The sequence below is a fragment of the Acinetobacter sp. YH12249 genome (assembly GCF_013417475.1).
Taxonomy (GTDB): Bacteria; Pseudomonadota; Gammaproteobacteria; order Pseudomonadales; family Moraxellaceae; genus Acinetobacter.
In genome coordinates this window covers 57,672-111,293 of sequence record NZ_VPDX01000009.1, presented here as the reverse complement: position 1 = coordinate 111,293, position 53,622 = coordinate 57,672, and the positions used below count along the sequence as shown (strand labels likewise).

Genomic DNA, 53,622 nt, shown 5'->3' with positions numbered 1-53,622 from the left:
TGTGTATATAGAAATCGTCGTAAACGATTAAACCTGCGGTTTAATTTACTTGCTGGCATATACAATTTAGATTGGGTGAAAGATAAACAATTAAATTGGTTGAAAAATGATTTATGAAGGAAGTCTAATGAATTAATTTCTAGAAATATAAATCAAAACCATTTTTTTACATTAAATAATCAAAAGAGTCTTATTTATAGCACTCAAAATTACTCAATCACTTAATATGCATAACCTTAAATATCATTATTAATATATTAAAAATCACTGAAAAATTATTTTACAAATATACAAAGAATATCAACTTTTTCTGCTGAATATTTCCAAATTTTACAAAGTAACTTTACATGTCAAAAGTGTTTCTTTTCTGCGCCTAACACCAATTTGAAAAATAGAATATGTTATAAAACTAATTAGATTAAAAATCACACAGTTTAACTCTAATTTTTAATCTATTTTATATCATGTACTTAGGTGGATTTATGTCAGGCATACATAGGGAACAAGATTTAGAAGATTCATCTAGCTCATCTTATATATCGCCAAAGATGATTTTAAATGATTGCAACCTGAATATGGACTCAGACCAGGTTGTTTTATTTCTTGATATTGACGGAACAATCTCTGAATTTCACCCAGATCCAGATAAAAGTATAATTCAACCTGAAATTATAAATATATTGGAAAATTTACAACAATATATTCAGCTGATATTAGTTACGGGTCGTTCTATTTTACAAGCACAAAGACTTATTCATCCTCTGCAATGGAATATCGCTGGATCACATGGTCTGGAATTAATCTATCAAGCTGATTTAAAGACATTAATCTCTTTAAATAAGCCGCAGCTACAAGCCCTAAAACAATATATTCAGGAACAGGCAGTTCAAATCTCTAACCTGCGGATAGAGGTTAAGGATTATTCTGTTGCGCTACATTTTCGTGAACATCCTCAACTAGAAGATCGCGTACATGCCTTTACGCTGGAGTGTCTCAACCAGTTTTCAGACTTTGAGTTAAAAGCTGGCAAGTATGTTTTTGAGCTGGTGCCCAAAGGCGCTAATAAAGGTTCAGCGATTCAACAGATTATTCAGCAATACCATCTCACTGATCATTATCCCATGTTTATTGGCGATGACCTCACCGATGAAGCCGGATTCAAGGTCATTAATGCCCTGCACGGCTGCTCAATCAAAGTAGGTTCTGGCCAGACCCTGGCACGGTACAGACTGGAGAACGTCTCTCAAGTTCAGGCCTTCCTGAAAGAATTTTTAAATGTAATTGAAGTACAAGAACAACAACGATTGGAGAAATCACATGTCTAAACTCATTGTGTTATCAAACCGTGTGAATCTACCTAACCCAGAAAGTATGAAGGCTGGTGGATTGGCTGTTGCATTGCAGGATGCATTGCAAGATATAGGCGGTATCTGGGTTGGATGGAATGGCTCCAGAGTTGACCAGAACAAGGAACAGAAATTTCAGATTCTGAAACATCAGAATGTGGAATATCATACCAGTGCACTGAGCGAAGCCCAGTACCAGGGTTATTATTGTGGTTTTTCTAATAATGCTCTATGGCCATTAATGCATGACCAGCATCAACGTGTGGAATATCAGCCACAGGATTTTAAAACCTATAAAGATGTCAATTTGCGTTTTGCCAAACACCTGAAACAGGTGGCTTCACCGCATGACATCATCTGGATTCATGATTATCATTTTCTGAGTGTGGCGCATTACTGCCGTAAATTAGGCATGCGTAACCGGATTGGATTCTTCCTGCATATTCCTTTCCCGGAACTGAAACTTTGGCAAACTCTGCCTCCTTATCAGGAACTGGCCCGACATCTGGGAGATTTTGATGTTATCGGTCTGCAAACTCCACGCGATCAGGCCAACTGTATTGACTTCTTGGAACAGGTATTAAATATCCAGCATCGCAATGATGAAATCCTGAGTTATCAGTCTAAACGGATTTATGTGAAGGCTTATCCAATCGGTGTACATCCGGCACAAATTCAGAAGCAGGCTGCTGAGAGTCAAGTCACTGACCTGCCCTTTGATCTGGATAAAGCACATGCCCATAAGACCATTATTTCTGTTGACCGGATTGATTACAGTAAAGGGCTACTGGAGAAAATTCATGCATTCCAGGAATTGCTGGATGAACAGCCTGAATTTAAAAATCAATTCCAGCAATTACAGATTGCCTGCCCATGCCGACTGGATGTGAACAGCTATAAAAAACTTTATGAACAGTTCCAGGCTGCGGTGCAGAATTTAAATCATCAGCATGGCAATGCAAACTGGCAGCCTTTTGACTGTAGCTACGACACTTTGGGTCATGAAGCCCTGATGCAGCTCTACCGTAAGGCCGATATTTGCTGGGTGAATTCAATCCGTGACGGGATGAATCTGGTCGCCAAAGAATATATTGCTGCGCAAGATCCATTGGATCCAGGTGTACTAATCCTGTCTAAATATGCCGGGGCTGCCGAGCAAATGAAGGAAGCCTTACTGGTCGATCCTTATGATCAGGACAGTATGGCTAAAGCCTTGAAAAGAGCCTTGCGTATGCCTAAGTCGGAACGTTTGGAACGTTACCGCTATTTACAGCAAGGCTTGAAGAATTTCGATATCATTCGCTGGCGTGATCAGTTCCTGTCTGATCTGAAAAAATCACAAAGCTTACGAATTTATCGACCAGTGGCCAAAGGCATTTCAACCCAGTTCAATATGCATGCCTAAGGTCTGAAAGCCTATAAAAAAACACCAGCTTTATGCTGGTGTTTTGTGGTCTAGGCCGGCAATAAGACCTTCTGCTTTTTCTGATTCTTTGTGACCGGCAGTCAGATGGTTCAGGATTACAATGCTCATTAAAGCAACTGCGATGACCGTAAATACTAAACGCAAGCCAATAATTTCACTGCCGAAACCTACCAGCGCTGGTCCGATCAAAGAACCTGTATAAGCAAATACCGATACATAAGATAATGCTACATGTGAAGCCATAGATTTTTGACGGCCTGCACGAGAGAACATCAATGGAACGATGTTAGCACTACCTAGACCCAAGATCGCATAACCAGTTAAAACGACTTGCCATACTGGTGCAAAGATCACCATGAATAAGCCTGCTGCAGCCAGTAAAGCACTTAATAAAATAGTGGTTTTTTCACCTAAGCTTTGAATGATGAGATGACCGCTAAAACGTCCAAGTACCATCAAGCCAGCAAAGAAACTATAAGCCAAACCGGTATGCGCTGCAGGTACATTAAACTGGGTTGCCAAGTAAATACCGCTCCAGTCCATCGCTGCGCCTTCAGACAGGAAGGATACAAAAGAGATCAGACCAATACCTAAAATTGCGAATGTCGGTAGCGCTTTTTTCGCAGGTTTTGCTGTAGCTGTATTAGTTTCTTCTGTAGTTGATGACTGACCACCTAAACAGAATGGAATTGCCAGCATCGCAATCGCAAGCAACATCACACTTACGACTAGTGCGCCAGTTAAAGGTGCCAGACCAAATCCCATTAACGTGGTCATGCCTAATACACCAACCAGACCACCCAAGCTACATACGCCATGGAAACCCGACATCAAGCTTTTATCCATAAGTTTTTCGATCTGGGCAGCCTGAATATTTACAGTTACACCCAAAGCGCCTGCACTGGCACCAAAGAAAAACAGGGTAATTGCCATCATCAAGCTAGTTGGACTAATCGCTAGCGCTGGCAAGATGAACAGAAATGCAGCCAGAATAACAGCCAGTACTGTACGGCAGCCAAACTTGCTTGCCATACGACCTGCCAATGGCATTGCCAGCATTGAACCCACTCCGGCACATAGCAAAAGTAAACCAAAGTCAGCATGGTTCAGCAATAAGCGCTGCTGCGCATAAGGAATTAATGGCGCCCAGGCAGCTGTACTAAAACCTAGACTAAAAAAACACAGTGCAGTGGCAATTTTCTGCCAGAGATACGGTGATGGAGACTGAAGACGAGAAATTAGCTGTGAATTTAACATTGTCATTCCAAAAGAAAGAGCTCAGGCATCCATTACCGATCATCCATAGAAAAACCCCGCGGACTTATAGCTGAAAAATATAAGTAGCAGGGCTTAATTTGTGTGAATTATAAACAGAATTTTTCTAAATGAAATAGCTTTTAGAGATGAATTTTTAAATTTTTTACAAGTAATTGATTGTATAAAATTTATAATTTTATAGTTTTATTTGTATACGCTGATCGGTTTTTTCATTGCTTCCTGTAACTCAAGATTTTGTAAAAAACAGGCGAAACCTTCAGCAACTTTTGATTGTAGCCGGCTACTGGTTGTTACCCTTAATTGATTGGACCAGGTAATTTTGACTCCTGCCTGTTGTAAACGGCGAACAAAGTCGACATCTTCATGACAATCTAACTGGTTAAATCCATCAAAATTATTATATATACTTGTTTTAAAACATAAATTTGCACCATGAATATGCCGGTGATCCATTTTGTCCTGATAGTGGTCTAAATATTTTAGCCGGGCTTCCAAGCTTAAATTTTTCCATTCGTCCACTTCAACGACCCCACAAATTGCGTCAGTAGGTTGGTGCTGCCACATGGCTTTGAACCAGTCTTCCTGAACACATGAATCCGCATCGGTACAACAGATCCAGTCGCATCCTTGTTCAATTACTTTTTGCACTCCTAAATGACGGGTCTTACCCACTGAACGAAAGTTACAACTGATGGTTTCTATACCTAATTGTCTGGCCTTGATCGCAGTTTGATCAGTACAACTGTCTAAGACAACTAAAATCTTAATCTCGGGAATATTTTCTGATAAACCAAGGTATTGATAAAATTCAAATTGTGCTTTTTTTAAGGCCAGCAGGCAGCGTTCTATATAGGCTTCTTCATTACAGGCAGGAATGACCACGCCAATTTTATTCATTTAAGGCCCTCTTGCTCTGCCACAGATTGTGGGCTATTCATCCAGACATCAATCAGAAAATCAGGTTCCTGAAGTTGTGAACATTTTTTATAAGGTAAGTGAGCATTTAGATGGTCATGAATATCATCACCGGTAAAGCTAAAACCTGAAATTGGTGCCCGCCAGTGACAAGCCAGAATACAGCCTTCTGCATCAAGGGCGTGCTGCAGCCAGTGGATCAATTTCCCTAAAGCGGCCTGATCCAGATAATACAAGACTTCACTTACCACAATTAGCTGGAATCTACGCTCTGGCAAGTCTTCCGGGACAATGCCTTGGACAAAACTTACATGAGAATAATCTTGCAGACGTTGTTGCGCCAGCCGGATCGCTGTCGTATTGGCATCCAGACAGATGAGTTCTCCGGTATGAGGAGCTAGTTCCTGACTTAGCATGCCATTACTACAACCGATTTCTATGGCAGATTCAAAATGCAGTTTGGGCAAGAGTGCTTTACAAATTTGACGTTTACGCTGTTCATACCAGCGCTGTTCATAATGCCATGGATCTCCCTGATTCAACGCATATAAAGCATCAAAATAGGCATGATCATAAGTTGATTTACTGTTCATACAGATAAACCTCCCATGGCTGTAAAACACGCTCTAATGCATGCTCAGGGACAATCGGTGCCTGTTCTGTCGTCGGATCATTCTCAATCTGACTTTTGAAACATCGTGCAGCTCGGGCTTTACATTTTAATTCTTCATCTGTCAGCCTGAGTTTGTGCGCAACCGTCCAAGGAATTCGGGTATCTCCTGGTGTGGCCCAGTGCCACGCCCAGATTAAAACTTGAATATATGGTAACTGTAGCTCAGTGGCGAGTTGCTGGGCGACCTGGCCGGTTATTTCATGGTCTGGATGTCCATCATGAACAAAAGTCGTGACCAATACATCATTAGGCTGTAAATATGAATACAATTGCTGTTTGAGCAAGTCTCGCTGCTCAGCCACTTTTCCATCCTGAATATCCAAAGCAATCCGAAGAACCGGATGTTCTAGGGACAATTCTTCCAGAGCTTGGCGAGTTTCTGCTGGACGAATCTGGTTCAGTTCTTCTGGCGTATACAGACTCGAACCGGGATGACTGGCCGTACCATTAGTCACTGCAAACAGTACAATCTTATAGCCGAGTTTATCCAGACGTTGCATCAGTCCGCCACATCCCAGAATTTCATCATCCGGATGCGGTGCCACAATACAGACTCTGGCATCTGCAGGAATTACATTGGAAATATTAAATTCTGGTATCTGTTGCAGTATTTCGCAGTTACGCCATTCTTCCACCCGTGTCCCCTCCCCATGGATCACACGATCTTCGACAATCTCATGTTTTAAAGTGCCCATAGTTCTTCCTCCTGTGCGCTTAGTTCTCCAATACGCTCAAGATCAAAAGCAGCATGGCTTTGACGGATAAATACCGGCAGATCTGCTGCGAGCTGGGCAAAATAAGAATTGGTACAATAAGGCGAGGCGCCAAGTGCTTTTCCGACCTGGTTCAGTACATTTAATGCAGTGGCTTCAACCTGCGCACGCAAAGCCTGAATCTGAAGTTGATGAGGAAATTTAGGTTGCTGGTCAATCAATTCTGCAACCCGATAGAACAAAGCCTGAGTAGCTAAAAGATCACGGCTGATTTCACCCAGATACATGGCTTTATACATATGTGGTTTTCTTAACTGTTCCTGCTGCAGATATTCAGCAAGAGCTACTGTGGCACCATACCAGCAAGCAGCAACGCCTGCTGCTCCATGCCAGAATCCTACCCGATCCAGATAAGCATGTGGATCAGCGACTTTTTTGACAGGGACCTGATTAAATTCCAGTTGTGCTGTTGACGTATACTGCATCCCTACAGCTTGCCAGACAGTATGATCATGCTGAATACCGGTCAGCTGCATATCTACAATCAATAACTGAGAGCGATTTTGTTCATCCCGATACGTCAGTAAGCCTGACTCTACCCAGCCAGAAGCGGAACACCAGGTTTTGATGCCAGTCAGCTTGCCTTCATCCAGCTGCAATGGTTGAGGCCCTCCTTCTGCTGCCCAGACTGCCCAGAGCTGATGAGGATTTGCCGGAATATTTAATTCATGCAGAATTGCGAGTGCATCCAGATGCGACTCAAATATTTTTCCCAGGCTTAAATTGATTGCCGAGATCTGGCTTAAAATTTGCCAGCGTTTTAAAGTTTCCCCTGATGCAGGAAAAGGAACCTGATCCGAAAGTTGCACCAGTTCCTTCAAAGTCGTTTGAATATTTTCTTTAGGTTCTAATGATGAATTTTTAAATCTTTCTAATATTGAACTGAGGTCCATAAAAGTGCTTCCTCAAAAATATCGATATTGTGGTCATTTGATGAAAGCCAGTTAAGGAAAAAGCCTTTTCATCTGTTTTAAACGGGTCATCAGTCCTAGTACCTTACGGCGTGCCATAATTTCTTCTTCACTAAAAGGCAACTCTTCTCTGAGTTGACTCATAGGTAGGTGGTTATGTTCGATCAGATAAATATCCTGCTCCCTGCTCCATTGCGCATTTTGCATCTGTGCCAGTAATTTTTTAGGATCTGGTCTCGCCATAAACTTTTTATCCCTTGAAATAGAGAATAGAAGCCGAAGCTTCTATTCTCATGGTATTTATGCAGGAATAGTTTCTGCAATCAATTCACGCGCCCAAACGCGGTGATTCATGATCAAGGTCTTAAAGGTATCTTGCACGGTATCGAATTGAGAATTCGCCAAAGTGCCTTCATCACTGATCAGTTTTAAGTCTTCAATTAGCTGACCTTTATCTCCCAGGAAGACAATCGGTTTCAGGTGCTTATAAGCTTCAAGCAGATAGTGAGTCGCGATACCATCTTTCAGCACCATGTCATAGTTATCACCATCGACAATAACTACGGCATCATAGGCAATCGAAGGTTCAGCTTTCTGCATACCATCAGATGGAATCACTGTACCTTGCTGGCTCAGGACTGGTCCTGGACGAGGTGTTAAAACATCAGCCCCAGCACTTTCTGACTCAGCCCAAGCCTGCACAGCTTTGATACTGGCTTCATTGGCTTTGTCATGTGCCAGAATCGCGATTTTACGTGCCTTAATATCGGCAGGTTTAAACGCTTCAAAAGACAGACGCTTAGAAATCAGAACATCAGGCAGTTTGGCAGCTTTTTTCTCAGCTGGGATTTCAATTCCTAACTGGTCCGCAACCTGTTGAGCCAGCGTCAAGTCGATATTGCACAACACTTCGAGAACTTCACGTTCACGGATATTTTGGCGCTGTACTTTACTCAGTTCGAATACATAGGCATCAATAATATGCTTCTGCTCATGCGGTGCCTGGCTTTGATAGAATAAACGGGCATGAGTGAAGTGATCATTAAAAGACTCACTACGCTGGCGGATTTTATGACCGTCAATACGTTCCTGATAGCTTTCGAAACCACCTGCCTGAGTCGCACCTGGCGCTTCAGCCGGCCAGTTGTCATCAATCGAGTTTGGTTCGTAGTTGGCCTGTCCGGTGTGAATAAGACGTTGATGCAGACCATCACGCTGGTTGTTATGGAATGGACAAACCGGCTTATTGATTGGAATCTGATGGAAGTTTGGACCACCCAAGCGGCTTAATTGAGTATCGGTATAAGAGAACAGTCGGGCCTGTAAGAGTGGATCGTTGGTAAAGTCAATGCCTGGTACGACATGACCTGGACAAAAAGCAACCTGCTCAGTTTCACCGAAGAAATAATCAACATTACGGTTCAACACCATACGGCCAATTGGAGTCACTGGAACCAGTTCTTCCGGAATGATTTTGGTTGCATCCAGCAAGTCAAAATCAAATTTCATCTCATCTTCTTCAGGAACGATCTGTACACCTAATTCCCATTCCGGGTAATTACCGGAAGCAATCGCTTCATACAGGTCACGACGATGGAAATCCGGATCCTTACCCGCCAGTTTTTGCGCTTCATCCCATACCAGCTGTGTCAGACCTTGTTTAGGCGTCCAGTGAAACTTTACAAAGACAGCTTTATTTTCAGCATTAATCAAACGGAAAGTATGCACCCCAAAACCTTGAATCGAGCGTAAATTACGTGGAATAGCACGATCTGACATTGCCCACATCACCGCATGTGCAGATTCAGGCACAAGAGAAACAAAGTCCCAGAAAGTATCATGTGCTGATGCGCCTGATGGAATTTCGGTTTGTGGTTCAGGCTTTAACGCATGGACAAAATCAGGGAACTTGATGCCATCCTGAATAAAGAATACTGGCGCATCGTTGGCCACCAGGTCAAAGTTACCTTCATCCGTATAAAACTTGGTCGCAAAACCACGAATATCACGTACCGTATCTGCTGAACCGCGAGGACCTTGTACTGTAGAGAATCGAACAAAGACTGGAGTCTGGGCACCGGTATTGGTTAGAAACCCGGCTTTAGTCCATTTTTCATTGCCTGGATAAGCTTCAAAAAAACCATGTGCTCCAACACCGCGTGCATGCACAATTCGCTCTGGAATACGCTCATGGTCAAAATGAGTAATCTTTTCACGAAGAATAAAATCCTCCATTAAAGTTGCCCCACGAACGCCCGCTTTTAGACTGTTCTGGTTATCCGAAATCTTAACACCTTGGTTAGTAGTCAGTGTCTGTTCGGTGGAGTCGCTACGATATGCATCAAGCTGCTCACTTTTTTTATTGGTATTCTGCTTATCTAAACCATTTTTACCTGTGGCTGGACTGTTCGCCTTAATTTTCATGACATTTTCCTTGCTGATCTTGAGTTTAGTGAAGTCTTTTTTTGCCTATCTCAAATTCGCTTGAGTTTTATTCAACATCTTGGCGTTTTTACAGAAAAATAAAGTTCCACTTTTATCTGCATGCGGTGAGCTGTTGCTGAGTATGAAAATCTTTTTATTGATTTCGTCTGTATCCCTAACATAACGAGATTTGACGAATACATTGCTGAGTCTTTGTAGTGGCTTGTTTAATAAAGGCACAGTTCTGTTATTTTTCTTAACTACACAGTTTTTTTTACCGAGTAACGATCACAAAATTCGAAAAATTTAAAGCTGATAGTTTTTACTAAAAGATAAAATCATGAAATAAAGGCTTAATCATCTAAAAATAAAAATAAGTTTTAAAAAACCAATCTAGATCTTTGAGTTCTTATAGGACAAAAATTAGTTTCTTTTTACAGTTACAATCCTGTCACCAGGCTATACAGAATGCCTAAACTTATATCTTTTTCCGTCCTATAAACTATATAACTCAGAAGTACTTAAAATTATTTCCACATATAAATAGTGGCAAAAAGCTATTTCATATAAAAGGTCATGCTGCCAAGATTTCCTATCTTTTCAGCCATGACTGGCAAACTTCTATTTTAAAAGATATCTCTCTACAAAATTGTTAAGGAGTAAAACATGGGCTCTTCAGAAAAAAATGCTAAAGCTATGAAAATTGATATTGGTATTTCTTACGAAGACCGTGCCAAAATCGTCGAAGGTCTATCTAAATTATTGGCAGACAGCTATACCCTCTATTTAATGACCCACAACTTTCACTGGAATGTCACCGGACCACAGTTCAATAGTCTGCACAGCATGTTTATGACCCAATATACCGAACAGTGGAATGCTCTTGATTTGATTGCAGAACGTATCCGGGCTTTAGGCTTTGCCGCACCCGGCACTTACCAGCAATTTGTTAAGCTGACTGCTATTAAAGAAGTAGAAGGTGTACCAGATGCCCAAGAAATGCTGCGTTTATTGGTAAATGCTCATGAAACGGTAGCTCGTACCGCACGCAATCTTTTTGAAGTTGTTGATGAAGTCAACGATCAACCGACTGCAGATTTAATCACGCAACGTCTTGATGTGCATGAAAAAACAGCCTGGATGTTAAGAAGTACTTTAGAGTAATTAATTTTTCTCATTGAGAAAACAACTGTAAAATCAGAAAATTAACTTTTCCTAAAATAAATAAGTGTTCAAATTTAATTGATATCCTTTTGAGCACTTATTTATCCCACCTTTCACCCTATAGTGAAGGCTTTGAAAAATAAATAATTTACCTTTTAAAAGATTATTTTTTAATCAATAAATCTTTATTTATTATCTATTTAATTATATTAGGTTAGACAGAAAATTTGGCTTTTAAATAAAAATTTCTTATATTATAAAAATATAATTTTTACTAAATCAGTATTTTATTATTTTTTTGATCTTAGTCTTTTTCCATATCTTTTAAATATATTGAACAAATGGACCAAACCATTTCTGCTTACAAAATAAGCAACAGATTAAGCTTCAAAAATGCTTACAAACTGAATATTATTCATCTAAAATAGAGAACTACATCACACAATATAATTATTGAAATATATTGTATATATTTTGTATTTCTGAAAGATTCAGGGGATTAAGTTATGAGTGTTCAAAAGTTGTTCATTTCACTCAAACTTAATTTACGTAAATTGATTTTAATCCTTTTACTTGTGAGTCTGGTGATTCTTTTTTCAATTACATTGATTGTGAGCAATGTAATTCACCGACAGCAACTGATTAATAATTCTCTTGCAACTAATTATGAGTATGCAACTAAAGTTGCTTCTATTTCTGATTTATATTTTAAAAATATATTTAATGATTTAAGCCTCAGTGCCAATATTATTAAGAATGGCTTTCATAATGAGCAGTTATTAAAAACTGAATTAAATAGATTGATTCAACAATCTAATTCTTTTAGCAGTGTTTTGATCAGCGATGCAGATGGTCATGTCATCGAATATGCGCCTGAAATCTTGAAATTAGATAAAGTTGCGATTATCCGGTCTTTGGGCTTTAGCAAATCACTCGAATCAAAGAAGCCTTATATTTCCTCACCCTATTATTCATTAAAAGGTAATCTGGTCGTCCTGGTTAGTTTTCCCATCTTTGATCAGAATAATAAATACCAAGGCTTTATTGCAGGGTTTATCTATTTACATGAAGAATCCTTATTAAAGACACTTTTAAGCGAAAATTATGGTTATAAAATAGCTACTTATATGTTTTTGATAAAGAAAATAAAATTATTTATCATCCAGAAAGAGAGAGAATTGGAAAAACATTCCAACACAATACCGGTTTAGCTTATATGGAGTCACATAGCTCAGGAAAAATAAAATTAAACAACGATATGGGAGTTAGCGAACTAGCAAGTTTTGCAAAAATTCCTACGACTAACTGGACCGTGGTGTTTCAGCAGCCTACAGAAGATTTATTCGCCCAAGCGCGTCTTCTTGCCTACAAAGTGATTGGCACAATTTTTGTTATCTACATTATTATCTTTTTAATCATCTGGCGTATTTCGAAATTTATTACCTCTCCATTAAATGATCTTGCCAAAATGGCAAGTCATTTGAATGATCCAGGTATCACTGAAAAGATTAATCATATTAAGCCTTGGTATTTTGAAGTTTTTAAATTCAAGAAGTCCCTATTATCTAGTGTAAACGTTTTTAATCAGGAGATTGAAGAACTTAAACAGGATACTTTAACCGATCCTTTAACCGGCTTTTATAATCGTCGTGGCTTTGAACTATTTTTAAATGATTTAATTAGCAATAAAACTTATTTTGCTGTGGTGGTTTTGGATATTGACTATTTCAAGAAAATTAATGATCGTCATGGGCATGATATGGGTGATGTGGTATTAACCAAAGTTGCCGGATTTATTCGGGCAAGTTTTCGCGAACAGGATATTTGCTGTCGCGTTGGTGGTGAAGAATTTATTATTCTTGCGCCAGTCAAAGAGATTTCACAAGCCTCTAAAATTGCTGAAAGATTAAGACATAAACTGGCATCGACTTATTTACTTGAAGTTGGTGTAGTGACTGCCTCACTCGGTATTGCACACTGGCCTTTAACTTCTTCCGATATTAAAGAAGTTTTAAAACAAGCAGATACGAATTTATATCAAGCCAAACATTTAGGGAGAAATCGTGTGGTGACAGGTGAAAAAAGTGCCTAGTAATAATATTTTTATACAGTTATTAAGTAGATAATTTAAATATATTATTTTGTTATTGTGTTATGGGGTTTAGATCTTTTATTCAAAAAAACAGTATAATTTCTCTAATACTTCTAGGTTTATATAGAGGTTTATACTTAAGGATACAATATGACTTCTTTTTATAATGGAGGCACCAGCCAAGAGATTTTTAATCTGATTGGTCAAGCTGCTGCCTTAGAGGATATCATAGATGCGATTACCGTATGGTTAGGGGACAAAATCCCGGATGCACTGGTATCTGTCATGTTGTATTCGGAACAGGAACAAACGCTTAATTTAATAAAAGAACCAGCCTATTTTTCCAGAGAATATGTAGAAGCTTCAAAAGATCTAAAAATCGGCCCGAATGTTGGCGCTTGTGGTGCAGCTGCATATCATCGTCGTTTAGTGGTCTGTGAGGATTTATTCAATGATCCGAACTGGGTCGCATATAAAGATCTGGTTAAACAAAATGGTTTAAGAGCCTGCTGGTCGGTACCAATTGCCAACGGGAGTGGCAAACTTTTTGGCTCTTTTGGTACTTATTATCGTTCGATCAAGTCTCCTACTCCCAATGAAATTGACCTGCTGCAATATGCAGCTTCGCTGATCGCCTTAACCTTTGAGTTGTATGAAGAACGCAAAAAACGAAATCATCTCAAAGATAAATATCAGTCATTTTTCTCTTTTCATCCCGATGCAATTTTTGAGCATAATCTGGACGGCAATATTGTAGATGCCAACCTGGCCACCAATTTTTTTAACGAAGTTGGTGTTAAATCGCATATCGGAACTAAAATTGATCATTTTATTGAACCTGAACATCGCCCTCTTGCCTTAGAAGCCTTTGAGCAGGCCAAGCATGGTCTGACTGGACACCTTGAAGTTCAGGCACATAACTCGGCAGGACAGAAATACTGGCTCGATTTAACTTTTTTGCCAATTAAAGTGAATGGTGAAATTGTCGGTATTTTTAGCGTGGCACGCGATATAACTGAACGCTATCAAAACAATGAAATGCTGAGATTAATGAAACGTAGTGTCGATGCAAATCCGCATGGCATTATTTTAACTTCGGCAGAAAATGACCAACCTATTGAATATGTTAATCCGGCCTTTGAGCAGATTACCGGTTATAGCCTGGAAGAACTCAAAGGGAAAAATTGCCGCATCTTGCAGGGACCCGATACTTCAGCGGAAAGCGTCCAGCAAATCAGCGAAGCCATTCAGAATAAATCTGAAATCAAGATTATCCTGAAAAATTATCGTAAGGATGGACACTGGTTCTGGAACAAGCTAAACCTAGGTCCAGTCTTTGATGAAAATCATAAGTGCACTCATTTCATTGCCATTCAACAGGATGTGAGTCAGCATGTTGCCCAGCAAGAACTAATCGCTTATCAGGAATCACATGACCATTTAACCGGCTTTATCAACAATAAGCTGTTTGAAGAAGTGGTTCAGGAAAAACTGCATCTAGCGCAGAGTGGTTCTGCAAATCTAGTGCTTTTATATCTGGATCTGGATGATTTTGAACCTTTGAATCAAAGCCTCGGTCATGATATTGGCGATAAAATTTTAAAACTAGTGGGCAATCGTCTGAGCCAAAACCTGGAGCCGGAAGATGTAATTTCCAGATTTTCAGGAGATGAGTTTGCAATTTTATTAACTCAAATGAATGATCTCAAGCAAGTTGCTGTACGTGCCGAAGAAATCATCGCCGGATTATCTCAGCCTTTCCATGTGGATGGTTACGACATTCACCTGAGTGCAAGTATCGGTGTCGCTGATGCTGATCCCGACATCAAATGCGTTAAGCAGTTTATCAATGCAGCCAAGGATGCCATGCGTGATGCTAATGCCGAAGGGGGTAATACTTGGCACTGGTATAATTTCACGAAAGAGCCTTTACCGAAGGTAGATTATGTACAGCTTCGTCATGAACTGATGGTCGCTCTGCATGAACAGCAGTTTAAACTGTTTTATCAGCCGATTCTGGACAGTGAAACGGGCAAGGTCAAATGTCTGGAAGCTTTGATCCGCTGGCAACATCCAGAAAAAGGCTTTATTTCTCCTGCCGATTTCATTCCTTTTGCAGAAAGGACCGGGCAAATCGTCTCAATTGGCGAATGGGTACTTAGACAGGCTTGTGAGGAAGTTAAAGCCTGGAATATGCAGCATGAGACTCAAATTTCGGTTGCCGTCAATCTATCTCCTTTACAGTTTAAAAGAAGTGGATTCCTGAGTGATCTCCAGCAATTATTAGCGGAAATTGAATTCCCGCATGAGTTACTAAAACTCGAAGTGACTGAAAGCATGCTGATTGCCAGCGGTGATAAGTCCATTGAGATCTTAAAAAATGTCCGGGCTTTGGGCATTAAAGTTTCGGTAGATGACTTTGGCACTGGTTATTCGAGTTTAAGTTATTTACGTAGTCTTCCGATCGATGAAATCAAACTGGATCGTAGCTTTGTTCAGCATTTACCTGGCAATCCACGAGATGAGGCCATTATTGAAGCCATGATTACCCTAGCGCATAAGCTGGATCTGGAAGTCGTTGCGGAAGGAATTGAGAATCCTGAACAGGCTGAGTGTTTAAAATCACATCATTGTGATTATCTGCAAGGTTTTTACTATGCAAAACCTGCCCGCCTCAATCAGCTGGAGTTAATCAGTTCCTGATTAATATGCCCTGTTTGAGCTGTACAGTTTCAGCTTCTAAGTAAGCTAATTCTTCTAAATGATGAGTCACATAAATCATCGGTAGATTTAGCTCGTCTTTGATCCGTTTTAGGAAGGGTAAAATCTGTTGTTTTAACTGTTGATCCAGTCCCGTTAAAGGTTCATCCAGCAACAATAGATTCGGTGAAGACAGTAATGCTCGGCCAATAGAAACGCGCTGCGCTTCTCCACCTGAGAGCTGGTGTGCTCTACGATATATTAAAGGTTTTAATTCTAATAATTCTACGATGTCTTCAAACTGGAATTTTCGATCTGCTCTAGATACCAGTTTTTCTGCATAACATAGGTTCTGCTGCACATTCATATGTGGAAACAGCAAAGCATTCTGGAAAACTAATGCAATCTTGCGCTGATGCATTGGAATATTAATTTTCTTTTCTGTATTGATTAAATCCTGATGTTTAAACTGAATATATCCTTGATCAGGTTTTAATAGCCCGACAATATTTTTGAGTAAAGTACTTTTTCCACTCCCAGATGCACCGACAATCCCTAATAGTTGCTGCGACATTTCCAGTTTAATATTCAACCCAAAATCGGCTTGTTGATATTGAAAATCACATTTCAACATTTCAGCCTCCCAATTTCCGTTGATAGTTTTGCAAAATAAAATAATTGGCAATTAAGGCAGTAAATGCCAAGAAAATAGACAATGTCACCAGACGCATCGCCATTTCTTCACCATTTGGTTGTTGCAGTAAGGAATAAATTGCGATGGGAATAGTGCGGGTTTCATCCGGAATATTTCCCACAAAAGTAATGGTGGCACCAAACTCACCCAGACTGCGGCTAAAACATAAGATGCTGCCAATCAGCATACCGGGAATCGCCAGAGGTAAATTGATACTCCAAAACACTTTCCACGGTGCTGCGCCCAATGAACCTGCGATATGTTCGAGTTGCTGATTCATGAGCTGAAATGACAAACGGATCGGTTGCACCATCAGCGGAAATGCCACAATCATCGAGGCCAATACCGCCCCTTTCCAGTTAAATGCCAGTTGCAACCCGAGTGTATTGAGATATTGGCCAATCATGCCCTGATTACCAAACAGTATCAGAAGCAGATAACCCAAAACCACAGGTGGCAGCACCATCGGCAATTGCAAACATGCTTCGACCAGAAACTTAAGCCGAAATTCATATCTGGCCAAAACCCAAGCCAATGCTACTGCAAAAGGTAAACAGAATAAGGTCGCAAAGCTGGCCACCTTGGCAGACAGGTAGAGCGCACTGAGTTCTTCTGGACTTAACATCTTGCAGTTATTTCTCCAGCCATTGTCTAGGGGTTCAGCCTAAATCCATATTTTTGAAAGATGGCTTTAGCCTGCGCACTTTTTTGTATAAATTGTTCAAATTGCACTGCTTCTTTATTCTGTGCGCCTTGCCATGTCAAAGCTAAAGGATAAATAATCGGACTATGTAAATTTGCTGGGAAAGTACCGATGATTTTTACTTTTCGGCTGATCAAGGCATCAGTTTTATAGACAATCCCCACTTCACACTCGCCACGTTCGACAAAAGCCAAAGCCGAGCGCACATCATCCGTTCCAACAATTCGTCCTTTCAAGCCATTTAACCAGTTCAGTTTGGTCAGACTTTGCTTGGCATATTTTCCGGCAGGCACTGATTCCATTTGCCCGGTACATACATAACCTTTAAAGGACTGGGCAAAATTAAAACTGGACCGGGGTTTAAAATGAATATTCAGATGTTTCGGGCTGATCGCCACTAACTGATTTAACAGGATGGGATGAACTGAACTGGAATTTATAAGTTTCTTGTGTACCAGATAATTCATCCAATCCTGATCAGCTGAAAAGTATAGATCACTACTAGCTCCTGCTTCGATCTGTTTGGCTAAAGCAGAAGATGCACCAAATACGGAAATAATCTTAGTTTGTGGATGTTGGGCTTGGTAAATCCTGGAAATTTCGGTCACAGCATTATTTAGACTCGCTGCGGCGTAAACCTTCACTGTTCCTGCATGGACTGAGGAAAACATCATGGCAATGCACATGGATAAAAACAGAGATTTTTTCATGTGCATCTACCCTTATCAGTGAATAAATAAGCCTTGAACAAGATCCCCTTCTTTCAGGCTTTTTCCTGCCGGAATGCGAACCAGACAATTGGCCTGCATGAGATTGCTCAGCATATGTGATTGCTGCTTAGACAGACTTTTAACTCGTAAAACCGACTGCTCAAAGCTGGCAGACATTCTTAAAAAGCGCTCTCTGGCATTCATTTTCAGATCATGGGTGAGTACAGCATTAAACCAGTTCGGCTGAGATTTGTGTCCTTGTAAGGCATTTAATAAAGTTGCGGTGTAGATCTGCATGCCCACATACACTGCTGCGGGATTGCCCGGCAAACCCAGCAGATAACAATGTGAACTATCATTGCGCTGTAGCTGGGCAAAGAACATCGGCTTGCCCGGCTTCTGTTTTACTTTCCAGAATATCTGGTCGAAACCTAAATTTAGTGCTACAGGCCGAATGAAATCATAATCTCCGACAGATACACCGCCCGTGGTTAAAATCAGGTCATGGCTTGCTGATAATTCTTGAATGAGATCCCATACTGCCGCCTCAGTATCTGCAACATGAAAAATCTCAACCTGCTGCCCGGCTTGCTGAAACCAGGCTTCAATCAGGGGACCGTTGGCATCAAAAATTTTACCCGCTGCAAAATCCTCGATACTTTCAGCAACTTCATCACCTGTAATGACCACAGCCACTTTAGGATATTGAAAAACCTTAACAGTATTGATCCCCGCCATGCTTAAAGAGGCAATTGCACCGACTGACAGCTGCTGACCTTTATTGGCCAATAATTGCCCGACTGAAATTTCTTCGCCCACATCCCGAATATCGGCATGAATTTTAAGCTGTTCCGTAATTTTGATTCTGGATAAATCAATTGCTTGAACGATTTCCTGACGTGCGACCGTAGTAGTCCCAAGCGGAATTTTAGCGCCGGTAAAAATCCTGACTGCCTGACCATCCTGAAGTTGCAGCTCATCCTGTTGCCCTGCCCGAATTTCACCGATAAGCTGAAACTCACTTTCTGGTTCAATTGCAGCTTGGGTACACAGTGCATAACCATCTACGGCACTTTGCGAAAATAACGGTAAATTAATCCCAGAATAAATATCCTCTGCCAGATAACGATTTAAGGCCTGATTCAACTTCAATCGTTCAGTTGCTAACACTTGAGTATGCTGCAAAATTAATTCTAAAGCCTGATCTACTGTAATCAGACCATGTTCTGCTCCGCATCCAGACATTATTGATAACCACCTTGATGTGGAATATTTTTCTGCACATCAAATAAATGTACCAACGCTGGTAGTACAGCAATTAAAGATTCTTTAGCCCCTTGTCGGCTGCCCGGTAAAGTCATTACCAAACTGTTATCAATATAGCCCGCAACGCCACGACTTAAAGCCGCATACGGCGTTCGTTTCTGTCCAAAACTGCGTGAAGCTTCCATGAGTCCAGGAATTTCCCGTTTCAGTAAAGGCTGTAAAGTTTCAACCGTTAGATCTTTAGGGCCTAGGCCTGTTCCACCCACAGTCAGGATCAATGGATAGTCATTTTTTTGTTGATGAACCAATGCCAATAATTGTTCAGGATCATCTGGAATCACTTGATAGGCTATATTTTCAAAATTGGCTTCTTGTAATATTTCCAGAACATTTTGCCCTGCTGTATCCGTTTTTTTACCGGCAGCGACTGTATCTGAAAGCACAATGATAGATGCTGGCAAGGCTTCTTTTAAAACACGGGCAAAATGCGATTTACCGCCTTTTTTCTTTTGTAATTTACATTGATCCAGACATAAGTCTTCCGGTTCACAATGTGGTTTGAGCATGTCATAGAGGGTCAATCCAGCCAGACTAACGGCAGTCAAGGCTTCCATTTCCACACCGGTTGGACCAATTGTTTCTACTGTGGCAATAATTTCGACATGTGCATCAAACAGTTCATATTCCACATCTGCACGATAAATTGGTAAGGGATGACATAACGGAATCAGTTCATCGGTTCGTTTAGCTCCCAGAATCCCGGCAATGCGGGCTGTCTTTAGTGCATCACCCTTTTCCGTATTGCCATTTCGTAATAACTCAATGCAATGTGGCGGTGCATGCAGAATCCCTGTAGCCACTGCAGTCCGATAACTTTCTGCTTTCATCCCGACATTTTTCATTGCATGTTCCTATAGTTCATTTCTTCTTAAAACGTGTGTCTGTTCTGACTTATATCGGCCATTGATAGATGAATGGCGTATTCTCTTTGGCATGATGATAATGTTGATGCGTCTCATCTGAATGTTTTGGATGATGATGCATGTGAGCAGTTTCTACATCTTTACGGATACAACACCCCTCAACATATTGACTGCTGCCATCCATATAAAACTCTTCTTTCCAGACTGGCACCTCATGTTTGACCCGCTCCACTACTTCCTCACAAGCAGCAAAAGCTTCACGTCGATGTGCAGCATAAGCAATTGCAATAATGGCTTTTTCGCCAATATCTAGTGCCCCAATTTGATGAATTACCCGCACATAGGACACGCCGTATTTGGCCTGGATTTCCTGTTCAATCTGGCGAATCATTTTTTCTGCAACAGGTGCATAGGCCGTATATTTCAGTGCCTTGACTGCTTTACCTTCATGGTGATTGCGTACTGTTCCAATAAATACACCGACTCCACCACATTCAGGAAAAGACTGGATCGAATCAAAACTTTCCAGATCTAAAGCAGTATTTTGAATCCTAGAAAATTGCTTGAATTCGCTCATTTCAACCTCCTGCGACAGGTGACAACAGCACCAAAGTACTGTCAGCATTAAGAGGTGTCTGACGTGAAATGATGTCTTCACCCATGGCACAGGCACAGCGTTCGATCATGGCAAAAGCTTCAGGATAATCTTGCCCCACCTGATTCAAAACCTCAGATACAGTACTTTGAGGTTTGCAGATAATTTCGAGATTTTGCGGTAACTGTCGTTCTACCGCACCGAAGGCTTCAATTCTGATTCTGATCTGTGACATCTTAACCTCCTATCATGTGCATACTAATTTTGCGGCTGTTTTGATTCATACTTTGATTTTTCAAGCGCTGCTCTATAGCATGAAAGCCCTGTTCTTTGTTCCAGATATATCGGGATAAAGCGCCATACAAATTCAACTCGCTTAGAGCGATAGATGAATTTAGTGATTTAATTTCCTTTTTAAGATTCAAGCCTTGAGGTGCAAACAGGCAGTTATAAAATTCACCTTGTGCAGTCAATCGCAAGCGGTCGCAGCTGCCACAAAATGAATTGGTAATAGTTGAGATAATTCCAATCGGATGGCCATCAATCAGATACTGGCGTGCGGGTTCCGAAGCTGATTGGGCAGAATTATTAGTTTTTTGAGTGAGCGTAAATTCAGCCGCCAAAGTTTCTAAAATGTATTGTTCACTGACCACATGCTCAGTAGACCAATTGTGATCCCCATCAAGTGGCATAAATTCGATAAAGCGCAGGACAATGTTTTGCTGAACTGACCAGCGCGCCAATGGCAGAATCTGATCGTCATTCATACCCTGCATCAGCACGGTATTGATCTTAATCGGTAAACCAGCATCTTGTGCTGCCTGAATTCCTTCCAGCACAGGTGCCAAATCTTTTTGAGTCAGCTGTTTAAACTGATCAGCATCCAGACTGTCCAAACTAATATTCAGGTCATCCAGTCCCGCCTGCTTTAAGGCCTGTGCATATTGTTTTAAGTAATGCGCATTGGTGGTCATGGAAATGCGTTGTAGTCCCAGCTTTTTCAGCGCTTGCAGTTGTTCAACAAAATGCACTACGCCCTGACGCATTAAAGGCTCACCACCGGTAATGCGGATATACTGAATGCCATGACGCACCATAAAATCGCAAAATTGATACAGCTCTTCAAAACTGAGCAGATCGTGTTTTTTCGTCCATTCCGGATGTTCAGGCATACAATAAATACATTTAAAATTGCAGCGATCGGTCACTGAAATCCTTAGCTTGCGCTTGCCACGACCGAATTGATCGACAAACAAGGCATCATTTTTAAGCTGTGTCATCATATTCATGTTGAACATCCATCTTCAGGCATTGGGTGGGTTGTTGCACATATGCAGTGCGCGAAACTCAAATCGCCCAATCTTGTAATAATTAGATTTGCAATAAGTGTTCCAACTTTGTGCCAAAAGCAAAATATTTAGTTTTTAGTGCAGAAATTTGAGCTGTTGATACTGTTGCAGTTCATCCAGCGAGTTAATACTGTGAAAAAATAGCGCACGATTTTTAAAACGTGCCACTTGTGCGTGCAAATCAGCAAAACAGTGTTTAAGACTGCGCTGTTCCTGTTCAAGATGTAAGTTCAGGGTTGCCAGACTGCTGCGTTTGACCAGACAAAATGGATAAAGTGGCTTGCCGTTAATTTCCACATAGGCCACTTGAGCCAGACTGTTTTTGGCTAGAGCCTGGTGCAACTTGAGCAATACTTTGGAAGGAATATAAGTTACGTCACAAGGGACAAACAGCACGTAATCCGACTGCACATGCGACCAGGCACTTTTCATGCCCATTAACGGCCCCTGAAAGCCCGGCTCATCATCTTGATAATAATGAACACTGGGAATAAGTTTCTGGTAAATGGAATAGTCGCGATGGCTGTTAATCCAGACCTGTGCAACATTCGATTTCAGCTGTTGGTGAATCTTGATCAGCTGAATCTGGTCATCGAATTTCTGCAACAGTTTATTGATGCCATTCATGCGTCTTGCCTGTCCACCCGCCAGAATCACCAGATCAGTACGCGGATAGGCTGTTTTATTATTTTCTCCATCGGCTCCTTTTTTCATTCTACCGTCTCCAATTGACATGTTTTAATCAGGCCACGGATTTCAGGTAAACACGAACCACAATTCCCTCCGGCTTTTAAACATGCGGTCACCTGTTTTTCATCCGTAATATTTTTAGTTTTAATGGTTTCAATGATGCGGTTTTTACCGACTTTAAAACAGCTACACACCAGTGGACCTTCATTATTTGCCATCGACATTGGTTGTCCGGCAAGTAAGGCTTTACGGTGCATAGCACTTAAACGTTCACGTTTAAACAGACTTGCCACCCAGTCACGGTCCGGCAATAAGGCCTTCGGTGCAATATATAGACTGGCAATCACATGACCATCCTGAAGTATCACGCTATGACTGATGTGGGCGGTCTGATCTTCAAGATTCAGCCATTCAAAACTTTCATCCTGAAATGGCAATAATTCTTTTAAATGCTCAGTGGTGTAGCTAAATTTTTTCCGGTCTGCCAGTTCATAACGTACTGCCTTGCTGGTAGTGATTTTAGTCCACCACACGGTGGCTTCAATCGACGGCTGTACGATTTTTTCAAAGCCTTGACGCACATAAAATACGCCTTGCCACTGGCTATAAAATGGATGGATGATGACCGGAGTATGCTTAAATTCTGGCTCACCCGAAATGGCATCCACTACTGGATTCACCACCTTGCCGATCCGGGCATCGGATGCGACCTGATCATTCCAGTGAATCGGGGCAAAGACCTGTCCACGGCGGATATTGTCACTGACAGTCGCACGCAAGACACAATTGCCCCATTGTGATTTGACCTCTACCAGCTCGCTATCTTTAATGCCGTATTTTAAGGCATCATGTGGATGAATTTCACAATACGGCTCAGCACGATGGGTACTTAAATTGGCAGAGAGACCAGTACGGCTCATGGTATGCCACTGATCGCGGATCCGGCCGGTATTCAAAATTAAAGGATATTCACTGGAAATCTGATTCACCGGATCAATTGCCATGGTAGCAATAAACTTGGCTTTGCCATCTGCATGGCTATACTGGCCTTCGCTATAGAGTCGAGCTACTGAATCTTCTGCCTGATCTTTTCTCCATACTGGCCACTGTACCGGTTTCAGTTCATCATATTCAGCTAGGCTTAAATCGGTTAGGCCTTTTAAATTAAAATAGCGGAAATATGGCGTTTCAGATCGCTGACTTAAATCAGAGTTTTGCTCAGCAGATAATTGGGCATGCTCCAGAAAAATGTCATGGCTATTATTAAAATCAAAACCTGTGAAACCCATCTTCTGAGCCACTTGACTGATCGCCCACCAGTCAGCTTTGGCTTGCATCGGTGCATCTAAAAAAGCACGCTGTCTGGAAATACGACGTTCTGAATTGGTCACGGTGCCATCTTTTTCCCCCCAACCTAAAGCAGGTAACAAGACATCAGCATATTGTGTGGTATCCGTATCCTGACAGATATCAGACACTACCACGAATTCACATTTGTCCAGGGCGCGTTTGACCTGATCTGCATCTGGCAAGCTGACCACCGGATTGGTGGCCATAATCCAGATCGCCTTGATCTTGCCGCTTTCAACGGCCTGGAATAAATCGACTGCTTTCAGTCCTGCTTGTTTAGCAATATACGGGCTTTGCCAGAAATTTTGTACCAGCTGCTGATGTCCCGGATTTTCTAAATCCAGATGTGCAGCCAGCATATTCGCCAGCCCACCCACTTCACGACCACCCATCGCATTTGGTTGACCGGTCATGGAAAATGGCGCTGCACCGAGTTTGCCGATTTTACCCGTGAGCAAATGACAGTTAATAATACTGTTGGCTTTATTCACCCCTTGCGAAGACTGATTGACCCCCATTGAAAATAGAGTCATGACTTTTTCAGTTTGAGCAAATTTCTGATAAAAAGTTTGCAGTTTCTCGACAGCAATACCGGTACGTTGAGCAACTTCTTCAATCGAAGACTCAGCTTCACTTTGTACTAGAGCCTGTTCCAAGCCTTGTGTATGTTGAGCAATAAAGTCTTGGTCTGCGTAACCATTTTTCCAGAGGTACTGCAACAAGCCATTAAACAACGCCACATCCTGCCCCGGCAGAATTGGCAAATGCAAATCTGCTGCTTCACAGGTGCTGGTAAAGCGTGGATCAACCACGACCACGAACAGGTCGCGCTGTTCCTTGGCTTTCATGATGCGTTGGTACAATACTGGATGACACCAAGCAGTATTGGAACCGACCAGCACCACCATGTCAGTATGTTCAAAATCGGTATAGCTAGCAGGGACAATATCTTCACCGAAAGCTCGTTTATGTGCAGCAACAGCTGAAGACATACACAGACGTGAATTGGTATCGATGTTTGCAGTACCGAGATAGCCTTTGACGAATTTATTCACTACATAATAGTCTTCGGTCAGCAGCTGACCGGAAACATAAAAGGCAATACTGTCACGACCATACTGGTCGATATATTGTTGGAATTTATTGGCAATGGACGAAACTGCAGTATCCCAACTCGTGACTTCACGCTGATCTTTACGACCCAGCATTGGATGTAGTAAACGAGTTTCAAGTCCTAGGGTATCGGCCAAATTACTGCCTTTAATACACAGCTTACCGTAATTAGAAGGATGATTGGCATCGCCTTCAACAGTCACTTTCGAACCTGATATGGTCGGCGTTACATGTGCAGTCACACCACAACCCACGCCACAATATGGGCACGTGGTCTGTGTAGTTTTAGTTTTTAATTCTGTGGAGCTTTCAATTTCCACAACGGGAATACTGTTCATGGATGCTCCTTAGGAGTTGAAACACAATTTAATTCTTTTCAAAAAAGGTTCATTACAACGGTGTCTTTTCAATGCAACTCATTTATTTGGATCAACCTTCGGTTCGACCTACTTTTCTTTCGGGAAAAGTAGGCAAAACCTGAGCCACACTGTGGCGTAAGATCCGCAAAACTCGCCCTCATCCGGCATGTATCAAAAAGGTCGCAGAAACATTCATTTTCATATTTTGTCTTGGCTCAAACAGTTGCGGATGACGTTTCCGCGGATCTTGGTTTCACCATGACAAATTGATTTTTTACCCTGCTTTCTTTAATGCAAAATCCCGACCAAAAAGCAGCTTGTTACGAATCGTTGCAATTGGGGTTTGATCTGCAATCAGTTCGGCATACCAGGTACCGTCTTCCGTATCACCAAACAGCACCGCACCAATGACTTTATCCTTTTGAATAATAATGCGTTTATAGATCTGACGCTTTTCATCATTCAGTACGATATCTTCAAAATCATCTTTTGGTTCGAAGTCACCTGCAGAGAACACATCACAACCACTCACTTTCAGCTGAGTCGGAACCGTCGGCGATTTAAAGGTCAGGCTGCCATGCTCGGCCAGATGTGATGCACAAATGAACGCCTGGCCCCAAAGTGGTTCAACCAGACCAAAGGTTTGACCACGGTGCTCGATACATTCACCCATCGCATAAATACTTGGGTCAAAAGTCTGCATGGTGTCATTCACTAGCACACCACGGTTGCAACGCAAACCGGCACTTTGCGCCAATGCGATATTTGGACGAATACCAACTGCGAAGACCACCAAATCAGCAGCCAGCACGGTGCCATCTTTTAGTTTCACTTGGGTCACATGACCTTCTTCACCAATTAAGCATTCGGTATTGGCTTCAGTCAGGATGGTGATACCTTTCTGCTCAATCGCTGTTTTCAGCATCTGACTGGCTTTGCTGTCCAGCTGACGATCCATGATACGATCCATCAGATGCAATACTGTGACATTCATGCCTTGCTGTTTCAGACCGTAAGCTGCTTCCAGACCCAGTAGACCACCACCAATCACCACCGCATTTTTCTTGGTTTTGCAGTAGTCCAGCATGGTATTTACATCATAGATGTCGCGGAAGCTGAGTACACCTTTTAAGTCGCTACCTGGAATTGGCGGAACGAATGGTTTGGAACCCGTCGCCAGAATTAAACGGTCATAACTGATCACTTCGCCTTTTTCGGTATAAACCTGCTTACGCAGACGATCGATACGAACCGCTGGATCACCTGCAACCAGACGGATACCTTTGTCGGCATACCATGCATGCGGATGTAGCATGATGTCATCAATGGTTTTCTCGCCAGAAAGCACTGGCGACAGCATGATGCGGTTGTAGTTACCCCACGGCTCTTCACCAATCACAGTAATTTCATAACGGTCTGGTGCCATATCCAGCAGGTCTTCCAGACAACGCATGCCTGCCAGACCATTACCGACCAGTACCAGTTTCATTTTTTCCGGTGAAACACCGTTATTGGTGATATAGGTTTTTTGTGGCACGGGGCTAATGAACACCTTGCCATTTTCAATTTTGTTTGGAAATACCAGCAGTTTTTGATCTTTATCTTCCAGACAGCGGCCAGTCGCCAGACTGAAATGTTGCTTGTAAATTGGTGAAGCGACAACACGTTCACCTTGCAGATCACCAATGATGCCGCGTGACATCACAAATGCTTTACTAAATGGATCCTGGTTACTGAGTGCATAAACACGTTTTTCTGAACCTACACGAAAGATCGCAATTTGCTGATCTTCCACCAAAGCTGCAACGCCAGTATTTGGGGTAATGTCATCCAGTGCACACACTTCAACCCAATTCAGTTCATTCATATCTTTAAACATTGTCATATTCTTGCTCCTTTATTCTTTGAATCAGGCTTCAACTACCGGAATACGGCTGGCATTGCGTTCAGCTTCAGTTTTTGGACGGATCTGACCGCGCACTTCAGTAAATTGAACGTGCGGATCGTTTTGCTGTTCAGCCTTGGCATTAATAAAGGTTTTGAAACGTTTACGGACTTCTGGATCTTCAACTGCAGTACGCCATTCATCCTGATAAGTGCCCACCACATGCTCCATACGACGCTCGAGTTCTGTTGCCAGACCCAGTGAGTCATTGACGATGACATCTTTCAGATAATCTAAGCCGCCTTCGAGGTTGTCGCGCCATACTGAAGTACGTTGCAGACGATCAGCCGTCTGGATATAGAACATGAAGAAACGGTCGATATAGCGGACTAAAGTTTGTGTATCCAGATCTGATGCCAGCAGTTCCGCGTGGCGTGGTTTCATACCGCCGTTACCGCAGACATACAGGTTCCAGCCTTTTTCAGTAGCAATCACACCAACGTCTTTGCTTTGTGCTTCGGCACATTCACGGGTACAGCCAGACACCGCCATTTTCAGTTTGTGTGGAGAACGTAAGCCCTTATAGCGGTTTTCCAGATAGATCGCCAAGCCCACAGAATCATCTACACCATAACGGCACCAGGTGCTGCCGACACAAGATTTCACGGTACGCAGCGATTTACCGTAGGCATGACCTGATTCAAAACCGGCATTGATCAGTTTTTCCCAGATTTCTGGTAATTGATGCAGTTGCGCACCAAACATATCGACACGCTGGCCGCCAGTCAATTTGGTGTACAGACCATATTCTTTAGCAATTTGACCAATTACGATCAGACCATCTGGAGTGACTTCACCACCTGCCATACGAGGAACGACAGAGTAAGTACCATCTTTTTGAATGTTACCGAGGTAGTAGTCGTTACTGTCTTGCAGGCCGGCATGGCTTGGTTTCAGGACAAAGTCGTTCCAGCAAGATGCCAGGATGTTTGCCACTGTTGGCTTACAGATATCACAGCCCAGACCATGACCATGTTGCTGGATCAGGTCATCAAAGGTCTTGATTTCATTCACACGAACCAGGTGATACAGTTCCTGGCGTGAATAAGCAAAGTGTTCGCAGAGATGGTTATTTACTGTTACGCCTTGACGTTGTAACTCAGATTTCAGAACTTGCGTCACCAGCGGTGCACAGCCACCACAAGCTGTAGCAGCTTTGGTGCATTTTTTCAGAGCGCCTAGTGAAGTTGAACCATCGGCAATCGCTGAACAGATATCCGCTTTAGATACGTTATTACATGAACAGATCGTTGCGCTGTCTGGGAGCAGGTCTACACCGCTACCGCCTGCTTTTGCAGTCGCTTGATCAAAGCCCGGCATGATCAGGCTTTCCGGGTTTTCCGGGATTTCCAGACCATTTAGCATCATTTGCAGCAGGTCGTTATATTCTTTGGCACAACCGACCAGCACTGCACCGAGCAGTTTGGTTTTTTCAGCATTAACTACGATTTTTTTGTAGATCTGCGCTGCTTCATCGGCATAGAAGTAGCTCAGTGAACCTGGTGTCATGGCATGTGCATCACCAACTGATGCAACATCAACGCCCATCAGTTTCAACTTGGTGCTCATGTCTGCGCCAGCAAATGCTGCACATTCTTCTTGTAGTACATGTTTCGCAGCAATACGTGCCATGTCATAGCCTGGTGCAACCAGACCAAAAATCTTGTTATTCCACAGCGCACATTCACCAATCGCGTAAATGTCCGGATTTGATGTCTGGCAGTAATCATTGATCACGATACCACCGCGCTCACCAATCGCCAGCCCACTTTGACGTGCTAGCTCATCACGTGGACGGATCCCTGCAGAGAACAGAATGATGTCAGTTTCCAGCTCAGCACCATCACCAAACTTCATCACGTGCTTGGCATTGACACCATCTTCAATAGACGAGGTGGCTTTTTGGGTATGGACTTTAACGCCCAGATCTTCGATTTTGCTGCGTAATACTTTACCGCCAAGATCATCAATCTGTACTGCCATTAAGCGTGGTGCGAATTCGACCACATGCGTTTCCAGATTCAGGTCACGCAGCGCTTTTGCCGCTTCCAGCCCCAGCAAACCACCACCAATCACGACACCGTTTTTGGCATTCAAGCTCGCTGCACGAATGGCATCCAGATCTTCAATAGTACGGTAAACAAAGCAATTTTCACGGTCATTACCAGGAATTGGCGGCACAAAAGCATAGGAGCCGGTAGCTAAAACCAGTTTGTCATAAGCAATCACATCGCCATGATTAGTGGTGACTGTTTTATTAACAGTATCGATTGCAGTCGCTTTGGTACTCAAACGCAGATCAATTCCATACGCATCTGCAAAGTCGTTACGGCAAAGGGTTAAATCCTTGGCTGATTTTCCAGTGAAATATTCAGTTAAATGTACACGGTCATAAGCCAGACGCGGCTCTTCTGCCAGAATAGTGATTTCAACCTCATCACCCGCATGCTCAAGCACAGATTCAATAAATTTGTGTCCTACCATGCCATGGCCAATCATTACCAGTTTCATATTCCTTCTCCTAAATTTTCTAAATCTTGTATCTTGTGTTTTAAGCCAGGTTGTTTCGTTCAAGAACAGCTTCTTCATATAGCTTTTGCTCTTTGGCCTTATGCTCAACCGAGAAGCGAATCATCAGAACAAAACTTGCTGCAATCACGACCAGGCCGCCAAGTGCCATCAGACAGGTTTGAATATCCAGCATGCCTTTGAGTAAGAATCCTGCTGCGACCGCACCCACGTTACCGCCTGCACCGATAATGCCGGCCACACCGCCTAAAGCATCACGGTCAATAAATGGCACCAGCGCATATGTTGCACCACATGCCATATGGGTAAATAATGCAAAGACAGTCATTGTGATAATGGCCAGCATGGCACTGTTCATTTGCGAGAATAAAATCAGGAATAAGCCTTCCATCAAGATCATGGCAAACAGCACTTTGGTACGTCCGTCCAGGCCTTTTTTGATGGCAACTTTGTCTGAAACGATGCCACCCAGTGCACGGGCAAATAGTGCTAGCAGACCGAAGATCCCGGCCGTCATACCTGCTTCTTTTAAACCAAAGCTGAAGTTTTCTACGTAGTACATGGCTACGATGTTATGAATGAAGATTTCGATACCGAAACAGGCCGCATAAGCGCCAAATAGAATCCAGACACGGTAGTTACGTGCAGCATGCATCAGAATTGCCATGCCACCTTTTTTCTCGCTACCTACCTGGATTCCTGCTGCACGCAGTTCTTTAAAGTTGCCTTGTGGACAGTCCTGAGTGAATTTCCAGTACAATGCACCGACAATCACCATCATTAGGCCTGGAACGATCAGTGCAATTCTCCAGCCCATCGCCTGTTCAACACCGAACATCACCAACGCAGCTAGAAGTAAGGGCATCAAGGCTTGAGTTGCACCACCACCGGCATTTCCCCAACCTGCAGATGCCGCATTCGCTGTACCGACCACATTCGGCGCAAACATGATGCTGGTGTGATATTGGGTAATGACGAAACTGGCACCAATGGCGCCAATCAGTAAGCGGAAAAACAGAAAGGATTCATAGCTATTCGCAGAGGCCACACCAAAGACCGGGATACTGCCGAGTACGAGTAAGGCGGTATAGGTTTTCCGTGGACCATATTTGTCACATAGCGGACCGACAATCAGTCGAACCAGAATAGTGATTGCGACTGCTGCAATATTGATATTGGCGATTTGATCTTTGGTTAAGCTGAATTCACCTGCGATTACAGGCATCAGCGGTGCACAGGCGAACCAGGCAAAGAAGCAGACAAAAAACGCGAGCCAACTCATATGGAAGGCTCTCATTGCTGCGCTGCTGAAATTCAAAAGACTTATTTTTGTTGCTTTCTTTTCATATAAATTTGAAGACATCACCATCTCCTTCCAGAACTGAACGTATAGGCTTATCTGCTATGCGAATCGCTGCACACCAGATGCGATCAGAACGGACGTCATTGGCCGTCTTACAAATTTCTTTAGAGTCGTCTTTGACTCAAATTCTAATAAGCACAAAGCGTGCCAATAAAATAGTTATACGAATAAGTATTTGTATTTATATTAATTATCTAGAGGTACTTTTATATTTTTTCTAAATTATAGTGACTGAGAACCAAGCTCTTTCTTATTTTCCTGAGAATATTCATATCCAGATTTTAAAATTGCCACTTCACTGCGCCTTTTGGCACAGCTTTAGTGCAAGGAAGCATATAATCAAATTAGGTATTTTTAATTAAAGAAAAACTTGTAGTTAAAATTTAATTTTTTTAAATGAGTTAGTTACTTAAAAATCTAGATGTATCTAATACAATTCAATGAGGAAAATTTTAATTCAAGATTATGTACTTCACTTGAATTTTGGACATATAGAGAACAATATAAATTTATTCCATATTTTTTAAATAATTACATGGTAGTAACATTAAATAGAGAGCCAATCCAGAAACTGAATAGCATGGCAACGATGCCCCAAATCATGACACGCAGTGCGCCTTTCCACATACTGCCACCGCCCGCATAACTGGCTAATGCTCCCATCATTCCCAGACTAAGCACTCCCACCAGCATGACGCCCTGATCTAGCAAATGTGAAGGCAAAACCAAAATGGATACCAATGGAAATAAAGAACCTACCGTAAATGCTGATGCTGAAGAAAATGCCGCCGTAAAGGGCCGGGCAGCTGTCTGTTCCAGAATTCCAATTTCATCACGCGCATGCGCATCCAAGGCATTATGTGCAGTAAGCTGTTTTGCCACTTCTTCGGCCAGATCAGCTTCTAACCCTCGCTTGATATAAATATTTTTTAGCTCTCTTAATTCATGTACGGGATGCAGATTTAATTCCCGCTCTTCCATGGCGAGATCATTTTTTTCAATATCCTGTTGCGACTTGACCGAGATATATTCCCCAGCTGCCATCGAGGCTGCACCAGAAATCAGGCCAGCAACACAAGCAATCAAAAGTGTTTGTGACGAAGCACCACTGGCTGCCATCCCGACAACCAGACTGGTCACGGAAATAATTCCATCATTGGCACCAAGCACTGCGGCACGCAACCAGCCAGAACGTTGTATATAGTGTTTTTCATGATGATGGGAATGAGGCATGTCTTTCTCGTTCTTCTAGCAGATGAAATAAGATTTTAAATTTTAGTCACTTACTATTTTATCATCTTACATTAAGCCAAATATTTCAAATATGAATCTTCACCTTCAGAGATATCTTCGAGTTTCATCTACTTATTTTAAAAAAGAAAAATTATTTATTGTGAAGGCTTAAATAGATTTTAGCCAGCGGCCGCCATAAGCAACTCACTGGCTATACCTTAAAGGATGAACTTCTGATTATTAACAATGACCTCTCACTTTATATAAGTAATAAGGCCAAACGCTTAAACTAAATACATGGCATTAATCACTGATATCGAGACTATGCCTTAGCCTCGGATGGCAGCTTCAATTGCAGCGACATCAATTTTCTTCATGGTCATCATGGCATCAAAAGCTCTTTTAGCAACACCACGGTCTGAACTGTATGATGCTTCAAGCAAAGCTTTAGGGATGATTTGCCAAGATACTCCCCATTTATCCTTACACCATCCGCATTCACTTTCCTGACCACCATTATTGACGATCGCATTCCAATAGCGGTCAGTTTCTTCCTGATCTTCTGTGGCGACTTGAAATGAGAAAGATTCATTATGCTGAAATACAGGTCCTCCGTTTAAACCAATACATGGAATACCCAGTACGGTAAAGTCTACTGTGATGACATCACCTGCTTTACCAGAGGGATAATCTCCAGGTGCAAGAACGATGGCACCTACAGATGAATTTGGAAAAATTTCTGCATAAAATCGTGCGGCTTCTTCAGCATCATGATCGTACCAAAGACAAATGGTATTCTTTACAATATTCATGATCTCACCTCTTCTTTCAGAATAGGTTTTAAAATACCTAAGAACTCTTCAATATCTCATCTACTAGTTGAGTCCTACTCTTCCCATCTTTCACCCAAAATTAAGATAAGCCTGTTTTAGAATTGTATATTTATTGATCTAATTGACTGAAAGCGTCATCAAAAAGAATAGTTTTAAAGAGTCGAGAGGAAACCTTTATCACCACTTAATCATAATATGTGGTTCTCTTTTTAGAGAATCGGTCAAGCTGCTTTAAAAATCCTTCGAAATAATCTTTCTGCTTTTCTTCAGTTCGATAACCTGCATATAAAGTCCGGCGCAGTCCATTCGGGGCTATACAATTCAAACGGCGTGAAGTCACCCAGCCTTTTTGCTCATATTCATTCACTACCCAATCTGGCAAGGCTGCAATTCCCCGACCACTGGCAACCAGTTGAATCAGCATTTGAGTCAAGTCGGTGGTCCGAATTTGTTTAGGTAAAATATTCGCTGGAATAAACAGGTGTGACATGATGTCCAGACGGTGCTTGTCCACTGGATAGGTAATCAGTGTTTCTTCCGCCAATTCCTGGACGCTAATACTTTGGGAACGCACTAAAGGATGAGTATTCGATAGCACCAAACGCGACTCATACTCAAAAATCGGGAAATACTCTATACCCTTCAGTTCAATAGGATCAGCGGTAATAAGCAGATCGAATTCCCCTGTTTGTAATAATTCATGCGGATTGGCCTCAAAGCCAGAAGCGAAATCCAAATCTACATCTGGATATTGAATACGATATTGATTCAGTAAAGGCATCAACCAGTCGAAACAGCTATGGCATTCGGAAGAAAAAATGATCCGTCCTGTCTGCCCATGCACAATGCGAATGATATCACTCTGTGCAACATGGACTTGAGGCAAAATATCATCTGCCAGCTTCAGTAAGCGCTGCCCGACATTGGAAAAACTGACCGGGCGACTACGGCGATTGACGATTTCGACTCCGAACCATTGATCCAATTCACGAAGCTGATGGGACAAAGCTGAAGGCGTGAGACAAAGATCTCCTGCTGCTGCAACCAGTGAGCCATGTTCTCGTAACGCGACTAAGGTTTTTAAATGACGAAGTTCTAACATGAATGCCCTGAAACCTATCTAATCTGATTCAATCTTAATTAAATAAGCTTACCCTATTTTGAACTTTAATATTATTAAATTTCATTTTAAAATTTATAGAATGAATTTTTCTCAACCAATAAAATCTACCACTCTTATCGATACAAAATAAAAACCTCCGAAATTAGGAGGCTTTTACTTCAGTTAGAGTTTAAGACTCAACCTCTTTTCAAAAGAAGGAAACACCCTAGCTCAAAAATCATGAGACATTTCCTTCTATTCAGGCTTAATAAACTTAACTGTTTTTTATGGTCTGAAAGACTTGATAGGCTGCCTTGATTCGCTCTGCATTGGGAATTTTTTTATTCATCAGCATGACCAGTCCAAAATTTTCTTCCGAAATAAATAGTACATAGGTGCCAAAGCCATTGGTTGAACCAGTTTTATGAAAAACTTTAGATTTTGCCTGAACAGTATTTTTGACTACCCGATTTGGTTGCATCACGACTTTTTCAGAATTACTTTCCAGCAAAATTTCGAGCGTTGTCGGATATGAAAAAGTCTCCCAGCCGAGTGCTTGGGTCATTTTTCCAAGCTTAAAATATCCATGATGAGTTTCCAGAAGCGCTTGTTTAATATCAGGCTTATTCTTTTTCAGATTCAGATTGGCATCTAATAATTTCAGCATATCGGGAAGTGTAGATTTCACCCCATAAGCCTGGGCATCTAAAGCTCCCGGGTTTACCCGCACCGGATGATTGTTCTGATCATAACCAAAAGCATAATGAACCCTATGTGCTTTCGGAACATTGATATAGGTATTCTTTAAATTGAGTTTTGGAAAAATCGTCTGTTCCAGCAATACGCTAAAAGGAACATTCATTGATCTTGCACTTAACTCACCAAACAAGCCAATACTGGGATTTGAATATTGCCGATATTGGCCAGGCGGATGTTTAATCTGCCAATCTTGAAAATACTCTAAAACTTGCTGATCAGTCTTAACCTGATCCGGAAATTGCAAAGGTAAGTTTCCACTCGTATAAGTCGCTAATTCCAGCAAACTGACTTTGTTGATTTCTGAATTCTTTAAATCAGGCCAATATTTAGCTGGATGATCATTAAAAGAAAGCTTACCTTGACTCTTGGCATAGCCCCCTGCAATGCCAGTAAAAATTTTACTTACAGAACCTAATTCAAAAATTGTTTGCCGATCTACAGCTTTATGGTCGATATGAGATTGCAGGCCATAATAATATTCATGATTTTTTCCCTGATAAATCACCCCGACTGCCATTCCCAATACATCATATTTTTGCATGAGCGGCTTGAATGACTGATCAATAGTAGCCTTAATATAATTTCCCTTTGTTTCATCTGCATTTGCCTGAACGCTCCATCCTATAGCCAAGGCAATGATTCCTGCCTTAAATCCCTTCACAGTACTTAAAACCATTCTTATTTTTTATCCCATTTAAGAAAGTGGTTATCTTCTCACTTATTTCCCCACTCATCCTTAGTAGATTCTTTATTTCTCTTTCTATTGATTAGTGAATTCAATTTCTGAACTATTCAATCTCTCTTGTCTATAAGTTGCTCCCTCATAGAGGACATATAGTCATTCCAAGCTTTCTCCACTTTTTTATAAAAATGGTAGAACTGGCATACCTATAAAATTTGAAAATAAAATATAAGAGTTAAATAAAAATAAGCTAAATTTAGCTATATCTCTAAACTTAAGCTTTTATTTTATTGACTAAAAAATTATTAGATAAAAATTCAATCCCACTATTTAAAATAAAAACCTCCCAAAATAAGGATGTTTAAAAAATTAAAAATATATTTGAAAAATAAATCAGGTTATAAAATACATAAATTATTTTCAAAAAATTTATTAACAAAATAAGCTATTGATTATAATTATGTTTTAAATTTAAATTCCAAGATAAAACTATTCTATTTGCTTAAAAATAAATAATCACTTAAATATATAATCCCCCATACCTCTATTTATCCAGCTTGAATTACTACAACTATCCATTAGCACTTTTAAAATCAAAAAACGTTATATAATCATTTATACGCCTTTTATATAGGTTGGATGATTGTGCGTTTAACCTTTCAGAAAGCTTCTATTATATTCGCCATCTTTGCATGGCTAATGCAGCTTTCTGTCTTTATTACGCCCATTTTGCAAACACATCCTGAGCTTGGGTCTGGAATCTGCAAGCAACTTGCTATTTTCAATCCATCGGAAGCCCATGCTGATCATATTAAATTAGAGGCTACACAGTCGCAGATCCAGAAATCTTTCCTATTAGCTGAACAGCGCAATGTAGAAGAAAAAATCCTGTATAGCGCAGATACTTTTTGTAAATTCTGTCTGGTTTTGGGACAGAATTTTAATCCTGTTTGGCTTGCCTGCCTTCTCATCTTACTGACATTAATTTTGGGCAAAACACCTCATCGTTTAGCTGTTTCCAGTCTCAAGCGTTATCAAAAACTTTACTTAACCTTCTTCCAAAATCGTGGTCCTCCACTTTCTCTCTAGTTCACGACCTAAACTGTTGTCTTAATTATTTTATAAAAATATTCAAACTACTTACTTTCAGTATGTGGTTCGACATTCCTTTTTTCCTGATTCAGGTGGAATAATAATGAATACACAAAATAATTTATTTAAATTCAGCGCACTTTCACTTGCAATTTTGACTTGTAATCTTATTCATGCAGAAGAAAGTCCAGCAAAACAGCTCGAACAATTAGCGCCTATATCCGTGATGGCCAGCCGTGGCAGTAATTTACAGGATATGGACATGAGTACGACGGTCATTGAACATGAACAGATTCAAAATGCACCACAAAGCAGTATTGACCAGATTATTAACAAAATTCCTGGCGTCTTTACTCCGGCCCGCCTATCGACCCAATTACATCCAACTAGCCAGCTCATCAGCATCCGTGGTTTTGGCACCTCCACCAATGGTTTAAATCTGGTGCTTGTCGATGGTATTCCCGCCAATGATCCTTATTTTAGAACTATCAACTGGGCCCAAATTCCTAAAGAACAGGTCGAGCGAATTGAAGTAATCCGCGGCGGTGGTGCGACCAGTTTATGGGGCAATATGGCCATGGGTGGCGTAATTAATATTGTTACCCGTCAGCCGGAACAAGGCAGTGCAATTTATGCAAGTTATGGCAGTTTTAATACGGTTAGTTACGGAGCCAGCCAAGGATGGGAGCTGTCAGAAAAATTTAAAATCGGCTTGAATTATGACGGCAGCCAGTCTGATGGCTATTGGCAGGTACCGAAACGATATCGCCATCCAGACATGAGCAAAACAGAAAATCAGGTGGATACGCTCAATGTTAAAGCCATCTATAGCCCCAATCAGCAGGATGAGTATCTACTCGCCTTACTTGCAAGCGAAACTAAAGAAGAAGGCTTGCAATATCGGGATGCTGAAAATAAATGGAATACGTTTCGCATTGCTGCCACTGGCCTCACCGAGCTGAGCTCAGACTGGAAATTGAATACATTAGCGTGGTATCAAACCAATGACATGCAAACCCAAAATGCTTCTATTCCAGGTTATAGTCTGGCAACTCCAAATAATGGCACATCGATTATCAGCCAGAAGGAAAAGGCGGAATATGACAGTTTCGGTACATCAATCACAACAAATACCCAATGGAAACAATTGGAAGATATTAAATTTGGTATCGATTATCGCCAAATTGAAGTGAAAGACCCGCTGAATATTTTTAATAGTACCGGTTTTTTGGGCAATATCACTGCAGAAGCAACGCATCAGTTTGCAGGTATTTTTGCCCAAGCTTTGTATCGTCCTGAAACCTTACCTCTGGATATTACTTTGGGTTTACGTCAGGATTTCTGGAAAGCCTCGGATGCAGAAACTTATGGACAATATGCAGGCAGCCCGATTCAAAACCGTCTGACTGACCAAGATGAAAATCACTTTAGTCCCCGCCTCGGCTTTAAATATCATTTCAATGATCAACTGGATCTGCGCGGTGCAGCCTATAAAAACTTCTCTGCACCCGGTCTGAACCAGATGTACCGTAGTTTTATCGGCGGTTCGAATTACACAGTTCCCAATACTGACCTGAAATCCCAAACCAACCGGGGAGCCGAACTGGGTTTTGATTTTAGCGATCATGCTTTAACGCTTTCTGGCACCTATTTTTATAATAAAGTGAAAGATTACATTGATTATGCGGTTGTTCGATCCGACTGTGATGCAGGCAATAATTACTGTGATACTGGGGTGAGTGCTGCTGCCACATTACGCCAGTATGTCAATGCCGGTGATGCCAAAATGCAAGGATTTGAACTTATTGCAAATGTTCAGGTGAACGATCGTATTAGCCTGAATGCGGGTTATACAAGAACCAAGTCTGAACTGACTCGCTCTAATTTAAGCGTTGCTGTAGCGCCAACCGGCCAGCAGATCGGACAGATTCCGACCTGGAATGCGACTTGGGGTGCATCCTGGCAAGCGACAGACCAGCTGCATCTAAATGTGCAGTTACGAGAGTTTGCCGAGTATTGGAATAACACCGCGCATACCCAGTTGAATGAGGGGACCTTAACGGTTGATTTAAGTGCGAATTATCAAGCCACTCCTCAATTACAGCTATTCGCCATTGCACAGAATATTACAGATCAATCCTATTATGATCAGGGTCTCAGTTATCTGGCAGATGGCAGTCTCAATACTTCAGGTTCAGGTACGATTCCTCAATATGCTTTGCCTTTAAACATCACGATAGGAGCAAAGTATCGCTTTTAAAACCTGTTTAAATCGTTACCAGGAGATAAACACTCAACCTGTTTTGATCTCTATTCGAAGATGCCTATCCTTTCAGTGTTGAATGCTGAAACCGGTATGGATATTAGGTACAACTGGATTGGATGACTAAAGCTCTTAATTATTTAAGGGCTTTTTTTTTGAATATCAAAACAAGTTGAAGCTAAGTTTTTAATATTTCATTTTCTTAAATTTCCATAACAAAAACTTGTGTTCATAAGCCTTTTTGATATGAGTATTCAAAATAGATTTTCCTTACAAAAAACTACATTTCCTATGATTTAGTATCTTGGAATTATCCAAAAAATATTTTTTATGAATAACATTAATTTATGTTATAAATTAACCCCATGTTTTATGAAATTATTTATTACGTAATTAAATTACGTATTGAATAATATTCAAGATCCAGTATGATGAGTTAAATTCCTTCTTTTTCTTGTGTGCATCAGGAATCGATGCAGTTCAGCAAGTCAAAGAAGTCAGGCAAACGGATTTGTCTTCTCAATATAAAACGGCAGTCATACCTCCGTAGAGCCTGAACAGACAGTAAAAGATGAGCAATAGGATTGCTTCTAAAAAATGAGGATGTTGTATGAATGAATTAGCCAATCCATTAGAACTGTGTGGATTCGAATTTATTGAATTTGTATCTGAAGATGGTCAGTTGGATCCTGTTTTCCAAGCCATCGGATTCACTAAAGTGGCGAAGCATAAATCGAAAAATGTCTATTTATGGCGCCAGGGCAATATTAATATCATTCTGAATTATCAGCCTGAATCATATGCAGCATTTTTCTATAAAGAGCACGGTCCTTCTGCTTGTGCAATGGGCTTCCGTACCAAGAATGCGGCAAAAGCTTTTCAAAAGGCGATTGAAATCGGTGCAGAACCGATTTATAGCAAAATCGGCCCAATGGAGCTTAACATCCCTGCGATTAAAGGAATCGGTGGTTCTCCAATCTTCCTGGTCGATTGTGACATTTACCAAAATGATTTTATCTTCTTTGATAATGTTCCATCGCGTCCAGTCGGCACTGGCCTGAATGAAATCGATCATTTAACGCATAATGTTTATAAAGGTCGTATGCAGTACTGGGCAGATTTCTATGAAAAGATTTTCAACTTCCAGGAAATCCGCTACTTCGATATTAAAGGCGAATACACTGGCCTGACTTCTAAGGCACTAACAGCACCAGATGGCAAGATCCGTATTCCACTGAATGAAGATTCAGACAAAGGTAATGGCCAGATCGCTGAGTTCCTGAACGAATTCAATGGAGAAGGCATTCAGCACATTGCCTTTATCTGTGATGACCTGCTTGAAACTTGGGACAAGCTGAAAGCTTTAGGCACCAAGTTCATGACGCCACCGCCAAGCACTTATTATGAAATGCTGGATGAACGTCTGCCAAATCATGGTGAGCCAGCGGATGAGCTGCAAAAACGTGGCATTCTGCTCGATGGCAATACCAAAGATGGTAACAAACGCCTGCTGTTACAGATTTTCTCTGAAAACATGATTGGCCCAGTGTTCTTTGAGTTTATCCAGCGTAAAGACGATGACGGTTTCGGTGAAGGTAACTTTAAGGCCCTATTTGAATCAATCGAACGTGATCAGATCAAACGTGGTGTTTTAGACATTTCTAAAGCCTGACCTTTTTAAAACCATACCGGTGTCTATGTAGTGTCATATGCATCGGTATGGTTGCCTCTGTTTCAACGTATACGCTCGTATAACACTTAAGATTCTGCATCGATGACGGCATAAAAATAATAAAGCACATCATAGTTCAGCGCTTAATCTCACATGGATGATGAATAAAAATGCAGCACATTGAACAAGGAAACCTGAAAAAAGGTTTAAGTAACCGGCATATTCAGCTCATCGCACTCGGTGGTTCAATTGGTACCGGACTGTTTCTTGGAATTTCACAAACGATCAAGCTTGCCGGGCCTTCCGTTATTTTAGGTTATGCCATTGCAGGCTTGATTGCCTTCTTAATGATGCGCCAGCTGGGTGAAATGATTGTACATGAACCTGTGAGCGGTTCTTTTAGTCATTTCGCTTATAAATACTGGGGCAAATTTGCCGGATTTATGTCGGGCTGGAATTACTGGGTACTGAATATTCTGGTCTGTATGGCCGAATTAAGTGCCGTCGGTCTTTATATCCATTACTGGTGGCCGGAAATTCCGACCTGGGTCTCTGCCCTCGGCTTCTTCATTTTCATCAATATCATTAATTTGCTTCACGTGAAATTATTCGGTGAAATGGAGTTCTGGCTGGCGATCATTAAAGTTGGTGCAATTATTGCCATGATTGCGTTCGGCAGCTACCTGCTTGCCAGTGGTAGCGGCCATAGCCAGTCCAGTCTGGAAAATTTATGGCAACTCGGCGGCTTCTTCCCGAATGGAATCATGGGCCTGATTATGGCGATGGCCATGATCATGTTTGCTTTTGGCGGCATTGAACTGGTCGGGATCGCAGCCGCTGAAACCGATAACCCGAAAAAGACCTTACCTAAAGCAGTCAACCAGATTGTCTACCGTGTCCTGTTATTTTATATCCTGAGTCTGGTAGTGATTTTATCGCTTTACCCTTGGAACATGATGGCACAAGGTGGTAGCCCATTTGTGATGATTTTTGATTCTCTCGGCAGTCAAACAGTTGCTGGTGTTTTGAATTTCGTGGTGTTAACCGCAGCGGTTTCGGTATATAACAGTACTAACTACTGTACCAGCCGTATGCTGTTAGGCTTAGCCCAACAAGGTAATGCACCGAAGTTCTTAAGCAAGATTAATCAGCGTGGCATCCCTGTGAATGCAGTGATGGTTTCAGCGTTTTTCACCTTGATGTGCGTTTTATTAAATTATCTGGTGCCGGAAAAAGCCTTTAGCATGTTGATGATGCTGGTGGTTGCTGCCATCGTGATTAACTGGCTTGTTATTTCCTATACTCATTTGAAATTCAAGACATCCATGAACCGCATGCAGACCAAAACCGATTTTCCAAGTGTGGCTTATCCATTCACCAACTATTTATGTATCGCATTTATGGGCGGTATTCTGCTAATTATGAGCAGCACCCCGGACATGCGTGTGGCTGTCATCATGATTCCGGTCTGGATTGGTATTCTCTCGGTTGCCTACTTCTTTAAGCGCAAACAGGAGTCTCAGACTGCTATTTTAGATAACAGCAAAATTAGCACCTTACCAGAAGCGTAATCGCATATTGATTAGATTAGGATAGATTCATGTTTCAACATATTGATACTTATGCCGGCGATCCGATTCTCTCTTTAATGGAAGAATTCAACAAAGATCAGCGTAGTAACAAAGTCAACTTAAGCATCGGCCTATATTACAACGAAGACAATATTGTGCCGCAACTAGACTCAGTGCAAAAAGCCTATACTTACCTGACCCCTGACTATAATAAAGTCCGTGTTTATTTGCCGATGGATGGTCTGAACAGCTTTAACCAGGCTGCACAGGAATTAATTTTTGGAACCTCCAGCCCTGCCCGCGAGCAAGGTCGTGTGGTCACGATTCAGACTTTGGGTGGCTCAGGTGCACTAAAAGTCGGCGCTGACTTTTTAAAGAAATATTTTCCAGAATCTGAAATATGGGTGAGCCAGCCGACTTGGGAAAACCATATTGCGATCTTTAACGGTGCGGGTATTCAAACCCATTTCTATCCTTATTATGATGCTGAAACCAATGCCGTTAATGTCCCGGCGATGCTGGATTGTTTAAAACAGCTGCCCGCTCACAGTATTGTGTTAATGCACCCATGCTGTCATAACCCGACTGGTGCAGATTTACAGCCACATGAGTGGGATCAGGTCATTGAGGTATTAAAAGCGCAATCCTTAATTCCGTTCCTAGATATGGCGTATCAAGGTTTCGGTCAGGGTCTGGAACAAGATGCCTATGCCATTCGTGCACTTGATCAAGCCGGTATGAATTTCATCGTCAGCCATTCATTTTCCAAAATCTTCTCTTTATATGGAGAACGGATTGGTAGCTTAAGTTTCGTCTGTGATGATTACACAAGCGCACAAAATGTTTTAGGCCAGTTAAAAGCTACAGTTCGCCGGATTTATTCAAGTCCAGCGGCCAATGGTGCGCTATTGGTCAGTCAGGTGTTAAATAATCCTGAACTGTTTCAGCAATGGCAGGCTGAAGTTGAAGAGATGCGCCAGCGTATTTTACGTATGCGTGGCTTACTCAAAGAAAAATTGTCTCAGGCATTGCCAGAACTTGATTTCAGCTACCTGACTCAACAGCAAGGTATGTTTAGCTATACTGGTTTAACTGCTGAGCAAGTGGATCTGTTAAAACAGCATTATGGTATTTATCTGGTTCGTAGTGGCCGGATGTGTACAGCAGGCCTGAACCTCAGCAATATTGATTATGTTGCCGAGTCGATGGCTGCGGTGATTAAAATGGAGAATGAAGCTGAACCATTGATCGCTTAAAAAACAGTAAGTTTTTAAAAGCCTTCTAGCTTGAGTGCTCGAAGGCTTTTTTTATGAATGGTGATTTGATCTTTTTAAATAAAAATAGAGTCAGGTCATGTTCTTGGGCAAAATCCGTAACCACTTGGATATCTATTCTTATTTTCATCTGGATACTTTTTGCTTTGGAATTAATGAGACTATATAAAACAGTGGAACATTGCTTCTTTATTAAGCGTTAAATATGAAAAATCATAAAAAAAGTCCGATCTGTGATGATCGGATTTTTTCTCATACAGTAAAATAATGATTTATAAAAGATAAATTTAAATATTTTTCGTATAACGTGTATTATGTTAATTTTAGAAAGACTTCATAAGTATTAATAAATTTATGTTCCGGGGCATTAAGAATTGATTCAGCTACTATAGTCTTTTATAGGAGCTAAGTATCCACTTTTTCTTAGGGGAATTTTATGCTTAGAACACTTCATATCTGTATAGGGATTGAATATCGACAAAAAGAGTTGTTTAAAAAAGCACTAATTAATAACAATATCAACTTTGAAATGTCTGGAGGAAATCTTCCTAAAAGAGTGGGCCCTTATTATAAAGACTTAGATATTATTCCCTGCCATTATTACCTCCTTGGAAGCAAAGACTGGAAAGAGGTTATTAAGGATCCGAAAAATATTAATCAATATGACGAATTTTCTGAGCCATTTCATATATTTTTATTACAAAATAAGTTTATAAATAACTACTTAAATCAATTCTCTACATTAGAAAAGGTTAAGGATTTTTTCATACCTAATGGCTCTCGCTTAATTTGTAGCTATGATAATTATATTCAGCATGAAGACATCATTTCATTTGGATCAGAAACAATAAATAACTTATCGAGGTTAGGTCTAGGAGTTGATTATAATCATGCACTTTATGATTAAACTTGATGTCTCACCCCACCTATTTAACATAAAGGCTGTTATACAAACTCTAAAGCATCTAAGAGGTAAGAGTCTCTGTTCAACTCTTCTCTTTCGTATCCATTAAAATAAGAATTCTAGTTTTCATAATTAAGCCACTTTTTAATTTCTCTCTAACGATCAAAAGTTAGATATAAAAAAGATCCAGTACCTCAATCAGGTCTGGACCTATGTAATGACTATAAATTATATGTAAAATAAAGTGTTAGACAGCCACTTGTGGATTAAACAAGGCATCAATCTGTTGCTGAATCCCGAGCAGATAATCAATAGCCTGTTGCATCTGGTCTGCTGGCAACTGGTCTTCGGTGCCAATACAGGTAATAACATGATCAAGCTGTCGGCTGAAGTTATATACCGGAATCGCCACCGCATGGATGCCTGCCATCATATCACCGGTTACTGAAGCATAGCCCTGTTGCAGGATTTTCTCTTTAAGTTGCAAGAATTCTTCCCAGTTCGCAGGATATTGATCTGCTTTAGCGCTATTCGCCCACTCTTTTTCCAGCAAAGGCTTGATGATGTGTTCTGGCTGGAGGCAGGCATGCAAGCGACCCGTTGCCGACTTCAATAGAGGCATACGCGAGCCGACTCGGGTAATAATATTAAATACATGATTGGATTCAAGCGACTGAACCACGACAGCACCATCGGCGAACCATTTACTGACATGAATACTGCAATTTAAATGCTGCTGAATCTGCATAATATATTTTTGGGTTAATTCCAGCATATCGGTACGCTTTAAGGCATTAACGCCAAATGCGTGAGCACGCTCACCCAGACTATAACGTCCATCACTGAGCTGCTGGGCATACCCTTTACGTATCAAGCTCACCACATAGCGATGCACTTTTGCAGGATGCATAGACAGGACTTCTGACAGCTTTTTTAACATCATCGGTGCATTATGTTCAGTCAATGCATCGAGTACAGTTAATCCTACTTCTAGAGACTGCACCCCTCCCTGTAATTTTTCTTCCTCAACGTTCATCGTTTCATCCTGCATATACGCATTAATTTTCATGGCTCTATAAAACCATTGTACTACCGAAATCAAAAATCTTGTTCGGCCAAATCTGATTCCAGATTCAGATCATAGCCGCATATTAACAAATTTACATTATACATAATCAAATTATTTATTGCGTAATTTAAAAATATAAGTATGATTCTGTATAGAACTTAAATTTTCCACGGAAAGGATTCATATTTATGACGACGCGTTTAAAGTCATTTATCGACATCGCTCCTGATTCAGATTTCCCTTTAGAAAACTTGCCTTATGGTATTTTCAGTAATGAGCAAAACACCCAACCACGTGCTGGGGTGGCACTTGGAGAATGGGTGGTTGATCTAGCAGCATTGGAAGCAAAGGGTTATTTAAAGCTGGAACAAGATCAGCAATTTTTTAATCAGCCAACTTTGAATAGTTTTATTGAGTCGGGTAAAGCCAACTGGTCTAAAGTACGTACGGAATTACAAAAGTTACTCTCAGCCGATCATGCCGAATTACGTGACAATAAAGAGCTACGTGATCTGGTTTTCTTGAAACAGTCAGATGTCACAATGCATCTACCGGTGCATATCCCAGGCTATACCGATTTCTATTCATCCAAAGAACATGCCACTAATGTCGGCTGTATGTTCCGTGATCCGAAAAATGCATTGTTAGCAAACTGGTCAGAACTTCCAGTCGGTTATAACGGCCGTGCCAGCTCCGTGATTGTTAGCGGGACAGAAATCGTGCGTCCATCAGGACAGATCAAATTACCGGATTCTGATCGCCCAGTATTTTCAGCATGTCGCAAACTCGACTTCGAACTGGAAACCGGCTTTATTATTGGCAAACCAAATAACTTAGGCGAGCCCATTGCAATTGAAAATGCCTGGGATCATATTTTTGGTATGGTGCTATTCAATGACTGGTCTGCACGTGACTTGCAACAATGGGAATATGTACCGCTAGGTCCATTTAACGCCAAGACTTTTGCCTCTTCGATCTCGCCATGGATCGTAACCATGGAAGCGCTTGAACCGTTTAAAACCAGTTCACCTGCTCAGGAGCCAAAACCTCTGACTTATCTGCGTGAAGACAACAGCAGTAATAGCTATGACATCAATCTGTCTGTGGAAATTCAGCCTGAAAATTCAGACCAGGCTGATGTCATCTGTGAAACAAATTTCAAATATATGTACTGGTCGATGGCACAGCAGCTGGCTCATCACACTATTGCAGGGTGTAATGTTCAGGTCGGTGATCTGATGGGTTCAGGTACGATTTCAGGCCCTACGCCTAATTCTTATGGTTCATTACTGGAAATTACCTGGAATGCCACCAAACCACTGACTTTATCGAATGGTGAACAGCGTACCTTCATTCAAGACGGCGATACCGTGATCATGAAAGGTCATTGTGAAAAAGATGGCCTGCGTATCGGTTTCGGTGCTGTGAGCGGCAAAATCCTGCCAGCAATTGATTTCGGTTTTACTGAATAGTCCGGGGTGAAATCATGACCATGCAACTGTATACCTATTTTCGTAGTTCAGCCGCTTACCGGGTTCGTATTGCGCTCAACCTGAAAGGACTCGAAGCAGAACATATCCCGGTTCATCTGGTGAACAATGGCGGCGAACAGCATAGTGAAACATTTCGTCAGGTCAATCCAGGTGAACTGGTCCCTGCCTTAATTGAAGATGATTTCACACTGACCCAGTCGCTCAGCATGATTGAATATCTGGAAGAAAAATTTCCAGAACCTCCCCTGTTGCCTAAGGATTTGCAACAGCGTGCGCTGATTCGGGCCTTTAGTCTGAATATTGCCTGTGACATTCATCCACTCAACAACCTGCGTGTACTTCAGTACCTCAGTAAAACCTTGAATGCCAGCGATGAACAGAAAACCGAATGGTACAGACACTGGGTCGTCACCGGCTTAAAAGCGCTTGAAGCTCAATTAACGCATTCAAATGGCCAATTCTGTTTTGGAGATCAACCGAGCCTTGCAGATTGCTGTTTGATTCCACAAGTATATAACGCCAAACGTTTCAACATCGATCTTTCGGATTTCCCGAAAATTGAATCGATTTATGCCCATTGCAATTCACTGGACGCTTTTCAAAAAGCTGCACCTGAAGCACAGCCTGATGCAGCATAAGAATATATAAGGATATAACCATGACCATTCAAATCGAAAAAATTCACCATGTCGCCTACCGCTGTAAAGATGCCAAAGAAACCGTGGAATGGTACAAAAAAAACCTGAACATGGACTTTATTTTGGCTTTTGCTGAGGATCATGTTCCGTCTACTAAGGCTTTCGACCCGTATATGCATCTGTTTTTAGATGCAGGCAATGGCAATGTGTTGGCCTTCTTTGAACTGCCCACCCAACCGGAAATGGGCCGCGATGAAAACACCCCGAAATGGGTGCAGCACATTGCCTTAAAAGTGAAAGATCGTCAGGCACTGGTTCAAGCTAAAGAACATCTGGAAGCCAATGGCGTTGATGTACTGGGGATTACCAATCACGGCATTTTCCATTCGATTTACTTCTTCGATCCAAATGGCCACCGTCTGGAACTGGCTTATGATGATGAAAAGGCACCGCAAAAAATTGCCATGATTACCGAAGAAATGAAATATGACATGCTGGAACAATGGAGCAAAACCAAACGCGCGCCTTCACATACCCACTTCCTGCATGCAGATGAATTAGACCATAGCGCTCGTGAAGCCAAGATGGACGCTTGAATTTTAAGAAAAGGATTTCTGATGAATAAAGTCGTTGCCAATGCTCAGGAAGCTTTAGCAGATATCGTAGCAGATTATCAAACGCTCGCCGTTGGTGGGTTTGGTTTATGCGGTATCCCTGAAGCACTCATTGACGCTTTAAAAAATACCGGTGTCACTGGTCTGACCTGTATTTCCAATAATGCCGGTGTAGATGATTTTGGTTTGGGTAAATTACTGCAAACCAAACAGATCAAAAAAATGATTTCTTCTTATGTCGGTGAAAATAAAGAATTTGAACGCCAATATCTGAATGGTGAACTGGAAGTCGAGCTGACCCCACAAGGGACACTGGCAGAAAAACTACGTGCTGGCGGTGCTGGAATTCCTGCTTTCTACACCCAAACAGGCGTTGGCACATCGGTTGCCGAAGGCAAAGAAGTCCGTGAATTTGAGGGTAAAGAATTTATCCTGGAAAAGTCATTAACCGCAGATGTGGCACTGGTCAAAGCCTATAAAGCAGATAAGGCCGGAAATCTAGTCTTCCGTAAAACTGCGCGTAATTTCAATCCTGAATGCGCCATGGCCGGGAAAATCACTGTGGCTGAAGTTGAACAAATCGTAGAGATTGGTGAACTTGATCCCGATGATATCCATCTGCCTGGAATCTATGTGAATCGAATTGTCGTTAATGCTTCACCAGAAAAACGCATTGAACAGATGACCTTAAAGGCGGGAGCATAATCATGGCTTGGACTCGAAATCAAATGGCTCAACGTGCAGCACAGGAACTTGAAGATGGCTTCTATGTCAACCTCGGTATTGGCCTACCCACTCTAGTAGCTAACTATATTCCAGAAAATATCAATGTCTGGCTCCAATCTGAAAATGGCCTCTTAGGCATTGATGAATTCCCGACTGCAGAAACAGTTGATGCAGACCTGATTAATGCCGGTAAACAAACAGTCACTGCCCGTAAAGGTGCAGCTTTCTTCTCCAGTGCTGAATCTTTTGCCATGATTCGCGGTGGCCACGTGAATATCGCGATTTTAGGCGCGATGGAAGTCTCTGAAACAGGTGATCTGGCCAACTGGATGATTCCGGGCAAGAAAGTCAAAGGTATGGGCGGTGCCATGGATCTGGTAGCAGGCGTGCAGAAAGTTGTCGTTTTAATGGAGCATACGGCGAAAGACGGTTCACCGAAAATCGTTCCTCAATGTACTTTGCCGTTGACCGGTAAAGGTGTCGTCAATCGGATCATTACGGATCTCGGCGTTATAGATATTACTTCACGCGGAGTGGTTCTGGTAGAACTCGCTCAAGATGTCACGCTGGAGCAGATTAAAGCTGCGACTGGAGTTGAGCTGATTACGGATGCACTTGAAGCTGCCTGATCTGTTTCTACTGAATAATCAAAGTAGCAAAAGCTGCTTTGATTATCTTCTGAAATATTGCTTTAACATCGTAATTACACCAAAGATAAAGCATATTTTTCTATAATATTCATGTTCTTGCCGTATAATTTTAAAAATCCCAATAAAATCTCATGAATGTAATTCACTTTATTGGATCAAATAAAATTATCTTTATTTCTATTCAAATAAGTTTGCAGAAAAACTATTTTTTTCTGTTTATTGTTTTTTTATTAAGCTCAATAAAACTTATAAAATTTAAGATTCAGAACTACTCTCACACTAATTTATATTTAAAGTGATCACTAAAGATAATGATGATAATAAAATTTTAATTAGTAGAAAAAATACTTAATAAAAAAGCCACTTATATAAGTGGCTAATTTATAAGAAGAATTTTGGTGGAGATGGCGGGAGTTGAACCCGCGTCCGCCAACATTACGCTCGAGAATACTACATGCTTAGATATCGTCTATTGATTTAGCTCTTTGTGACCCGACGAACAGGGTACAAATCGCGATCCTTTAAGATTTAGTACGAAACCCCAAGGCTTGATTTCATACGGACTTGTGTGCGTTCGCTTCAGTCGGGACCCCTAACCACAAGTATTCAGGGATGCGGACAAGCTGCCCTTAGGCAGCTAGAGCGTAAGTTTCGTCGTTTGCGACTATTAAAATGCAAATTTTATTTACGAGAGAAAATGCGCTCTCGGCATGCATCTATGAGTTTCATCATCGGCGTCGAAGCCAAGAACATCCCCAAAGTACAAGCTCATCATAGCATAACTGGCAAAAAATACGATGCATTTTCTACACAAATACACTTTTGAATGCGCCTGATTACATAATTGCGCTAATATTTCATAATTCAAGTCAGCATTTAAAAAAATTATGAGCTATTTATTGGCACTCGACCAGGGAACGACATCTAGCCGTGCAATCATCTTTAATGAACACGGACAGATTCAGGCAACAGCTCAACGCGAAACCCATATCCAGACCCCACATTCCGGCTGGGTCGAACAGGATGCACAGGAAATCTGGAGCTCGCAAATTGCAGTGGTACAACAGGCGCTTGCTACTGCCCGGATTCTGGCCAAAGATATTAAAGCGATTGGCCTGACCAACCAGCGTGAAACGACTGTGGTATGGGATTGTCGTAATGGGAAGCCTCTTGCACCAGCGATTATCTGGCAGGATCGTCGTGCAACAGACTGGTGTAATCAGCTGATACAGCAAGGCCAGATGGATCAGGTACAACAAAAAACCGGGCTACGGATTGATCCTTATTTCAGTGCTGGCAAGCTGGTCTGGTTATTGGAACATGTGGATGGCTTACGTGAACTTGCAGAACAAGGTCATGTCGCTTTTGGCACTATTGATAGCTGGCTGATCTGGAACCTGACTCAAGGTGCCGAGCATATCATCGAAGCCAGTAATGCGTCCCGTACCATGTTGATGAATCTGCATACTCAACGCTGGGATGAGGAACTACTCGACCTATTTAATATCCCTGCTTCAGTCCTGCCACGAATCATCAGTTCCGATTGTCATATTGCAGATACAGCACCGGGTTTGTTAGGAGCCACCATTCCCATTACCGGCATTCTGGGTGATCAGCAATCTGCCTTGTTTGGCCAGTCTTGTTTCGAACCCGGTATGGCAAAAAATACCTATGGCACTGGCTGTTTTATGCTATTTAATACCGGCCATGACATTCAGCTCAGCCAGAATAAATTGCTTTCTACCCTCGCCTGGCAGGCACAGGAACAGACCAGTTATGCCTTAGAAGGTAGTGTTTTTATGGCCGGTGCAGTGGTGCAATGGCTACGTGATGGGCTTGGCATCATTCAAAAAAGCAGTGATATAGAGAAGTTGGCCTGTAAAGTTGAAGATACTGACGGCGTGGTCTTAGTTCCTGCTTTTACCGGATTGGGTGCACCGCATTGGGATAGTGAAGCCCGTGCCCTGCTTTGTGGCATGTCACGAGGAACCAATAAGGCCCATATTGCCCGCGCCGCGCTGGAATCGATTGCCTTTCAGGTCTCCGATGTATTGACTGCGATGCAATCGGATATTGCCCATCCTTTAAAAGAACTACGCGTCGATGGTGGCGCCAGCTGTAATGATATGCTGATGCAGTTCCAGGCTGACCTGCTGAATGTGCCTGTCATGCGTCCAAAAATGCTGGAATCCACCGCTTGGGGTGCAGCAGCGATGGCTGGTTTAAAATCTGGCGTATTTTCCAGCCTTGATGAAATCTCTCAGTCCTGGCAGCTAGATCGCGCCTTTGAACCAAAAATGCAGAATGATGAACGTGAAGCACATTTAGCCAAATGGCAAAATGCTTTGAAACGGGCCAAATCAGATTTATAAGATCGAAAAAAACCGCTAAATAGTTAGCGGTTTTTTATGTTGGAAAATATTAATGTGATGGCATTCCACCCACACCCGCTTTGGGTCGTGGTGCCAACCAGACGATTAAAGCAGCAAAAATAAAAACCATCGCCAAAATCAAAAATAGGTGATTAGCAGACAGCGTTAATGCTTCTTTATCCACCAGACTGGAAATATAACCCAAGGCACTGTCCGAACTCATGCCCTGTGCCATTAAGGTATTCTGAGTTTCTTCGACATTCAGTTTACCGACCAGCTCACTGCGGGCCACTTTACTATGATCATCCCAGATCGTGACTGCAATTGAAGCTCCGATCGCTCCAGCCATGGTCCGCAGAAAGTTCATCAAACCAGCCGCTGAAGCCATTTCCTGCGGCTGTACTGAGGCCAACGCCATATTGGAGAGTGGGATGAAGAAGAATGGCACCGCAAAACCTTGCAGAATCTGTGGCCAGGCCAATGCCATAAAATCAGCATCCGTAGTCCAGAATGCCCGCATCAAAGTCACAACGGCGAGCAAGGTCAAACCGAAACTGGCCAGAATGCGCTGATCATATTTGGTCGCCATCTTCGCCACAATCGGTGACATCAACAGGCTACCAAAACCCATGGTTGCGGTTAAATAACCTGCCCAAGTGGCCGTATAACCTAGATTGATCTGCACCCATTGCGGAATAAGAACAATACTGGAAAAGAAGGCACCGAAGGCAAAGGCCAATGACAGCACAGCAAAGGTAAACCCGCGATATCGGAAAATCCGGATATCTACGATCGGATGCCGTTCAGTCAGTTCCCAGATAGTAAAGATGATTAAACCGACTATGGCAAGCACTGCCAAGGTCCCAATAAAGGAACTACTAAACCAGTCATGTTCATGACCGAGATCCAGCATCAATTGCAGCGCACCAATCCAAAGAATCAGTAAGAACAAACCACCTTTATCAATCTTCAAAGCATTGGTTTCAGTTTCTGCTGGCTTTAATATCTTCAATGCAGCCAGACCACAAAACAGACCCACTGGAATATTGATAAAGAAAATCCAGTGCCAGGACAGGTTATCACTGATGGTACCACCGAGAATTGGACCAAGAATTGGACCAACAACAGTGGTCATCGCCCACATGCCCATCGCTTGGGATTGTTTTTCAGGTGGGAAGATGCGTAGCAATAGAGTCTGGCTCAGCGGCATGATTGGGCCACCGAACAGCCCCTGCCCGATCCGGCAAAACACCAGCATTTCCAGACTGGTTGAAATCCCGCACAGAATTGAAAAAATGGTAAAGCCGAGCAAGCAGACACCAAACAGGCGTACGCTACCAAAGCGCCCCGCCAGCCAGCCTGTTAAAGGTACACAGATCGCTTC

Annotated in this window: 44 protein-coding genes and 1 other RNA gene (1 of these 45 cut by a window edge); 18 read left to right on the top strand and 27 right to left on the bottom strand. The window is 41.8% G+C overall.

The genetic code is table 11. The features are described from left to right. Positions 1-482 precede the first annotated feature (482 nt). Both otsB and FTV25_RS07400 read left to right on the top strand, forming a co-directional pair. Positions 483-1,325, top strand: coding sequence for a trehalose-phosphatase (otsB, locus tag FTV25_RS07405; RefSeq protein ID WP_180002462.1), 843 nt, complete (start codon positions 483-485; stop codon positions 1,323-1,325). After that, entirely contained in the window at positions 1,318-2,751 is a 1,434-nt protein-coding gene (locus tag FTV25_RS07400) for a trehalose-6-phosphate synthase (RefSeq protein WP_180002461.1), read from the top strand. Before otsB ends, FTV25_RS07400 begins: the two co-directional genes overlap by 8 nt. Before the next feature lie 30 nt (positions 2,752-2,781). Here FTV25_RS07400 and FTV25_RS07395 read toward each other — a convergent pair whose 3' ends face one another. The 7 genes from FTV25_RS07395 to katE form a co-directional block, all read right to left on the bottom strand. Next, the gene (locus FTV25_RS07395; protein WP_180002460.1) at positions 2,782-4,029 is read right to left on the bottom strand and encodes an MFS transporter; all 1,248 of its coding nucleotides are present in this window, start codon (positions 4,027-4,029) and stop codon (positions 2,782-2,784) included. A 204-nt stretch (positions 4,030-4,233) separates the two neighbouring features. Beyond that, entirely contained in the window at positions 4,234-4,947 is a 714-nt protein-coding gene (locus FTV25_RS07390) for a glycosyltransferase family 2 protein (protein ID WP_180002459.1), read from the bottom strand. Next, positions 4,944-5,558: a class I SAM-dependent methyltransferase gene (locus tag FTV25_RS07385; RefSeq protein WP_180002458.1), complete on the bottom strand. Its 615-nt coding sequence runs from the start codon at positions 5,556-5,558 to the stop codon at positions 4,944-4,946. The genes FTV25_RS07390 and FTV25_RS07385 overlap by 4 nt, the downstream gene beginning before the upstream one ends. Next, on the bottom strand, positions 5,548-6,333 hold the full coding sequence (locus FTV25_RS07380; RefSeq protein ID WP_180002457.1) for a PIG-L deacetylase family protein: 786 nt from the start codon (positions 6,331-6,333) through the stop codon (positions 5,548-5,550). Before FTV25_RS07380 ends, FTV25_RS07385 begins: the two co-directional genes overlap by 11 nt. Further along, the gene (locus FTV25_RS07375; RefSeq protein ID WP_180002456.1) at positions 6,321-7,304 is read right to left on the bottom strand and encodes an acyl-CoA dehydrogenase; all 984 of its coding nucleotides are present in this window, start codon (positions 7,302-7,304) and stop codon (positions 6,321-6,323) included. Before FTV25_RS07375 ends, FTV25_RS07380 begins: the two co-directional genes overlap by 13 nt. A 51-nt stretch (positions 7,305-7,355) precedes the next feature. Then, the gene (locus FTV25_RS07370; RefSeq protein ID WP_166135421.1) at positions 7,356-7,565 is read right to left on the bottom strand and encodes a hypothetical protein; all 210 of its coding nucleotides are present in this window, start codon (positions 7,563-7,565) and stop codon (positions 7,356-7,358) included. Positions 7,566-7,622: 57 nt separating this feature from the next. After that, complete coding sequence (katE, locus tag FTV25_RS07365; protein ID WP_180002455.1) at positions 7,623-9,746, bottom strand: catalase HPII; 2,124 nt, start codon at positions 9,744-9,746, stop codon at positions 7,623-7,625. A 666-nt stretch (positions 9,747-10,412) separates the two neighbouring features. Between katE and FTV25_RS07360 the strand changes: the two genes are divergently transcribed. From FTV25_RS07360 to FTV25_RS07350, 4 genes are all read left to right on the top strand, one after another. After that, positions 10,413-10,910, top strand: a complete 498-nt coding sequence (locus tag FTV25_RS07360) for a Dps family protein (RefSeq protein WP_004783133.1) — start codon at positions 10,413-10,415, stop codon at positions 10,908-10,910. Between the two features lie 506 nt (positions 10,911-11,416). Then, positions 11,417-12,121 (top strand): PDC sensor domain-containing protein, encoded by a 705-nt coding sequence (locus tag FTV25_RS16090; protein ID WP_257218915.1) that lies wholly within the window; start codon positions 11,417-11,419, stop codon positions 12,119-12,121. Positions 12,122-12,126: 5 nt separating this feature from the next. Further along, complete coding sequence (locus FTV25_RS16085) at positions 12,127-13,002, top strand: diguanylate cyclase (RefSeq protein ID WP_257218914.1); 876 nt, start codon at positions 12,127-12,129, stop codon at positions 13,000-13,002. A gap of 150 nt (positions 13,003-13,152) precedes the next feature. Beyond that, entirely contained in the window at positions 13,153-15,705 is a 2,553-nt protein-coding gene (locus FTV25_RS07350; RefSeq protein WP_180002454.1) for an EAL domain-containing protein, read from the top strand. On the opposite strand, the gene FTV25_RS07345 is transcribed toward FTV25_RS07350, so the two are convergent. The 17 genes from FTV25_RS07345 to ampC form a co-directional block, all read right to left on the bottom strand. Then, positions 15,695-16,336: an ATP-binding cassette domain-containing protein gene (locus tag FTV25_RS07345; RefSeq protein ID WP_180002453.1), complete on the bottom strand. Its 642-nt coding sequence runs from the start codon at positions 16,334-16,336 to the stop codon at positions 15,695-15,697. The two genes, FTV25_RS07350 and FTV25_RS07345, sit on opposite strands and share 11 nt — an antisense overlap. A 1-nt stretch (position 16,337) precedes the next feature. Next, positions 16,338-17,021 (bottom strand): molybdate ABC transporter permease subunit, encoded by a 684-nt coding sequence (gene modB / locus FTV25_RS07340; RefSeq protein WP_180002452.1) that lies wholly within the window; start codon positions 17,019-17,021, stop codon positions 16,338-16,340. Between the two features lie 26 nt (positions 17,022-17,047). Further along, positions 17,048-17,809, bottom strand: a complete 762-nt coding sequence (modA, locus tag FTV25_RS07335; protein WP_180002451.1) for a molybdate ABC transporter substrate-binding protein — start codon at positions 17,807-17,809, stop codon at positions 17,048-17,050. Between the two features lie 15 nt (positions 17,810-17,824). Further along, positions 17,825-19,054, bottom strand: coding sequence for a molybdopterin molybdotransferase MoeA (locus FTV25_RS07330; RefSeq protein ID WP_180002450.1), 1,230 nt, complete (start codon positions 19,052-19,054; stop codon positions 17,825-17,827). Further along, positions 19,054-19,977, bottom strand: a complete 924-nt coding sequence (gene moaCB, locus FTV25_RS07325) for a bifunctional molybdenum cofactor biosynthesis protein MoaC/MoaB (RefSeq protein ID WP_180002449.1) — start codon at positions 19,975-19,977, stop codon at positions 19,054-19,056. Before moaCB ends, FTV25_RS07330 begins: the two co-directional genes overlap by 1 nt. Positions 19,978-20,026: 49 nt before the next feature. Further along, the gene (locus tag FTV25_RS07320) at positions 20,027-20,575 is read right to left on the bottom strand and encodes a molybdenum cofactor biosynthesis protein MoaE (RefSeq protein ID WP_180002448.1); all 549 of its coding nucleotides are present in this window, start codon (positions 20,573-20,575) and stop codon (positions 20,027-20,029) included. Position 20,576: 1 nt separating this feature from the next. Beyond that, positions 20,577-20,828 carry a MoaD/ThiS family protein gene (locus tag FTV25_RS07315; protein WP_180002447.1) on the bottom strand — a complete coding sequence of 84 codons (252 nt, stop codon included), beginning with the start codon at positions 20,826-20,828 and terminating at the stop codon, positions 20,577-20,579. Between the two features lies 1 nt (position 20,829). Next, entirely contained in the window at positions 20,830-21,882 is a 1,053-nt protein-coding gene (gene moaA, locus FTV25_RS07310; protein WP_180002446.1) for a GTP 3',8-cyclase MoaA, read from the bottom strand. Positions 21,883-22,017: 135 nt separating this feature from the next. Continuing rightward, the gene (locus FTV25_RS07305) at positions 22,018-22,656 is read right to left on the bottom strand and encodes a molybdenum cofactor guanylyltransferase (RefSeq protein WP_180002445.1); all 639 of its coding nucleotides are present in this window, start codon (positions 22,654-22,656) and stop codon (positions 22,018-22,020) included. Further along, positions 22,653-25,433 (bottom strand): nitrate reductase, encoded by a 2,781-nt coding sequence (locus FTV25_RS07300; RefSeq protein WP_180002444.1) that lies wholly within the window; start codon positions 25,431-25,433, stop codon positions 22,653-22,655. Before FTV25_RS07300 ends, FTV25_RS07305 begins: the two co-directional genes overlap by 4 nt. Before the next feature lie 295 nt (positions 25,434-25,728). Then, positions 25,729-27,339, bottom strand: a complete 1,611-nt coding sequence (nirD, locus tag FTV25_RS07295) for a nitrite reductase small subunit NirD (protein ID WP_180002443.1) — start codon at positions 27,337-27,339, stop codon at positions 25,729-25,731. Between the two features lie 24 nt (positions 27,340-27,363). Next, on the bottom strand, positions 27,364-29,910 hold the full coding sequence (nirB, locus tag FTV25_RS07290; protein ID WP_218947814.1) for a nitrite reductase large subunit NirB: 2,547 nt from the start codon (positions 29,908-29,910) through the stop codon (positions 27,364-27,366). Between the two features lie 40 nt (positions 29,911-29,950). Further along, a complete protein-coding gene (locus FTV25_RS07285; RefSeq protein WP_004783163.1) occupies positions 29,951-31,291 on the bottom strand; it encodes an MFS transporter in 1,341 nt (446 codons plus the stop codon). Between the two features lie 531 nt (positions 31,292-31,822). Then, entirely contained in the window at positions 31,823-32,524 is a 702-nt protein-coding gene (locus tag FTV25_RS07280; protein WP_180002442.1) for a VIT family protein, read from the bottom strand. A gap of 329 nt (positions 32,525-32,853) precedes the next feature. Next, positions 32,854-33,336, bottom strand: a complete 483-nt coding sequence (locus tag FTV25_RS07275) for a VOC family protein (RefSeq protein ID WP_180002441.1) — start codon at positions 33,334-33,336, stop codon at positions 32,854-32,856. Positions 33,337-33,541: 205 nt separating this feature from the next. Next, positions 33,542-34,459, bottom strand: coding sequence for a LysR family transcriptional regulator (locus tag FTV25_RS07270; protein WP_180002440.1), 918 nt, complete (start codon positions 34,457-34,459; stop codon positions 33,542-33,544). A gap of 274 nt (positions 34,460-34,733) precedes the next feature. Further along, positions 34,734-35,894 (bottom strand): class C beta-lactamase, encoded by a 1,161-nt coding sequence (ampC, locus tag FTV25_RS07265; protein WP_180002439.1) that lies wholly within the window; start codon positions 35,892-35,894, stop codon positions 34,734-34,736. 651 nt (positions 35,895-36,545) lie between these two features. Here ampC and FTV25_RS07260 point away from each other — a divergent pair. The 6 genes from FTV25_RS07260 (at position 36,546) to FTV25_RS07235 (ending at position 44,679) form a co-directional block, all read left to right on the top strand. Beyond that, positions 36,546-36,989, top strand: a complete 444-nt coding sequence (locus FTV25_RS07260; protein WP_180002438.1) for a hypothetical protein — start codon at positions 36,546-36,548, stop codon at positions 36,987-36,989. Between the two features lie 106 nt (positions 36,990-37,095). Further along, entirely contained in the window at positions 37,096-39,252 is a 2,157-nt protein-coding gene (locus tag FTV25_RS07255; protein ID WP_180002437.1) for a TonB-dependent receptor, read from the top strand. Positions 39,253-39,865: 613 nt separating this feature from the next. Then, on the top strand, positions 39,866-40,927 hold the full coding sequence (hppD, locus tag FTV25_RS07250) for a 4-hydroxyphenylpyruvate dioxygenase (protein ID WP_004811022.1): 1,062 nt from the start codon (positions 39,866-39,868) through the stop codon (positions 40,925-40,927). A gap of 170 nt (positions 40,928-41,097) precedes the next feature. Further along, positions 41,098-42,498: an amino acid permease gene (locus FTV25_RS07245; protein ID WP_125279729.1), complete on the top strand. Its 1,401-nt coding sequence runs from the start codon at positions 41,098-41,100 to the stop codon at positions 42,496-42,498. A 29-nt stretch (positions 42,499-42,527) separates the two neighbouring features. After that, the gene (locus tag FTV25_RS07240) at positions 42,528-43,754 is read left to right on the top strand and encodes an amino acid aminotransferase (protein WP_180002436.1); all 1,227 of its coding nucleotides are present in this window, start codon (positions 42,528-42,530) and stop codon (positions 43,752-43,754) included. Between the two features lie 454 nt (positions 43,755-44,208). Next, positions 44,209-44,679, top strand: coding sequence for a hypothetical protein (locus FTV25_RS07235; RefSeq protein WP_180002435.1), 471 nt, complete (start codon positions 44,209-44,211; stop codon positions 44,677-44,679). A 244-nt stretch (positions 44,680-44,923) separates the two neighbouring features. Here FTV25_RS07235 and FTV25_RS07230 read toward each other — a convergent pair whose 3' ends face one another. After that, complete coding sequence (locus FTV25_RS07230; RefSeq protein ID WP_180002434.1) at positions 44,924-45,745, bottom strand: IclR family transcriptional regulator; 822 nt, start codon at positions 45,743-45,745, stop codon at positions 44,924-44,926. Positions 45,746-45,933: 188 nt separating this feature from the next. On the opposite strand from FTV25_RS07230, the gene fahA reads away from it, so the two are divergent. Genes fahA through FTV25_RS07205 form a run of 5 tightly spaced genes read left to right on the top strand, consistent with a single transcriptional unit; the run spans position 45,934 to position 49,845 of the window. Beyond that, positions 45,934-47,217: a fumarylacetoacetase gene (gene fahA, locus FTV25_RS07225; RefSeq protein WP_180002433.1), complete on the top strand. Its 1,284-nt coding sequence runs from the start codon at positions 45,934-45,936 to the stop codon at positions 47,215-47,217. A 20-nt stretch (positions 47,218-47,237) separates the two neighbouring features. Next, positions 47,238-47,876 (top strand): maleylacetoacetate isomerase, encoded by a 639-nt coding sequence (gene maiA / locus FTV25_RS07220; RefSeq protein WP_180002482.1) that lies wholly within the window; start codon positions 47,238-47,240, stop codon positions 47,874-47,876. 20 nt (positions 47,877-47,896) lie between these two features. Next, entirely contained in the window at positions 47,897-48,472 is a 576-nt protein-coding gene (locus FTV25_RS07215; RefSeq protein ID WP_004783206.1) for a VOC family protein, read from the top strand. A gap of 21 nt (positions 48,473-48,493) precedes the next feature. Beyond that, the gene (locus FTV25_RS07210) at positions 48,494-49,195 is read left to right on the top strand and encodes a CoA transferase subunit A (protein ID WP_180002432.1); all 702 of its coding nucleotides are present in this window, start codon (positions 48,494-48,496) and stop codon (positions 49,193-49,195) included. A gap of 2 nt (positions 49,196-49,197) precedes the next feature. Continuing rightward, positions 49,198-49,845, top strand: a complete 648-nt coding sequence (locus FTV25_RS07205; RefSeq protein ID WP_180002431.1) for a CoA transferase subunit B — start codon at positions 49,198-49,200, stop codon at positions 49,843-49,845. Between the two features lie 417 nt (positions 49,846-50,262). Here the strand turns inward: FTV25_RS07205 and ssrA are convergent. Continuing rightward, positions 50,263-50,623: a transfer-messenger RNA gene (gene ssrA / locus FTV25_RS07200) on the bottom strand. Positions 50,624-50,753: 130 nt separating this feature from the next. Between ssrA and glpK the strand changes: the two genes are divergently transcribed. Next, positions 50,754-52,238 (top strand): glycerol kinase GlpK, encoded by a 1,485-nt coding sequence (gene glpK, locus FTV25_RS07195; RefSeq protein WP_180002430.1) that lies wholly within the window; start codon positions 50,754-50,756, stop codon positions 52,236-52,238. 49 nt (positions 52,239-52,287) lie between these two features. Here glpK and FTV25_RS07190 read toward each other — a convergent pair whose 3' ends face one another. Next, positions 52,288-53,622 carry the 3' portion of a DHA2 family efflux MFS transporter permease subunit gene (locus FTV25_RS07190; protein WP_180002429.1) on the bottom strand. It continues 192 nt past the right edge of the window, so 1,335 of the gene's 1,527 nt are visible here — the last part of the coding sequence; its start codon lies off the right edge, out of view; the stop codon is at positions 52,288-52,290.

What these genes read in the sequence shown, in the direction of transcription:
- nirB (WP_218947814.1), bottom strand. Translation starts at nt 29,910, where the DNA reads ATGAAACTGGTAATGATTGGCCATGGCATGGTAGGACACAAATTTATT.
- nirD (WP_180002443.1), bottom strand. Translation starts at nt 27,339, where the DNA reads ATGACAATGTTTAAAGATATGAATGAACTGAATTGGGTTGAAGTGTGT.
- FTV25_RS07390 (WP_180002459.1), bottom strand. Translation starts at nt 4,947, where the DNA reads ATGAATAAAATTGGCGTGGTCATTCCTGCCTGTAATGAAGAAGCCTAT.
- otsB (WP_180002462.1), top strand. Translation starts at nt 483, where the DNA reads ATGTCAGGCATACATAGGGAACAAGATTTAGAAGATTCATCTAGCTCA.
- ampC (WP_180002439.1), bottom strand. Translation starts at nt 35,894, where the DNA reads ATGGTTTTAAGTACTGTGAAGGGATTTAAGGCAGGAATCATTGCCTTG.
- FTV25_RS07305 (WP_180002445.1), bottom strand. Translation starts at nt 22,656, where the DNA reads ATGAAAAAAGGAGCCGATGGAGAAAATAATAAAACAGCCTATCCGCGT.
- hppD (WP_004811022.1), top strand. Translation starts at nt 39,866, where the DNA reads ATGAATGAATTAGCCAATCCATTAGAACTGTGTGGATTCGAATTTATT.
- FTV25_RS07285 (WP_004783163.1), bottom strand. Translation starts at nt 31,291, where the DNA reads ATGTCTTCAAATTTATATGAAAAGAAAGCAACAAAAATAAGTCTTTTG.
- FTV25_RS07280 (WP_180002442.1), bottom strand. Translation starts at nt 32,524, where the DNA reads ATGCCTCATTCCCATCATCATGAAAAACACTATATACAACGTTCTGGC.
- FTV25_RS16085 (WP_257218914.1), top strand. Translation starts at nt 12,127, where the DNA reads ATGGAGTCACATAGCTCAGGAAAAATAAAATTAAACAACGATATGGGA.
- FTV25_RS07350 (WP_180002454.1), top strand. Translation starts at nt 13,153, where the DNA reads ATGACTTCTTTTTATAATGGAGGCACCAGCCAAGAGATTTTTAATCTG.
- FTV25_RS07360 (WP_004783133.1), top strand. Translation starts at nt 10,413, where the DNA reads ATGGGCTCTTCAGAAAAAAATGCTAAAGCTATGAAAATTGATATTGGT.
- FTV25_RS07375 (WP_180002456.1), bottom strand. Translation starts at nt 7,304, where the DNA reads ATGGACCTCAGTTCAATATTAGAAAGATTTAAAAATTCATCATTAGAA.
- FTV25_RS07400 (WP_180002461.1), top strand. Translation starts at nt 1,318, where the DNA reads ATGTCTAAACTCATTGTGTTATCAAACCGTGTGAATCTACCTAACCCA.
- FTV25_RS16090 (WP_257218915.1), top strand. Translation starts at nt 11,417, where the DNA reads ATGAGTGTTCAAAAGTTGTTCATTTCACTCAAACTTAATTTACGTAAA.
- modB (WP_180002452.1), bottom strand. Translation starts at nt 17,021, where the DNA reads ATGTTAAGTCCAGAAGAACTCAGTGCGCTCTACCTGTCTGCCAAGGTG.
- FTV25_RS07330 (WP_180002450.1), bottom strand. Translation starts at nt 19,054, where the DNA reads ATGTCTGGATGCGGAGCAGAACATGGTCTGATTACAGTAGATCAGGCT.
- FTV25_RS07385 (WP_180002458.1), bottom strand. Translation starts at nt 5,558, where the DNA reads ATGAACAGTAAATCAACTTATGATCATGCCTATTTTGATGCTTTATAT.
- FTV25_RS07275 (WP_180002441.1), bottom strand. Translation starts at nt 33,336, where the DNA reads ATGAATATTGTAAAGAATACCATTTGTCTTTGGTACGATCATGATGCT.
- moaCB (WP_180002449.1), bottom strand. Translation starts at nt 19,977, where the DNA reads ATGAAAAATGTCGGGATGAAAGCAGAAAGTTATCGGACTGCAGTGGCT.
- FTV25_RS07240 (WP_180002436.1), top strand. Translation starts at nt 42,528, where the DNA reads ATGTTTCAACATATTGATACTTATGCCGGCGATCCGATTCTCTCTTTA.
- FTV25_RS07230 (WP_180002434.1), bottom strand. Translation starts at nt 45,745, where the DNA reads ATGAAAATTAATGCGTATATGCAGGATGAAACGATGAACGTTGAGGAA.
- FTV25_RS07315 (WP_180002447.1), bottom strand. Translation starts at nt 20,828, where the DNA reads ATGTCACAGATCAGAATCAGAATTGAAGCCTTCGGTGCGGTAGAACGA.
- FTV25_RS07320 (WP_180002448.1), bottom strand. Translation starts at nt 20,575, where the DNA reads ATGAGCGAATTCAAGCAATTTTCTAGGATTCAAAATACTGCTTTAGAT.
- modA (WP_180002451.1), bottom strand. Translation starts at nt 17,809, where the DNA reads ATGAAAAAATCTCTGTTTTTATCCATGTGCATTGCCATGATGTTTTCC.
- FTV25_RS07235 (WP_180002435.1), top strand. Translation starts at nt 44,209, where the DNA reads ATGCTTAGAACACTTCATATCTGTATAGGGATTGAATATCGACAAAAA.
- FTV25_RS07395 (WP_180002460.1), bottom strand. Translation starts at nt 4,029, where the DNA reads ATGTTAAATTCACAGCTAATTTCTCGTCTTCAGTCTCCATCACCGTAT.
- FTV25_RS07205 (WP_180002431.1), top strand. Translation starts at nt 49,198, where the DNA reads ATGGCTTGGACTCGAAATCAAATGGCTCAACGTGCAGCACAGGAACTT.
- maiA (WP_180002482.1), top strand. Translation starts at nt 47,238, where the DNA reads ATGCAACTGTATACCTATTTTCGTAGTTCAGCCGCTTACCGGGTTCGT.
- FTV25_RS07380 (WP_180002457.1), bottom strand. Translation starts at nt 6,333, where the DNA reads ATGGGCACTTTAAAACATGAGATTGTCGAAGATCGTGTGATCCATGGG.
- FTV25_RS07370 (WP_166135421.1), bottom strand. Translation starts at nt 7,565, where the DNA reads ATGGCGAGACCAGATCCTAAAAAATTACTGGCACAGATGCAAAATGCG.
- katE (WP_180002455.1), bottom strand. Translation starts at nt 9,746, where the DNA reads ATGAAAATTAAGGCGAACAGTCCAGCCACAGGTAAAAATGGTTTAGAT.
- FTV25_RS07300 (WP_180002444.1), bottom strand. Translation starts at nt 25,433, where the DNA reads ATGAACAGTATTCCCGTTGTGGAAATTGAAAGCTCCACAGAATTAAAA.
- FTV25_RS07255 (WP_180002437.1), top strand. Translation starts at nt 37,096, where the DNA reads ATGAATACACAAAATAATTTATTTAAATTCAGCGCACTTTCACTTGCA.
- glpK (WP_180002430.1), top strand. Translation starts at nt 50,754, where the DNA reads ATGAGCTATTTATTGGCACTCGACCAGGGAACGACATCTAGCCGTGCA.
- moaA (WP_180002446.1), bottom strand. Translation starts at nt 21,882, where the DNA reads ATGAATATGATGACACAGCTTAAAAATGATGCCTTGTTTGTCGATCAA.
- FTV25_RS07210 (WP_180002432.1), top strand. Translation starts at nt 48,494, where the DNA reads ATGAATAAAGTCGTTGCCAATGCTCAGGAAGCTTTAGCAGATATCGTA.
- FTV25_RS07270 (WP_180002440.1), bottom strand. Translation starts at nt 34,459, where the DNA reads ATGTTAGAACTTCGTCATTTAAAAACCTTAGTCGCGTTACGAGAACAT.
- FTV25_RS07215 (WP_004783206.1), top strand. Translation starts at nt 47,897, where the DNA reads ATGACCATTCAAATCGAAAAAATTCACCATGTCGCCTACCGCTGTAAA.
- fahA (WP_180002433.1), top strand. Translation starts at nt 45,934, where the DNA reads ATGACGACGCGTTTAAAGTCATTTATCGACATCGCTCCTGATTCAGAT.
- FTV25_RS07245 (WP_125279729.1), top strand. Translation starts at nt 41,098, where the DNA reads ATGCAGCACATTGAACAAGGAAACCTGAAAAAAGGTTTAAGTAACCGG.
- FTV25_RS07345 (WP_180002453.1), bottom strand. Translation starts at nt 16,336, where the DNA reads ATGTTGAAATGTGATTTTCAATATCAACAAGCCGATTTTGGGTTGAAT.